Origin of the sequence: Sphingomonas astragali, from assembly GCF_051400615.1 — a bacterium.
In the GTDB taxonomy this organism is placed as follows: Bacteria; Pseudomonadota; Alphaproteobacteria; order Sphingomonadales; family Sphingomonadaceae; genus Sphingomonas.
In genome coordinates, this window is sequence record NZ_JBLFFH010000002.1 from 1092191 (window position 1) to 1149861 (window position 57671).

Here is a 57671-nt window from a genome sequence, read left to right on the forward strand (position 1 = left end):
GCCTGCCGGCCGGTCGTGCGCCTCGCGCCGCTCGGGCGGGACGAAGCCGCGGTTGACCAGCACGGTGAAGCCGCCATCGCTCCTCAGCGGCGTCATCACCCAATAGCCGCCGCCGAGCTCGGTCGCCGCCTGCACCAAAGTCTCGCGATCGTGCTGGTACGTGCCGCGCAGGCGGATGCGGAGGTAGGCGTCGTCGCGCCCGATCCGCGGCCACGCCTCCGGCCCCGGCGCGGCGACCGGCGCAGCGGCGAGACGGTGCTCGACCTGGGCGATCAACGCCAGCTTCCAGGTGCGGCGGTGGAGCTGCCACACACCGAGCGCGATCAATCCGGCAATCGCCGCGAGCAGCGCCAGCGCGATCGCGGCGCGCGCGGCCGGATGCCTGGTCACATTCCGCTCATCTCGCCATGGCCGCTCATCTCGCCCTGGGTCATGGACGGCATCATGTTCGCGTTCATGTGGTACATGACCCACAGCGATCCGGCGAGCGTGATCACCACCAGCACGATGGTGAAGATCGCCGCGAGCAGGTTCCACCCACCCTCCGATTTGGTGTCGAGGTGGAGGAAGAAAATCATGTGCACCAGGATCTGCACCACCGCGAAGGCGATGACGAGCGCCGCGGTCGCGCCCGCGTCGAGCACGCCGCCCATCACCAGCCAGAAGGGAATGGCGGTGAGGACGACCGACAGGCCGAAGCCGATCAGATAGCCCTTGAGCGAGCCGTGCGGGGCGTGGACGTCGTGGTCCTCATGCCCGTGCGCATGGCTGCCATGGTCGGCGGTATGGTCGGCGCTCATCGCAGGACCCCCAGCAGGTAGACGAAGGTGAAGACGCCGATCCAGACGACGTCGAGGAAGTGCCAGAACATGCTGAGGCACATGAGGCGTCGCTTGTTGGCCTGGATCAGCCCGCGCCGGCCGACCTGCACCATCAGCGTCGCCAGCCAGACGATGCCGAAGGTGACGTGCAGCCCGTGCGTGCCGACCAGCGTGAAGAAGGAGGAGAGGAAAGCGCTCCGCTGCGGCGTGGCCCCCTCGTGGATCAGGTTGGCGAACTCGTAGAGCTCGATACCGAGGAAGGCGGCGCCGAACAGCCCGGTGACCGCCAGCCACAGCTGGGTCTGCGCCACCCTGCCCCGCTCCATCGCCAGCATGGCGAAGCCGTAGGTGATCGACGACATCAGCAGCATGGTGGTGTTGAGCGCCACCAGCGGCAGCTCGAAGATCTCGCGCGCGGTCGGTCCGCCGGCATAGGACGTCCCGTAGACGCCGTAGCAGGCGAACAGCACCGCGAAGATGAGGCAGTCGCTCATCAGGTAGAGCCAGAAGCCCAGCAGCGTGCTGCCGCCCGGCGCATGGTCGTGCTCGTCAGCGAGGTAGAAGACCGGCGGCTTGCCCTCGGCGGTGTCGATCGTGGTCGTGCTCATCGCATCAGGCCCCCGCGCTCGCGAGCAGCCTGGTGCGCGCTTCCTCGGTCTCGATCACCGTCTCCACCGGGATGTGGTAGTCGCGGTCGTAGTTGAAGGTGTGGATGATCGCCGTCGCGACGATGCCGAGGAAGGCGATCGCCGCCAGCCACCACATGTACCAGATCATGCCGAAGCCGAACACGACGCTGAACCCCGCCAGGATGATGCCGGCGCCGGTGTTCTTCGGCATGTGGATCGGCCGGAACCCGCCGGTCGGCCGCTGGTAATGGCGGCTCTTCATGTCGTACCAGGCGTCGAGGTCGTGGACCACCGGCGTGAAGGCGAAGTTGTACTCGGGCGGCGGCGAGGAGGTCGCCCATTCGAGCGTGCGCCCGCCCCAAGGATCGCCGGTGGTGTCCGCCAGCGCCTCACGCTTCATGAAGCTGACGACGAGCTGGATGATGAAGGCGGCGATGCCGACCGCAATGATCGCGGCGCCGACCGCGGCGATCACGAACCAGATCTGCAGGCTCGGGTCCTCGAAGTGACGGAGGCGCCGGGTCACGCCCATCAGGCCGAGGACGTAGAGCGGCATGAACGCCACCCAGAAGCCCACCACCCAGCACCAGAAGGAGACGAGGCCCCATGTCTTGTCGAGCTTGAACCCGAACGCCTTCGGGAACCAGTAGTTGATCCCCGCGAACAGCCCGAACAGCACGCCGCCGATGATGACGTTGTGGAAATGCGCCACGAGGAACAGCGAGTTGTGCAGCACGAAGTCGGCCGGCGGCACCGCGAGCAGCACCCCGGTCATGCCGCCGATCACGAAGGTCAGCATGAACGCGATCGTCCACATCATCGGCAGCTCGAAGCGGATGCGCCCGCGGTACATGGTGAACAGCCAGTTGAAGATCTTCGCCCCCGTCGGGATCGAGATGATCATCGTCGTGATGCCGAAGAAGCTGTTGACGCTCGCCCCCGACCCCATGGTGAAGAAATGGTGCAGCCACACCAGGTACGACAGGATGGTGATGACCACCGTCGCATAGACCATCGACGTGTAGCCGAAGAGCCGCTTGCCGCAGAAGGTCGAGGTCACCTCGGAGAAGATGCCGAATGCCGGCAGGATCAGGATATAGACCTCGGGATGGCCCCAGATCCAGATCAGGTTCACGTACATCATGGGGTTGCCGCCCATGGTGTTGGTGAAGAAGTTGGTGCCGAGATAGCGGTCGAGGCTCAGGAGCGCCAGCACCGCGGTCAGCACCGGAAAGGCGGCGACGATGAGGACGTTGGTGCACAGCGACGTCCAGGTGAACACCGGCATCTTCATCATCGACATGCCCGGCGCGCGCATCTTGACGATGGTCGCGATCAGGTTGACGCCCGACAGCAGCGTCCCGACGCCCGCGATCTGCAAGGACCAGATGTAATAGTCGACCCCGACGTCGGGTGAGTAATCGAGCCCCGACAACGGTGCCATCGCCAGCCAGCCGGTCCGCGCGAACTCGCCGACGAACAGCGACGCCATCACCAGCACCGCGCCCGCGGTGGTCATCCAGAAGCTGAAGTTGTTGAGGAACGGAAAGGCGACGTCGCGCGCGCCGATCTGCAGCGGCACGATGAAGTTCATGAGGCCGGTGACGAGCGGCATCGCCACGAAGAAGATCATGATCACGCCATGCGCGGTGAACACCTGGTCGAAGTGATGCGCCGGCAGATAGCCCTCGTTGGGTCCGAACGCGATCGCCTGCTGCGCGCGCATCATGATCGCGTCGGAGAAGCCGCGCAGCAACATGACGATGCCCAGGATCACGTACATGATCCCGATCTTCTTGTGGTCGATGCTGGTGAACCACTCCTTCCAGAGATAGCCCCAGAGGCGATACTTGGTGATCACGCCCAGCAGCGCGATGCCGCCCAGCGCGACGCCGATGAAGGTCGCGACCAGGATCGGCTCGTGGATCGGGAAGGATTCGAGCGAGAGCCGCCCGAAGATGGTCTTGAGGAAAGTCTCGTTCATCGCGTCTCGCCTCAGGCCGCGGTGGCGGGCGTGGCGCCCGGCCGGGCCGGAATGTCGTTCCGGGTCATGTTGCGGTTGCCCTCGTGGCCGGGTGCGTGTCCGCCCGGCGCGGCCTCGGGGCGATGCGGCGCCGACTGGTGCGGCGTGGTCTCGTGCTCCTCCGGCGACTGCAGCAGCCCGCCCTTGGACTCGCCCGGCCGCTCGGGGATGTCGTTCATCGGCGGATGACTGCCGCCGCCGCGCCCCATGTCGTGGTGCATCATCTCGCCCATGCAGGTCTGCCCCGGCCGCACGCACATCTGGACGGCGCGGTCGAACAGCCCCGGCTGGACCGCGGCATAGCGGATCACCGGCACCTTCTCGCTCGGCTTCTCGAGCTTCAGATACTCCGCCGCGTCGAGCCTGCCGCCGCCGTCGCGCAGCCCCGCCGCCCAGCGCTCGAACGCGCCCTCGTCCATCCCCACGACGGCGAAGCGCATGTCGGAGAAGCCGGCGCCGCTGTAGTTGGAGGAGATGCCACCGAACTGGCCGGGCTTGTTGAGCACCGCGTGGAGCTTCGTCTCCATCCCCGGCATGGTGTAGATCATCCCGGCGAGCTCGGGCACGTAGAAGGCGTTCATCACCGTGCTCGACGTCAGCCGGAAGCGCACCGGCCGGTCGACCGGCAGCGCCAGCAGGTTGACGGTGGCGACGCCCTGCTCGGGATAGATGAACAGCCACTTCCAGTCGAGCGAGACCACCTGGATCTCCAACGGCTTCACATGCGCAGGAACCGGCTTGCCTGGCGCGGTCCGCTCGATCGGTCGATAGGGATCGAGCAGATGCGTGCTCGTCCAGGTGAGCGCGCCCAATGCGATGATGATCAAGAGCGGCGCCGACCAGATCGCCAACTCCAGCTGCGTCGAATGGTCCCAGTCGGGATCATAATCCGCATCGCGGTTCGACTGGCGATATTTCCAGGCGAAGAACACCGTCAGCGCCATCACCGGCACGATGATCAGCAGCATCAGCCCGGTCGAGATCATGACGAGCTGCCCCTGCTGGCGAGCGACGTCGCCGGCGGGATCGAGCACCGTCATGCCGCAGCCGCCGAGCAGCAGCGGAAGTGCGGCGAATGCGGCGAACGCCTTTAGAGCCTGTCCGGACGAAGTGGAATCGTGCTCCTGCGAAGGCAGGAGCCCCGGATCATGGGCACGTCGCTTGCGGCCTGAGCTCCTGCCTTCACAGGAGCACTGACACTGCTTCAATCCGAGCAGGATGGCCTTCAGGCGCGAAGGACGGAGGACCGGCAAGGGACTCATGCCGCCGCCGCTATCGCTGCGCTGCAACACGGACTATTGGACATTTTGTCCTATCCCCATGACCGCTCTCCATGGGCTAGACGTTCGCAGGCGCAGCACGCCACCTTCAGCCGATTCGAACGTTTACGGAAGACCGTGTATCATAGTCTTCCGGTGTTACGGGAACCCAGCATGTCCGCACAGGCCGCCTCCTCCACGCCGCTCGAACGGGACGCTCGCGCCCTCAACACGCGGGGCCGCCATGAGGTCCGCCCCAGCGAGATCGCCGTCGGCGTGATCATCGGCCGCACGTCGGAATTCTTCGACTTCTTCGTCTACGCGATCGCCTCGGTGATCGTGTTCCCGCAGATCGTCTTCCCCTATCTCGACCGGCTGACCGGCACGCTCTGGTCGTTCGCGATCTTCGCGCTCGCCTTCATCGCGCGCCCGATCGGCTCGCTGATCTTCATGGCGATCGACCGCCGCCACGGCCGCGGCACCAAGCTCACCATCGCGCTGTTCCTGCTCGGCAGCTCGACCGTCGCGGTCGCCTTCCTGCCCGGCTACGAGCAGGTCGGCATCGTCGCCGCGATCCTGCTCGCGCTGCTCCGTTTCGGTCAGGGCATCGCGCTCGGCGGCACCTGGGACGGCCTCGCCTCGCTGCTCGCGCTCAACGTGCAGGAGGGCAAGCGCGGCTGGTACGCGATGATCCCGCAGCTGGGCGCCCCGCTCGGCCTGATCGTCGCGAGCGGGCTGTTCGCCTTCTTCCTCGCCACGCTCTCGCAGGAGGATTTCCTGAGCTGGGGCTGGCGCTATCCCTTCTTCGTCGCCTTCGCGCTCAACGTGGTCGCACTGTTCGCCCGGCTGCGCATGGTGGTGACGCCCGAATACACCCGCCTGTTCGAGAACCGCGAGCTCCAGCCAACGCCGGTGGTCCGCACCGTGCGCTCGCAATGGATCAACATCGTGATCGGCGCCTTCGCCCCGCTGGCGAGCTTCGCGCTGTTCCACATGGTGACGGTGTTCCCGCTGTCGTGGATATTCCTCTACACCAAGGAAGGGCTGGTCCGCTTCCTCACCATCGAGATCGTCGCCGCCTTCTGCGGGCTCGCCGCGATCGTGGTGTCGGGGCTGCTCGCCGACCGCATCGGGCGGCGCTCGCTGCTCGGCTACACCGCCGCGGCGATCGCGGTGTTCAGCGGCTTCGCCCCGCAGCTTCTGGCGGCCGGCCCCGGCGGCGAGGCGGTGTTCATGGTGCTGGGCTTCATCCTGCTCGGCCTGTCGTTCGGCCAGTCGTCGGGTGCGGTGTCGGCCAATTTCGAGAAGGGTTCGCGCTATACCGGCTCCGCTATCACCTCGGATCTCGCCTGGCTGTTCGGCGCTGGCTTCGCCCCGCTGGCCGCGCTGGTGCTGGCGAGCTCGTTCGGCCTTATCGCGGCGGGTGCGTACCTCCTCTCGGGCGCGCTCGGCACGCTGGCGGCCTTGGCGCTCAACAAGGAACTGGCGAGCCGGCTGGATTAAGGATACGGAGACCAGGCGCCCCGGCTTGGCCGGGGTGCCTGGTCGCAGTTGGTGAGGGCGACCCGCCCTCGCGAGCGTCCGACCCCTCACCCAGCTCCGCCCCGGACTTGATCCGGGGCTGCGCAACCCTCTCCCTTATGGGAGAGGGGAGCTAAGGCCGGAGCTCCGCCACCAGATCGTACCGGCTCCCAGGAAACAGCTGCCGCACGTAAGTCACCGGCTCGCTCGCGCGCCAGGTCCAGCGTTCGAGCTGGAGGCAGGCGGCGTGGCTGCGGATGCCGAGCAGCTCGCTTTCCTGCGGCGAGGCCTCGACCGCCTGGATGCGATGGCGCGCCTCGGTCCAGGGCACATGCGTGAGCAGCCAGCTTCCCGGCGCGATCTCCGCGAAGGATTCGCGCTCGGCCTGCGGCACCGCCGACAGCGACAGCGTGCGCTGCTCCAGCGCGAGCGGGACGTCGCCGGAATGATGGACGCCGGCCAGATGCAGCGCCGGCCCCACGATCCCGCTTTCACCGCCGCGCGCCTCCTCGCCCCGCCGCCGCGTCCGCAGCTCCCAGCGGTGGACCTCGCCGCGCGCCCGGACGGTCTCAGCGAGATCGGGGATTTCGAGCACTGCCGATTCGATATGCGGCCGCGCCACGAACGATCCGGCCTTGCGCCGCCGCTCGATCAGCCCGGCGTGGGCGAGCCGCTGCAGCGCCTTGCTAACGGTCGCGCGCGAGCAGCCGTAGCGCGCGACCAGCTCGTGCTCGAACGGAATCCGCGTCCCCGGCGGCCAATCGCCCGAGTGGATGCGCGCCTCGATGTCGCGGCGGATGCGCGCGTCGAGCGTCACGCGAGCACCCGCCTCATCGTCTCGGCATGGCGCGCCGCCACCGCCGCCGCCGCGACATGGCGGCCGCCCGCCACGCACAGCCGCCCCCCGCGCCAGACGCGGTCGATCAGGCCGGCGCGCCCGGTGAAGACCCAGCGGTCGAGCAGCGTCGCCGCATCGGCCGCGGCGAAGCAGGGGTGCGCCAGGTCAAAGGTCACGATGTCGGCCGGCGCGCCGGCGACCAGCCCGCCCCGCACGCCCAGCGCCTGCGCCCCGCCGGCCAGCGCGTCGTGGAACAGCCGCGCGCCGACCGAAGGCGCGTCCTCGTCCGCGGTCAGCACCCGCCGCCGGTCGCGCAGCCGCTGCGAATATTCGAGCGCGCGCAGCTCGCCCGCCGCGTCGACGCAGATGTTCGAATCGGTGCCGATCGCGAACCGTCCGCCGTGCGCGAGATAGCGCGTCGCCGGGAAGATGCCGTCGCCGAGATTGGCCTCGGTGACCGGGCACAGGCCGGCGACGACCCCGCTGGCGGCGAGCCGGTCGCACTCGGCGTCGGCGAGGTGCGTCGCGTGGATCAGGCACCAGCGCGGGTCGACCGGCGCATGGTCGAGCAGCCACTCCACCGGCCGCGCGCCGCTCCACGCGAGGCAGGCCGCGACCTCGCGCTGCTGCTCGGCGGCGTGGATATGGATCGGCTCGCCTCCGGCCAGCGGCAGGATCGCGTCGAGCTCCGCCGGCGTCACCGCGCGCAGCGAATGCGGCGCGATGCCGAGATTGGCGTCGCCCCGGAGTTTGGCACGACTCGCCTCGACCAGCCGGGCGAAGCCGTCGACGTCGCTGACGAAGCGCCGCTGCTCCGCCACTGGCGGCGCCCCGCCGAAATCGGAATGGGCGTAGAAGACCGGCAGCAGCGTCAGGCCGATCCCCGCCGCCTCCGCCGCCGCGACGATCGCGCCCGCCATCTCGGCCGGGTCGGCGTAGTGCGCGCCCGACGGATCGTTGTGGAGATAGTGGAACTCGCCGACGCGCGTGTAGCCGGTTTCCAGCATCTCGACATAGGCCTGGGCGGTGATCGCGGCGACGTCGTCGGGCGTCAGCCGGTCGAGGAAGCGGTACATCACCTCGCGCCAGCTCCAGAAATCGTCCTCCGTCCGGCCGCGCGTCTCCGACAGACCGGCCATGCCGCGCTGGAAGCCATGGCTGTGGACGTTGCAGAGGCCGGGAATGGCGGCGCCGTGCCGCTCGGCATCGCCGGGTTCGGCGCCGGGCTCGACCGAAGCGATGCGGCCGTCGCCGGCGACGGTCACCAGCACGGAGCCTGCCCAACCTTCCGGGAGCCGCGCCAGTTCGAACCAGAGCCGCCGCATCACCGTCTCCATCTTAGCTCCTCCCCGGCGCGGGGAGGGGGACCATTCGCCGCCAGGCGAATGGTGGAGGGAGCCCTCGGCATCGGAATCCGTAGCGGCCTGCCCCCTCCACCACCGACCTTCAGTCGGCGGTCCCCCTCCCCGTGCCGGGGAGGATTTGCATCATTATGACTAGACATAATCACTTCCGCGAGCAAGGATCGGCTCATGGACCGGCTGTGGATCAATGCCCGCCTCGCCACCATGACAGGCGACGGGCTCGGCATCGTCGAGGACGGCGCGGTCGCCTGCAAGGCCGGCCGGATCGCCTATGCCGGCCCCCGCGCCGATGCGCCGGCGAGCGCCGCGAAGGTGATCGACTGCGGCGGCCGCTGGATCACGCCGGGGCTGATCGACTGCCACACGCATCTCGTCCATGCCGGCGACCGCGCGGGCGAATGGGGGATGCGGCTGGCGGGCGCGAGCTATGAGGAGATCGCGCGCGCCGGCGGCGGCATCCTGTCGACGATGCGCGCGACCCGGGCGGCGGACGAGGCGGCGCTGGTCGCCGCCGCTCTCCCCCGGCTCGACGCCTTGCTCGCCGAGGGCGTGACCACCGTCGAGATCAAGTCGGGCTACGGCCTGACCGTCGCGGACGAGCGCAAGATGCTCGCCGCCGCGCGGGCGCTGGCACGCGCGCGGCCGGTGCGGGTCGCGGCGACCTTCCTCGGCGCCCATGCCGTGCCGCCCGAATATGCCGGCCGGCCGGATGCCTATGTCGACCTCGTCTGCGACGAGATGATCCCGGCCGTCGCGGAGCTGGCGGATGCGGTCGACGCCTTTTGCGAGGGGATCGGCTTCACGCCGGAGCAGATCGCGCGCGTGTTCGATGCGGCGGAGCGCCACGGCCTGCCGGTCAAGCTCCATGCCGAGCAGCTCTCCAACCAGCGCGGCGCGGCGCTCGCCGCGCGGCACGGGGCGTTGTCGGCCGACCATCTCGAGCATCTCGACGCCGAGGGGATCGCCGCGATGGCGGCGGCGGGGACGGTCGCGGTGATGCTCCCCGGCGCCTTCTACTTCACCCGCGAGACGCGCCTGCCGCCGGTGTCGGCGCTGCGCACCGCCAATGTCCCCATCGCGCTCGCGACCGACTGCAACCCGGGGACGTCGCCTCTGACGTCTGTCCTCCTGGCGATGAATCTCGGCGCCACCTTGTTCCACCTGACCGTGGAGGAATGTCTACGCGGCGTCACCCGCAACGCCGCCCTCGCGCTGGGCCGGTTGGACGATCTCGGCACGATCGAGACCGGCAAGCACTGCGACCTCGCGATCTGGGACATCGACCGGCCCGAGGAGCTCGTCTACCGCATCGGGTTCAACCCGCTGCACACCCGCGTGTGGAACGGCCAATGCTCGATATCATCCTGACCCCCGGCGCGGTCCCCCTCGCCGACTGGCGTGCCGTCTACCGCGGCGCGGGCCTGCGCCTCTCCCCCGACTGCGCCCCCCGCGTCGCCGAGAGCGCGGCGGCGGTCGACCGCATCCTCGCCAAGGGCGCGCCGGTCTACGGCATCAACACCGGCTTCGGGAAGCTGGCCAGCGTCCGCATCGCCGACACCGACCTCGCCGTGCTCCAGCGCAACATCGTGCTGAGCCATGCCGCCGGGGTCGGCGAGCCCGCCCCCGCCCCGGTCGTCCGGCTGATGCTGGCGCTGAAGCTCGCCAGCCTCGCCCAGGGCGCCTCCGGCGTGCGGCCGGAGACGGTGGCGCTGCTCGAGGCGATGCTGGAGCGCGATCTGCTGCCGGTGGTCCCATGCCAGGGATCGGTCGGCGCGAGCGGCGATCTCGCCCCGCTGGCGCACATGGCCGCGGCGATGATCGGCGTCGGCGACATGCTGGTGGCCGGGGAACGCCGCCCGGCCGCCGAGGCGCTGCGCGACGTCGGCCTCGCGCCGCTGGAGCTCGGTCCCAAGGAAGGGCTGGCGCTGCTCAACGGCACGCAATTCTCGACCGCCTATGCCCTCGCCGGCCTGTTCGAGGCGGAGATGCTGTTCCAGGCCGCGCTCGTCACCGGCGCGCTCTCGACCGAGGCGGCCAAGGGCGCCGACACCCCCTTCGACCCGCGCATCCATGCGCTGCGCCGCCACGCCGGCCAGATCGCGGTCGCCGGGGCGCTGCGGTCGCTGATGGCCGGCTCGGCGATCCGCGCCTCGCATGTCGAGAACGACCCGCGCGTGCAGGACCCCTATTGCCTGCGCTGCCAGCCACAGGTGATGGGCGCCGCGCTCGACGTGCTGCGCCAGGCGGCGGCGACGCTTGCGATCGAGGCGAACGGCGTCTCCGACAATCCGCTGATCTTCCCGGACAGCGACGAGGCGCTGTCGGGCGGTAATTTCCACGCCGAGCCGGTCGCCTTCGCCGCCGACATGATCGCGCTGGCGATCTGCGAGATCGGATCGATCGCCGAGCGGCGCATCGCCATGCTGGTCGACCCCGCGCTGTCGGGCCTTCCCGCCTTCCTGACACCGCGGCCGGGGCTCAACTCGGGCTTCATGATCCCGCAGGTGACGGCGGCGGCGCTGGTCTCCGAGAACAAGCAGCGCGCCTATCCCGCCAGCGTCGATTCGATCCCGACCTCCGCCAACCAGGAGGATCACGTCTCGATGGCCGCGCACGGCGCGCGCCGGCTGCTGCCGATGGCGGCCAATGCGCAGGCGGTGATCGGGATCGAGCTGCTCGCGGCGGCACAGGCGTGCGACTTCCACCAGGGGCTCACGTCCTCGCCGGCGCTGGAAGCGGCGCGGGCGCTGGTGCGGCGCGAGGTGCCGCATCTGGAGGACGACCGCTACTTCCATCCCGAGATCGAGCACGCGACGGCGCTGGTGCGCAGCGGCGCCCTGGCCCGGGCGATAGGCCTGCCGCTGCCGGGGCTGGCGGCGTGACCGACTGGCTGGAGGTGACGCGCGGCGATGCGCCGCTGGTGATCGGCCTCCCGCATACCGGCACGGAGTTGCCGGAGGATCTGGCCGGCCGCTTCGTCTCGCCGTGGCTGGCGCGACGCGATGCGGACTGGTGGATCGACCGGCTCTACGACTTCGCCGCCGGTCTCGGCGCAACTGTCGTACGGACGCGCATCTCGCGCAGCATGATCGACGTCAACCGCGACCCGAGCGGCGCTTCGCTCTATCCCGGCCAAGCGACGACAGAACTCTGCCCCACGACCACCTTCGACGGCGAGCCGCTCTATGCCGGAGCGGTCCCCGACGCGGACGAGATCGCGCAGCGGCGCGCGACATGGTTCGATCCCTACCATGCGGTGCTGTCGGAAGAGATCGCCCGGCTTTGCGAGCGGCACCCGCATGTCGTGCTCTACGACGCCCACTCGATCCGCAGCCGCATCCCGCGGCTGTTCGAAGGCGAGCTGCCGCAGTTCAACATCGGCACCAACGGCGGCGTCACCTGCGACCCCGCCCTTGCCGACGCAGTGGAGACGATCTGCGCTGCGACTGGCCTCACCTATGTGCGCGACGGCAGGTTCCGCGGCGGCTGGACCACGCGCCACTATGGCCAACCCGATCACGGCGTCCATACGATCCAGATGGAGCTCGCCTGCCGCGGCTACATGACCGAGCCCGACCGGCCGGACGAAACGAACTGGCCGTCCCCCTACGACCCCGCCTTTGCCGCGCCGATACGCGCCACGCTCACCGACATCCTGAAGGCCTGCCTCGCCTTCGCCAGCCGCAGGAGCCGCCGATGACCCGCCTCGACAACAGCCGCATCATTCGCCCCGACACCGGCCCCGAGCGGTCGGCGAAGAGCTGGCTGACCGAAGCGCCGCTCAGGATGCTGATGAACAATCTCCACCCCGACGTCGCCGAGCGGCCGGAGGAGCTGGTCGTCTACGGCGGGATCGGCCGCGCCGCGCGCGACTGGGAGAGCTTCGACCGCATCGTCGAGGTGCTGCGGCGGCTGGAGGACGACGAAACGCTGCTCGTCCAGTCGGGCAAGCCGGTCGGCGTGTTCCGCACGCACGCGGACGCGCCGCGCGTGCTGATCGCCAACTCCAACCTGGTGCCGCACTGGGCGACCTGGGAGCATTTCCACGAGCTCGACCGCGCCGGCCTCGCCATGTACGGCCAGATGACGGCGGGCTCCTGGATCTACATCGGCACGCAAGGCATCGTGCAGGGCACCTACGAGACCTTCGTCGAGATGGCGCGCCAGCACTATGGCGGCGACCTCTCCGGCCGCTGGCTATTGACCGCCGGCCTCGGCGGCATGGGCGGGGCGCAGCCGCTGGCGGCGGTGATGGCGGGCGCTTCCTGCCTCGCGATCGAGTGCCAGCCGAGCCGCATCGAGATGCGCCTGCGCACCGGCTATCTCGACCACCGCGCCGACACGATCGACGAGGCGCTCGCGATCATCGGGGAGTCCTGCGTGGCGAAGCGCCCGACCTCGGTCGGCCTGCTCGGCAACGCCGCCGAGATCCTTCCCGAGCTGTACCGACGCGGCGTCAGGCCCGACCTGCTCACCGACCAGACCTCCGCGCACGACCCCGTCAACGGCTATCTCCCTGCCGGCTGGACGGTCGCCGAATGGACCGAGAAGCGCGAGCGCGAGCCGGACGCGGTGGCGAAGGCGGCCAAGGCGTCGATGGCGACCCACGTCCGCGCCATGCTCGACTTCCAGGCGGCGGGCGTGCCGACGGTCGACTATGGCAACAACATCCGTCAGGTCGCCAAGGACGAGGGCGTCGCCGACGCCTTCGCCTTCCCCGGCTTCGTGCCCGCCTATATCCGCCCGCTGTTCTGCCGCGGCGTCGGCCCGTTCCGCTGGGCGGCGCTGTCCGGCGATCCGGAGGACATCTACCGCACCGACGCCAAGGTGAAGGAACTGCTCCCCGACAACGCCCATCTCCACCGCTGGCTCGACATGGCGAAGGAGCGGATCAGGTTCCAGGGGCTGCCGGCGCGCATCTGCTGGGTCGGACTCGGCGATCGCCATCGGCTCGGCCTTGCCTTCAACGAGATGGTCGCCAGGGGCGAGCTCAAGGCGCCGGTGGTGATCGGCCGCGATCATCTCGATTCGGGCTCGGTCGCCAGCCCCAATCGCGAGACCGAGGCGATGCGCGACGGATCGGACGCGGTCAGCGACTGGCCGCTGCTCAACGCGCTGCTCAACACCGCGAGCGGCGCGACCTGGGTGTCGCTCCACCACGGCGGCGGGGTCGGCATGGGTTATTCGCAGCACGCCGGCATGGTGATCGTCGCCGACGGCACCGAAGCGGCCACCCGCCGGCTGGAGCGTGTGCTGTGGAACGACCCGGCCAGCGGCGTGATGCGTCATGCCGACGCCGGCTACGACGCTGCAATCGCCTGCGCGCGAGAGAAGGGGCTCGACCTGCCCTCGCTGCCTAACTGATCTTTTTTTGCGATTGCGTGTGCGAGTCACTCTCAATAAGAGCTCCTGACAATCAAGAAGGGGGCCGATGGTGATTCTGCGCGTGGCGATGCTGGCCGGGGCAAGTGTGTCTGTTCTCGCCGGATCGGCCCATGCGCAGCAGCTGGAGGACGCCGAGGACATTGTGGTGACTGGCGACCGCACCGATCGCACCTTGCGGCAGACCGCGTCGAGCGTCTCGATCGCGACCGGGGCGGATGTCGATCGTCTCGGCGGCGCCTACAGCACCGACGATGTGATCGGCCGCATTCCCAACGTCGTCACCGCACGGCCGTCGAGCACCGCGCCGGCGATCCGCGGCATCGACGGCACCGGGCCGGCGATCGGCGGCGATGCCTTCTTCGGCGGCACCCGTCCGCGGGTGAACTTCCAAGTCGACAACCGCACGCTGACCTTCAACGAGACGATCTATCTCGACGGTCTCTTGTGGGACATCCAGCAGATCGAGGTCTACCGCGGTCCCCAGTCGACGCTGCAAGGGCGCAACGCGATCGGCGGCGTGGTCGCGGTGAAGACGACCGATCCCGGCTTCACCTGGAGCGGCAAGGCCCGCGCGGTGGTCGGCGAGGACCGGGTGCGCCAGTATTCGGGCGCGATCGGCGGCCCGATCGTGCCGGACGTGCTCGCCTTCCGTGTCGCGGCGGACTGGCGGGCTGAACGGTCGTTCGTCGACTTCACACCCTTTACGGCGCGCCGCAAGGGGCTTTCGGAGGAACTCAAGGAGATCGACGATCCCGAGCGCAGCCGCTCGCTGATGCTGCGCGGCAAGCTCCTGTTCACGCCCTCGTCCGACGTGCGGGCGCTCGTCACCGTCTCGCATACCGACGCCTATGCACCCCAGGCGATGGACGTCACGCGGCCGTTCGGCGAGCATGGCACGGCCTTCCCGAAGATGCCCCGGTTCCGCACCCGTGCCGACGTGCTCGTCGCCGACACGGATTTCCGCATCACCGACGGCCTGTCCTTCGCCTTCCTCGGCACCGCGAGCGATTTCCGCGTGCAGCGCTTCTCCACGCTCGGCGACGGCAACGCGCTGATCGACGGCCGCGAGTATACCGCCGAGCCGCGGCTGCGCTTCGGCTCGGCCGAGGATCGCCTCTCCGGCTTCATCGCCGGCCTCGTCTATCGCGCGCACCAGGACGAGGAGATCGACCTGTTCAATGGCGTGTTCAAGGACCGCACCCACACCAATGCCGCGTTCGGCGAGCTGGTGTTCAGGGCGACGCCGAAGATCGATGTCACGCTCGGCGCCCGCTACGAATCCGAAGAGCGCGACCGGACCGGCGGCGCCGGCCCTTTCGTCATAGATTTCCACCGCACCTTCAAGGCGTTCCTGCCGCGCGCGACAGTGGCGGTGCACACGAGCGACAATGTCACGGTCGGCGCGACGGTCGGACGCGGCTACAACGCCGGCGGCGCGGGCTTCAGCTTCGAGCCGCCGTTCCCCAGCTACGTCTATGACAAGGAAACGGTGACCAATTACGAAGGCTTCGTTCGCAGCACGCTGGCCGGCGGGCGGCTGGACCTGCGCGCCAACGTCTTCTTCAACGACTATCGCGGGCTGCAGCTTCCGTTCGATCTCAATCCCGATCCGGCGATCTTCTCCTACGTCATCCGCAATGCGGGGCGGGCCACCACCTATGGCGCGGAAGTGGAATCGCGCTACCGGGCGCTCGACGGCCTGACGCTGTTCGCCAACGCCGGCGTCCTCAAGACCAAGGTCGACCGCTACGCCGATCCTGAAATCCAGGGGAACGATCTGCCGCGCGCACCGGCCTTCTCGCTCAACGCCGGGGTGCTGGCGCGGCCGGTCGCGCCGATCGAGCTGTCGTTCGACGTCCGCTACACCGACGCCTATTTCTCCGACGCGATCAACGACGCGCGCGGCAAGACCAGGCCCTATACCATCGCCAACGCGCAGATCGGCTGGCGGACCGGACCGACGCGGCTGTTCGTGGCCGCTTCCAACCTGTTCGACACCACCGACGTGGTGCGGCTGTCGCCGGGCGCGACCTATGCCCAGGATGTCGCGACCATCTCCCGCCCCCGCCGCGTGACCGCCGGCGTCGAGCTCGCCTTCTGACCGCCATGACCCGTGACGCCACCCGCCGCTGGTATCTGGTCCATAAGTGGACCAGCATCGTCTGCACCGCCTTCCTGCTGATGTTCTGCATCACGGGGCTGCCGCTGATCTTCCACCACGAGATCGACGAGCTGACCCGTGCGCCACAGCTCGCGGAGACGGCGGTCGGGAAACCCGTCGATCTCGACCAGGTCAGCCGGGACATGCTGGCCAAGCAGCCGCCCGGATGGAAGATGCTGTTTCTGAGCTGGGACGACGAGAAGCCGCTGATCTACGCGGTCGCCGCCCCGTCGCTGAACGCGACGCAGGATCAGGCGAAGATCCTCCTCTACGACGCGCGCGACGGCCGGACGGTCGACGCGCCGCCCGTCAACGAAGGCGTGATGGCCTTCCTGCTCGAGCTCCATTCGCAGCTGCTGCTCGGCATTCCGGGGCAGCTGTTCCTGGGGCTGATCGGCGTGATCTTCCTCGTCGCCGTGGTGTCCGGCGTGGTCGTCTACGCCCCCTTCATGCGCAAGCTCGCGTTCGGCACGGTACGCAAGGACCGCAGCCGCCGCCTCAAATGGCTCGATACGCACAACATGGTCGGCATCGTCACGCTCGGCTGGGTGAGCGTGGTCGGCCTCACCGGCTTCATCATCACCATGACCATGCCGATCACCGCGATCTGGCAGATGGACGAGCTCGCCGAGCTGGCGGCACCCTACAAGGATGCCGAGGTTCCGACCAGGCTCGCGTCGGTGAACGGCGCGGTGGCCACCGCGAAGGCTGCCGTTCCCGAAGGCAGGGTCAGCTTCATCGCCTGGCCTGGGACGCAGTTCAGCACCAAGCACCACTATATGGTCGCCTTCGCCGGCAACACGCCGCTGACCGAGCGGCTGATCAAGCCGGCGATGGTCGACGCCGAGACCGGCAGGCTCAGCGACGTGCGCGAGATGCCCTGGTACGTCCAGGCGCTGTTCCTGTCGGTGCCGCTCCACTTCGGCGACTATGGCGGGATGCCGCTCAAGATCATCTGGGCGCTGCTCGACATCGCCGCGATCATCGTGCTGGTGACCGGCCTCTATCTCTGGCTCGGCCGGCGGCGGGTGCCGATCGACAAGCGGATCAACGAGCTGACCAGCGGCGGACTGGTGGAGCCGGCGGAATGAAGGCGGACCGCAGCCGGAGCGGCTGGAAGATCTTCCGCTGGCCGCTGCTGATCGCGGCGGTGAGCCTGGTCGGCCTCGTCTCCGCACTGGTCGGCGACGGCTGGTACGACCTTCTGTCCTGGCTGACGCTCGGATCGACGCTGGCAGTGATGACGATCGCGTGGCGGGGGAGCGTCCGTTCGCGCTGATGGAATCCGATCTGAACCGACCTGCTGCCGGAACGTTGATCCGCACGGGCTGATACCGACCGCACGGAGCGACTGAGGCGCCCGGATGGAAGCGCTCGAAAAACAGCGCAGCGAAATGGTCCGCCGCCAGATTGCGGCGCGCGGGGTTACCGACGAGCATGTGCTCGATGCGATGCTCATGGTGCCGCGCGAGATATTCGTACCGGCGGGAATGGCCGAGTTCGCCTATGACGACGCCGCCCTGCCGATCGAGGCCGGCCAGACCATCTCGCAACCCTATATCGTCGCCCTGATGATCGAAGCGGCGCGGATCGGCCCCGAGGATCGCGTGCTCGAGATCGGCGTCGGCTCCGGTTATGCGACGGCGGTGGCGAGCCGTATCGCACGGCGCGTCCATGCCATCGACCGGCATGGCGAGCTGACCGAACTGGCACGCGAGCGGATGGCGAAGCTCGGCTACGACAATGTCGTGATCCGTACCGCCGACGGCACCCGAGGCTGGCCCGAGAATGCGCCGTTCGACGCCGTCCTGGTCGCAGCCGGCGGCCCGGCGATCCCGCAGCCGCTCCGCGCACAATTGGCGCACGGCGGGCGGCTGGTGATGCCGGTAGGCACCACCGACGAACAGAGTCTGATCCGCCTCACCCGCCGTGGCGAGGACGATTATGAGAAGGAAGACCTCGGCCCTGTCCGCTTCGTGCCGCTGATCGGCACGCACGGCTGGCGGGGCGATGACGGTACCGACGCGCCGGTTGAGGTCGACGCCTGCGAATGATCGTTCAGGCGATCTCGCCGATCGGCCGGAGCCGTACCTTGGCGGCCGCCTCGGCGGCCACGCGGCGCGCCTCGTCGACGCCCTCGGCCAGCGCCAGCGCCACCCCCATCCGCCGGTACGGGCGCATCGTCGGCTTGCCGAAGATGCGCACGTCCACCTCGCCGCCGGGCACGGCCAGCGCCTCGGCCAGGCCCTCGACCGTGAAGTCGCTCGCGGCCTGCTCCGCCAGGATGACCGCCGAGGCCGAGGGGCCGCGCAGCCGCACTTCCGGGACCGGCAGCCCCAGCACGGCGCGCGCGTGCAGGTCGAATTCGCTGAGGTTCTGCGAGATCAGCGTCACCATTCCCGTGTCGTGCGGGCGCGGCGACAGCTCGGAGAAGATCACCTCGTCCCCCCGCACGAAGAACTCGACGCCGAAGATGCCGTAGCCGCCGAGATCGTCGACCACCTTGCGCGCCATCTCCTGCGCAGCGGCGAGCGCGGCGGCCGACATCGCCGCCGGCTGCCACGATTCCTGATAGTCGCCGCGCTCCTGGCGATGGCCGATCGGCGGGCAGAAGCTGACGCCTTCGCGGCTGCGGACGGTGAGCAGCGTGATCTCGTAATCGAAGTCGACGAATTCCTCGACGATCACCCGCCGCCGGTCGCCGCGCATGTTGGCGACGGCATAGTCCCAGGCGGCTGACAGATCCTCCTCGCGCCGCACGGTGGTCTGGCCCTTGCCGGACGAGGACATCACCGGCTTGATCACGCACGGGAAGCCGGTATGCGCGGCGCCCGCGCGCACCTCGTTCAGGCTCTCGGCATAGCGATAGCGCGAGGTGCTGAGGCCGAGCTCGGCCGCGGCGACCTCGCGGATGCGGTCGCGGTTCATGGTCATGACCGTAGCGCGCGCCGAGGGCACCACGTTCAGGCCGCGCGCCTCGGCCTCCGCCAGCACTTCGGTCCGGATCGCCTCCAGCTCGGGGACGATGAAATCGGGCCGGTGGCGGTCGATCGCAACGCGCAGCAGCTCGGGGTCGAGCATCGAGAAGACCTCGGACTCGTCCGCCACCTGCATCGCCGGGGCGCCGGCGTAGCTGTCGCACGCCACGACATGGCAGCCGAGCCGCTTGGCGGAGATGACGAATTCCTTGCCGAGCTCGCCCGAGCCCAACAGCATCAGCTTCGCCGTGAACGTCATCGCACGCTTTCCCCTGACGGATGAATCAGGGACATCGTTTGCGATCATCCGCGTGCGCTGTCGAGCGTTCGGTGTCGTCGGCGTCAGAAGATCGGCACGCGATGGCCCACCATCTCCGCAAGCGTGGTCGGCTGATGCAGCGTCGCCATGCCGTTGCCGATCGTCACCACGCCTTCGCGCCGGAGCGTCTGGAGCGTGCGGTTCACATGGACGCTGGTCAGCCCCATCGCATCGCCCATCAGTTCCTGGGTGAGCGGCAGCGGGAAGCTGCCGCCGCGGGCGACGCCGGCCAGCTCGAGCCGCTCGTACAGCTCCAGCAGGAAATCGGCGATCCGCTCATAAGCGGTGAGACGGCCCAATCGCGTGATCTGCGCGAGCATGTAATGATCGTCGAGCGTGCGGCTTAAGTCGTAGGCTGCCGACAGGCCGGAGTCGGGATCGAGTTCCTCCTGACGCGGAAGGTGACAGATCGCCACGTCGGTCAGAGCGACGATCGTGCTGAGCGCGACCGGCTGATGGCCGCGCCCGATCCCGATGAGGTCGCCGGGCAGCAGCAGGTTCAGGATCTGCCGCCGCCCGTTCGAGAGCGCACGCATCCGCGCGGCCCAGCCGGTCAGGATGAGCAGCGGGCGCGCGATGGGATCGCCTTCCCGCATAAGCTCCGACCGGGCCTTGACCCGGCGCTGCGTGCGTTCGGCCATGAAGGAAATCCGCGTCGATTCGGCGTCGTCGAGCGCAACCAGCGCCGCCAATCGCCGTAGGCCGGGACTGACATCCCTGCGCTGGGTCGGGCCGCGTTCAGCAGCCCGGCGGGGGAATGGGCTGGCGGTGGACGGCGGTGCCGAAGTCCGCCGATCCATCATCTCAATGCCCGCAGGATCGCCGCGCTCGCGATCCGAGCCATCGTTCAATATCACCCCGTCGGAGTTATGCTCGTGCAGAACCTCCACGCCCGACCTCCTCCGCCGAAGCGGGCCGTCCATGCCGTGCGGGACGTGGGCATGGGCCGAACGCGTCGGATACTGTGCTATCGGACAATGGTCTGCGTTCCGAACGCTTCTGACGGCGCGGACGCTTCCCTGTTGTCCATCCGTAAAGAACCCATTCGAAGCCCAAGGGTTTCGACAATTGGTAAATTGATCGTGACATGAACACCGGCCGTCCCAAGTCGGCGCGCCAATCTCCTCCCTTAGGATAGGGGTGATCCGGTTTACCGCGCGGATCAGGCTTGCGGCAGGCACCTGTGCGCAGGCACATGGTCGATGTTCTTGGGGAGGGGCACATGGCCGTCACCGACATCGCGACCCGCACCTACGACCACGGCTTCCGCCTCGACCCGATCGTCCGCAGCCTGCTCGACACCGATTTCTACAAGTTCCTGATGCTGCAGATGATCCGGCACCTTCATCCGGAGGTGCAGGCGACCTTCTCGCTCATCAACCGCACCAGGGCGGTGCGCCTCGCCGAGGTGATCGACGAACGCGAGCTGCGCGAGCAGCTCGACCACGCCCGCACCGTCCGCTTCACCAACAAGGAGCTGATCTGGCTCGCGGGCAACAGCTTCTACGGCCGCCAGCAGATGTTCGCACCCGACTTCATCGCCTGGCTGCGCGACTTCCGCCTGCCCGAGTACGAGCTGCGCGCGGTCGACGGCCAGTATGAGCTGACCTTCGACGGCCCCTGGACCCACACCACGATGTGGGAGATTCCGGCGCTCGCGATCGTCAACGAGCTCAGGTCGCGCGCGGCGATGCGCGGCAAGGGGCGGTTCGCGCTCGACGTGCTCTATGCCCGCGCCAAGGCGAAATTGTGGGAGAAGGTCGAGCGGCTGCGCCGGCTCCCGGACCTGATGCTCTCCGACTTCGGCACGCGGCGGCGCCACGGCTTCCTCTGGCAGCGCTGGTGCGTCGAGGCGCTGAAGGAAGGGCTCGGCGAGCGCTTCATCGGCACCTCCAACGTGCTGCTGGCGATGGACAACGACCTGGAGGCGATCGGCACCAATGCGCATGAGCTGCCGATGGTGCTCGCCGCGCTGGCCGAGGACGATGTCGGCGTCGCGGCGGCACCCTATCGCGTGCTGGAGGAATGGCAGGCGCATTATTTCGGCAACCTGCGCGTGGTGCTGCCCGACGCGTTCGGCACTGCGGCCTTCCTGCGCGATGCGCCGGACTGGGTGGCCGACTGGACCGGCTTCCGCCCCGACAGCCTGCCGCCGATCGAGGCGGGCGAGCAGATCATCGCCTGGTGGCAGGCGCGCGGCCGCGACCCGCGCGAGAAGCTGCTGATCTTCTCCGACGGGATGGACGTCGACACGATCGAGGAGACCTGGCGCCATTTCCACGGCCGCGTGCGGATGAGCTTCGGCTGGGGCACCAACCTCACCAACGATTTCCGCGGCTGCGATCCCGACGGCGCCGCGGGGCTGGAGCCGATCTCGCTGGTGGCGAAGGTGACGCGGGCGAACGGCCGGCCGGCGGTGAAGCTTTCCGACAATCCCGCCAAGGCGACGGGTGATCCGGACGAGATCCGGCGCTATCTGAGGATCTTCGGCGAGGAAGGCAGGACGGAAGTCGGCGTTCGGGTCTAGAGTCAGTGAACTCGTGCTCCTGCGAAGGCAGGAGCCCTGGATCACGGAGGCCTCGCTCGCGGCCAGGGCTCCTGCTTTCGCAGGAGCACACCGACAGACGAAGGGAGGACAGTCATGTTCAGGCAATGGTCGAAAGGCGCGGCGCTGGCCTGCGCGCTGTGGTTCGCCACCGCCACGCCAGCGCAGCAAGCCGCGCCGCAATCCCCGGCCCAGCTCTACGGCGACCTGTTCGCTGCGGTGCAGACCGAGCGAATCTTCCCCGACGGCAAGACCTTCGTCGACGCGGTGCCGAAGCGTGACCCCCAGGCGATCGTCGCCGCCTATGCCCAGGCGCGTCCGGCCGACAAGGACGCGCTGCGCCGTTTCGTGCTGGACAATTTCACCGTCCCCGGCGTCAACGACCACGGCCCGAGCGACGTGCGCGCGCACGTCCGCCGGCTCTGGCCGACGCTGGTGCGCCAGCCCGAGCCGGTGCCGCCGGGCAGCTCGGCGCTGCCGATGCCCGAGCCCTATGTCGTCCCGGGCGGCCGATTCCGCGAGATGTATTACTGGGACAGCTATTTCACGATGGTGGGCCTGGCCGTCGACGGACAGCAGCCGCTGGTCGAATCGATGCTCGCCGATTTCACCGACACGATCGAGCGCTACGGCCATATCCCCAACGGGATGCGCACCTATTACCTCAGCCGCTCGCAACCGCCCTTCTACGCACTGATGCTCGATCTCTCGAAGAGCGAGGACCCGACACTCGCCAAGCGGCGTCTGGCGGCACTCCGGCGTGAGCATGATTTCTGGATGAAGGGCGCGAGCTGCCTCGACAAGACGGGCGTCTGCGCGCGCGTGGTGCGGATGCCGGACGGATCGCTGCTCAACCGCTATTGGGACGACAAGGATACGCCGCGCGACGAATCCTATGCCGAGGACGTCGCCACCGCCCGCGCGAGCGGCCGTCCGGCGGGCGAGGTCTACCGCCACCTGCGCGCCGCCGCCGAGAGCGGCTGGGACTTCAGCGCACGCTGGCTTCCCGCCCCCAAGACGCTGGCGACGATCCGCACCACCGACATCGTACCGGTCGACCTCAACAGCCTGATGTTCGCGATGGAGGAGCGGATCGCCGAGCGCTGCCGCGCCCTCGCCGATACCGCGTGCGCCGGTGACTTCGCCGCCCAGGCCAGGCGGCGCAAGGCGACGATCGACCGCTATCTCTGGGACGCTCGCGAGGGCCGCTACGCCGACTGGGACCGGATCGCGCGCAAGCCGACCGCCGTCGTCTCCGCGGCAACGCTCTACCCGCTGTTCGTCGGCGCCGCCTCGCCCGGCCAGGCCTCGGCGGTGGCGCTGACCGTCAGCCGCGTGCTGCTCGCGCCGGGAGGTCTGCGCACCACGCCGGTCCGCACCGGCCAGCAATGGGACGCGCCCAACGGCTGGGCGCCGCTGCAATGGGTCGCGATCGCCGGGCTCGACCGCTACGGCCACAAGGACCTCGCGCGCGAGATCTCGAAGCGCTGGATGCACACCGTCGCCCTCACCTATGGCGAGACCGGCAAGATGCTCGAGAAATACGACGTCGAGGAGCATCGCGCCGGCGGCGGCGGCGAATATCCGACGCAGGACGGCTTCGGCTGGACCAACGGCGTCGCGAGCGCGATCCTGGAGCGTTATCCGGACCTGGCGACGGCTTCCGGAAACTAGGGTGTGTTGATGCTGAGCCATTCGAGGGCGGCCCTATGTCCTGCCGATGCTCGCCGAGCACGACACGCTCACCAGGCTTCAGGACAGGTGTCGGAAACCCGCAGAAATCCGTCGAAGGTCACGAAAGTCATAGGTAGATCGGCCCCTCCGGACGAGGCCTTCCGGTGCCGGCGTCTTCCGAAAATGTTGACTAAATTGACTCAGATCATGTGTTTGCGAGCCGATACGCTGGGAACGCTGCTCGAACGCGACCGGATTGCGGCGCGGACGCTGCGGCGGCGCGCCAGGGACGCTACAGCAACGCGACACAAGCGCTACAGCGACGCGACAGAAGGCGACAACGACGCGACACGGACGCGGCAGTGGCGCGACATCGATGAGATCGACGGGATCAAAGAGCGGACCGGCGCGTGCGCGGCTCGGACCGGCGAGCCAAGCAGGCCAAATCCTACATTGCAAGGGCGTTGCAGTGTCCGCAGCTTCGCCGGAACGCTGAATGTCAACACGAGCTAGAGCCTGTCCTGATGAAGCGGACTCGTGCTCCTGCGAAGGCAGGAGCCCTGGATCATGGATACGGCGCTTGCGGTCTGGGCTCCTGCCTTCGCAGGAGCACGAGTCCGCTCATCCACCGTGTTCCATGTGCGCATAGGGATCGGTCTGTCCGGCAAGCCAGGGATCGTGCGTCGCCGCGCGCATCGCCCGCAGCCGCTCGCGCAAGTCGCCGAGCACGCTCGCATAGGCCGGATCGGCGGCGACGTTGGTCAGTTCGTCAGGATCGCGCGCCAGATCGTAGAGCTCCTCCGCCGGCCGCTTGAGATAGGCCGCCTGCGTCCGCTTGCCGAGCCGGATCGACGGATCGGCGCTGATCGCCTTCCAGCTCGGCGATCCGGCGACGTCGCCCGCGATGGGGTAATCGAGCGGCGAGGCGAGGTTGAAGATGTAGCTGTGCGTGCGCGTGCGGATCGCGCGCATCGGATAATATTGGTTGATCTCGTGGAAGTCGTGGCTGGCGAACACGGCGTCGCGCCCCGCCCCTTGCCGCTCGCCGAGGAGCGGCAGCAGCGACTTGCCCGACAGCGGATATTTCGGCCCGGCGACGCCGGTGAACTCGAGCACGGTCGGCGCGATGTCGACCCAGCTCACCATCGCGTCGTTGACGCTGGCCCGCTGCCCCGGCGCGCGGATGATCAGCGGCAGGTGGAGACCCGGGTCGTAGAGATTGGTCTTGGCGCCCGGGAACGGCCGGCCGTTGTCGCTGAGGAAGATCACCAGCGTGTCCTTGGCGCGCCCGCTCGCTTCCAGCTCGTCGAGGATCATGCCGACACCCGCGTCGAGGCGGCTCAGCGATTCATAATATTCGGCTAGGTCCTGCCGCACCGCGGGAATGTCCGGCAGGTGCGACGGGATCGGCACGCGCCTCGGATCGTAGCGCGCCGGCTTCACCCTGGGCCAGCGGCGGTCGTTGCCGTAATCGGTCGCGGCGCGATGCGGATCGCTGTAGCCTATGGTCACGAAGAACGGCCGGTCGTTGGTCGAGCGGATGAAGCTCCCCGCCGCCACCGCCAGCTCGCGCACGTCGCGGATGCCCGATCGCTCCGGCACCAGCTCGGCCTCATAGGGAAAGGCGCTGTCGGGCCCGACATGCTTCTTGCCGACCAGCGCCACCGCATGGCCCGCGCGCCGCAGCAGCGACGGCAGCGTCTCGATCCCGTCGAGCAGCGACTGGTGGTGCACGTCGTGCTGCAGCCCGTACATGCCGTTCTGGTGCGTGTAGAGGCCGGTGTTGATCACCGCCCGGCTCGGGCTGCATGAGGAGACCGCGGCATAGCCCCGCGCGAAGCGCGTCCCCTCCCGCGCCAGCCGGTCGATGCGGGGCGTGCGGATCGGCACGCCGTAGCAGCCGAGGTCGAGCCCCTGGTCGTCGGAGATGAGCAGCAGCACGTTGCGCTGCCGCCCCGCCGGCGCCGCCTTCAGCGCCGGCGCCAGCGCGGTCCCGGCGGCCAGGGTGGCGGTGCGGCGGAGCAGCGTGCGGCGGTCCATGGCGCCTCGCGGGTTACGCGAAAAGGAAACGGGCGCCGGAACCCGGCGCCCGCTCCACGATCAGAACTTCACCGCGGCGCTGAACCGGAACGACCGGCCCAGGATCGGCCGCGCCAGGATCGGCCCGACTCCTTGTGTGCCGATCTCGCGCGGATTGCCCTCGGTCAGGCCGATCTCGTCGGTCAGGTTGTTGCCGGTGACCTGGAGCCGCACCCGATCGCTGATGTCGACCGACACGCCGGCATCGAGCTGATAGAAGTGCGGCAGCAGCTGCTGGTTCTCCGGATCGGAGAAGCGGTCGCCGGTATATTGCAGCGTCGCGAAGAGCGACGGCTTGAAGCCCGCGATGTCGACCTCATAGGCCGGCGTCACGCGCCACGCCCAGCGCGGCTGGCGCTGCACGCGGTTGCCGGTGTTGTCGATCGTGCCGCCGCCCGTGAAGAAATCCTCATAGGTGCCGTCGAGGTAGGTCGCCGCGCCCGACAGGGTGAAGCCCCGGAACGGCCGGAGCGCACCCTCCAATTCGACGCCGGTCGCCTTGGCGCCGCCGATCTGGCTGAGCGGCACGTTGTCGACGAGCTGGGTGGTCGCGAGCCCGTCGAACTTGTTGTGGAACACCGTGGCGTAGAGGTTGATCCAAGGCATCGAGACCTTGATCCCGCCCTCGTAGGTCTCGACCTCGGCGGTGACGGCGAGGCCGCTGCGGGCGGCGATGTCCGCATCCGACGCATCGCGCAGATTGTCGAACTGCGGGAAGCTGTTGCCGCGGCTGTAGCGTGCGAACACGCCGATCTGACTCGTGATGTCGTAATTGGCGCCGACGGTCCACGACCAGGCCGAGTCCGAATAATTGATCTGACGCGGGCCGCCGAACACGGAGACGGCATTGTCGTAGAGCGTGTCGGGATTGCCATCCAGGTCGACCGTCCCGCCCGGCGTGCGGACCGTCCCGTCGATCTTGTGCCGCTGCCAGCGCACGCCGCCGTCGACGCGCAGCTCCGGCGTGATCTGGAACTCGTCGACCGCGTAGAAGGCATAGTCGCTGCCGTCATACTGGCCGTCGACGATGAAGCCCTGCCCGCTGGTGAAGCCGTTGAACGTCGCGGCCTGCAGCGTGCCGGCTGCGTTGGTCAGCGTCATGTCGAGCAGCCGCGCATTGGGTTCGCCGGCCAGCAGCACCTGGTTGCCGAGCGTCCAGCGGTCGCGCGAGCTGTAGTTGGCGTAGTAGAAGCCGCCCGTCAGCTTGTTCTTGCCGGCGGTCCACTCGAAGCCGGTGTCGGCAACGAAGGACGAGATTTTCTTGCGCACCTCCCAGACGCCGGCGCGCATCACCGGCGTGGTCGCCGCGAGCGTGCCGCCGCCATTGACGTAGCTGAGGCTCGAGAGCGTCGCGCCCTCGCCGCCCAGCAGCTCCGCCATGTCGGAAGCGGCGATCGGCGCCTCGGTCGGCACCAGCCCGACGGTGTCGGCATGACCGCCGAGATAGCTGGCGCGCTCGCGGAAGCGGAAGCCGTCGGCGATCTCGTAATCGAAGTTGACGCCGGTGTTGATCACCTTGGCGCCGCGCCCGTCGGCGAGGTCGACGGTGCGCCCGGCCAGGTTGGTGGTCACCCGCGTCTCGCGCCCCGGCAGCGCGCCGGTGCCGGCGTCGAAGCCCGGATAGGCATGGATGTCGCCGTCCTGGTCCTGGACGATCGGGATCGGCAGCAGCCATTGGCCGCGGTCGTTGAGGTAGCGCGCATAGACCTCGACCGAGCCGCGGTTGCCGAAGTCGTGGTGGATGTTGCCGGTGATCTGCCCGCCCTTCTCGGCACGGAACTGCGGATCGCGGATGCCGTTGCCCTGGGCGTAGAAGCCGCCGATCATGAAGCCGGTGTCTTCGTCGAGCGGGCCCGAGATCCAGGCATCGCCGCGGATCTCGTCGTAATCGGTGTAGGAAATCTTGCCGAGCCCGTGAAAGTCACTGCCGCCGGTCCGCTGGACGACGTTGACGGTAAGGCCCGGCTGGCCGTTCGAGAACAGCGATCCGGTGCCGCCGCGCACCGCCTCGACCCGCTCCACCGTCTCGTCGAGCCGGACGAGCTGCGAGTTCTCGAGGAACGACAGCGTCGGCGGCGGGAAGATCGGCACGCCCTCCACCTGGAAGGTGACGAACTGCGCGTCTCCGCCCGATGGATAGCCGCGCACGAAGATGTTGGCGCCGTTCTGGCCGCCCGAGCTCTCCGCCATCACGCCGGGGATGGTGCGCAGCAGGTCGGCGGTGCTGTTGGGCGCAGCCTGCGCGATCGCATCGGCGCTGAGCGTGGTGACGGCGAAGGCCGCATCCTGCCGCCGCGTGCCGCCGCCGGCGGTGCCGACGACGACGATGTCCTCGCCGAGGTCCTCGGGCGCAGTGGCGGCCGGCTCGCCCTGCTGCGGCTGCGTGGCGGTCGCCGCATCCTGCGCCTGGGCGGGCGCGGCCATCGCGAACAACGACAGCGGCGCGACGCTCCCGGCGAGCAGCGCAACGAATTGGATCTTCCTGGTCATATGGGTCTCCTCCCTGCGATGTCCGACGCTCTGTGACGCCGTTACGCCCCTAATTAGTTTCGCCCTGCCACCTTTCAACGGCGACAGCGGCGAACTGCACGAATCGACGGATCGCGTATTGGTTCCCGTCGGGCGATTAGCCGCAGGCGCCTGCGGCCAGGGCGATCGAGCCGAGCGGCCCCGCCGAGGCGCCTAATCGGGGAGCGACGATATAATCGGCGGGAGGGAGCTCCATATAGCCGTTCACGCTCCTGCGCAACGCCGCGTCGATCCGTTCGAGCAGATGGGGCTGGCCCGACACCACTCCGCCGCCGATCGCGATGCGATGCGGCCCCGTCGCGCAGACGAGCGCGTGGCACATGACGGCAAGCACGTCGACGATCGGCTCCCACACCGGATCGTTCGGGGTGAGATCGGCGACCGCGCGCGCCCCGAGCCGCGCCACCAGCGCCGAGCCGGAGGCGAGCCCTTCGACGCAATCGTCATGGAATTGGCAGACGCTCGGAAGATCGTCCGCTGGCAGCCGCGGCACGCGGATGTGGCCGATCTCGCTATGCCCGATGCCGCGCGTCGGCCGCCCATGCACGATCAGCCCGACGCCGACGCCCGTGCCGACGGTCACATAGGCGAAATCGTCGAGGCCCTGTGCGCAGCCCCAGCGGATTTCGGCGAGCGCAGCACCATTGACGTCGGTATCGAACCCCACCGGCACCGCAAAGGGCGCGGACAGGACGCCGCGCACGTCGGTGCCGGGCCAGTCAGGCTTGTTGGTCGCCAGGATCTGCCCATGACGCGGCGAGGCCGGATTCAACTCGAGCGGACCGAACGAGGCGATGCCGAGCGCGTGAAAGCCATGCGTGTCCTCCCATTCGTGCAGAACCGCCAGGATCGCCGGCAGTGTCTCGTCGGGCGTGGTCGTCGCGATCGTGCGCTGGTCGAGGATCGCCTCGGGCCCATGCGCCAGCGTACAGATGCATTTCGTCCCGCCGAGCTCGATCCCCGCCAGCGGCAGCCCGTCCGCACCGCCGACACTCATGCGCGGTCCTCGCGGTGCAAAGCAGCCTTGCCGTCCGGCGAACATGGATCAAGGATTGCGCACGACAACGCGGCGCCGGGGACGATTATCATGACAGCTTGCTTTCGACTGGAACGGGAGGCGGCGGGATGACCGCCGCCATGGGAACGGACATCAGGCGGGATCGGGTCGGCATCCTCGACAGGGGACAGGAGCATCGAACCATATGAAGGCTTCCCCTCTCCCTGCCAGACGCCTGCTCATGTACCGGCGGGTCCGAGCACCCCGGAGCCGCTTGTGCAGCGCGTCGGCTCGATTAATACTTCAATTTGCATAATTCAACGATCGCGATGCCGGTCGGTCAAACGGGAGGGGATCAACGCATGGCGACCAGGGACCTGAATCCGAACGCGGTCGTGGCGGCGGCACTTGGCGGCCTGCTGTTCGGTTTCGATACCGCGGTGATCGCAGGCGTGACCGATGCGCTGCGGCATTCGTTCGCCCTCTCGCCGGTCGCGCTGGGGAGCGCCGTGTCGGCGGCGCTGGTGGGCACGCTGGTCGGCGCGCTCGGCGCCGGCGCGCCGGGCGACCGCTACGGCAGCCGCACCATGCTGCTGTGGGTGGCGATCGCCTATGTCGTCTCGGCGATCGGCTCGGCGGCGAGCGGCGGGCTGGCGATGCTGATCGGCTTCCGCTTCATCGGCGGTCTCGCGATCGGCGGCTCCTCGGTGCTGGCGCCGGTCTATATCGCGGAGATCAGTCCGGCCCGGCGCCGAGGATGGCTGGTCGGATCGTTCCAGCTCAGCGTCGTCGCCGGCATCCTTGCGGCCTATGTCAGCAACTTCCTGATCGGCCGGGTCGTCGACGGCGAGCTCGCCTGGCGCCTGAAGCTCGGCGTTGCGGCGCTGCCGGCGCTGCTGTTCCTGGCGATGCTGCTGCGGATTCCGCAAAGTCCGCGTTGGCTCGTGCAAAAGGCACGGGAAGCCGAGGCGCGCGAGGCGATCCGCCAACTCTCGATGGGCGACCCCGACCGGCTGGTCGTGCAGTTCCGCGCGGGCGAGGGCCAGGACGGGCGCGCGCGTCTCGACTGGCGCCGGCACCACAGACCGATCCTGCTCGCCGTCGCGATCGCGCTGTTCAACCAGCTCTCCGGGATCAACGCGATCCTCTACTATCTCGGCGACATCTTCGTCGCCGCCGGCTTCAGCGGCCTGTCGGCGGACTTGCAGTCGGTGGCGATCGGCGTCGCGAACCTGGTCGCGACGCTGGTCGGCATGGCGGTGATCGACCGGATCGGACGCAAGCCGCTGCTGCTGACCGGCGCGGCGGGGACGGCGGCGGCGCTGGCCGCGGTGGCGGCGATCTACACCAGCGGCACGGGCCAGGCCTGGCTGCTGCCCGCGCTGATCGTCTACATCCTGTTCTTCGCCATCTCGCAGGGCGCGGTGATCTGGGTCTATCTGTCGGAGATCTTCCCGACCGCCGTCCGCGCCCGCGGCCAAGCGATCGGCAGCGCGACGCACTGGGGCATGAATGCGCTGATCGCCTTCGGCTTCCCCGTCGTCGCGCAGCACATGCAGGCGCTGCCCTTCTGGTTCTTCGCCGCCGCGATGGTGGTGCAATTCGTCGTGGTATGGCGCTATTTCCCGGAAACCCGCGGCATACCGCTGGAAACGATGGAAGAGGCGGTGGAGGGTTCGTGATAGCGACAGCAAGGAAAACATGCGATGCGTGCCGCAATGACTGACCCGGACTCCACGGACGTGACCCGCAGAAACGCCGTATGACACCCTCGTCCCGCGCCCGCCCGCGCCTTTCCGGCACCAATCTCGAACGCGCCGCCGATCATAACCAGCGGGTGACGCTGCACGCGATCCGGGTGTGCGGCTCGCTGACCCGGGTCGAGCTGGCCGGCATCACCGGCCTCACCGCGCCGGCAATCGCCAACATCACCCGGCGCCTGCTCGACGACGGGCTGATCGAGGAGGCGGGCCAGCGGCGCGGCGGACGCGGTCAGCCGCCGACAAAGCTCGTGATCCGTAGAGACGCCTGCTACTCGATCGGCATCAACGTCGACCGCGACCATATCACCATCGTCGTCGTCAACTTCTCGGGAGAAACGCTGGCCCGCGTCTCGGAAGAAGTGAGCTTCGCCCTCCCCGACCACGTCCGCTCGCTCTATCGCCGCTCGATCAAGAAGATGCTGCGTCAGGCCAGCGTCGACATCGGCAAGGTGGTGGGGCTCGGCGTCGCGGTGCCGGACGATCTCGGCTTGGTCGACCTGCCGGGGCGACCCGCGGAATATGCCGCGTGGGAAGGCATCGACATGGCCGAGCTGTTCGCCGAACCGTTCAACCTTCCCGTCTTCACCGAGAACGACGCCGCGGCTGCCGCCATGGGCGAGATGCAACTCGGCCTGGGGCAGAAGCACAACAGCTTCTTCTACATCCTGATATCGTCCGGCCTCGGCGGCGGGCTGGTCGTCGATGGCGCCTATGTCCGCGGCGCGGACGGGCGCAGCGGCGAGCTCGGCTTCATGCGCGCGCCCGGCGGCGACGGCCGCGGCGAGCAGATCCAGGCGCTGGTGTCGCTCTCCGGCCTCGCCCGCCATCTCGAAGGCCATGGCCTCGCGCTGACCGATGCGATGGGCAAAACCTCCGCCGATGCGCGGGTGAAGGTCTGCGTCACCGAATGGATCGAACGCGCCGCACGGCAGCTGACCGTGCCGCTCGACGCGGTGAACTGCCTGATCAACCCGGCGGTGGTGCTGATGGGCGGCCGACTTCCCAGCCATCTGCTCGAGCAGCTCGCCGAGCGGACCAACGCGCTGATGAAGGAGGAGGCGGAGGTGCTGCCGGCAATCGCGCCGGTCGCCCGCGCGGCGCTGTCGGAGGACGCCCCGGCAGTTGGCGCCGCGATCCTGCCGTTCAGCCATTTCCTGCTGCCCAAGCCCGGCGCGCTGTGGAAGGCGCCGGCGGGAGCGGGTGTCGCGGACTACGCGGCTTAGAGTCGGCCTGCACGCGACATCCGTGCTCCTGCCTTCGCAGGAGCACTATCATCTAACGGACAAACTTTAGCCTGGCCGTTTCCCGAACGATGGCGGCCGATCCTTCTTCGCCGTTCCGAAGCGCGACGGCTTCGCTCCCATCTCGAACACCAGCTCGCCGCCCTTGACGAGCTCGGCGTGCGCGATCCAGTTGCGGGTCCAGGGCTTGCCGTTCCACCGCACCGACTGGACATAGGGCCGGTCCGGCGCATTGCCCGAGGCGCGGATGCGCAGCGTCTTGCCGGCTCCGACCTCGACCTCCGCCTCGTCGAACAACGGCGATCCGAACACATAGACCGCGCTCACCGGATCGACCGGATAGAAGCCGAGCGCGCTCAGCACGAACCAGGCGCTCATCTGCCCGCAGTCGTCGTTGCCGATCACGCCGTCGGGGTCGTCCTTGTACATCTCGACGAGCAGGCGCCGCACCATCGCCTGCGTCTTCCACGGCGCGCCGGCATAGGCATAGAGATAGGCGGCGTGCTGGTCCGGCTCGTTGCCGTGCGCGTACTGGCCCACCAGCCCGGAGATGTCGGGCGGCGCGTTCTTGGGCAGGGTCGAGGGCGCGGTGAAGAAGGCGTCGAGCTTCTTCTCGAACGCCGCGTCGCCGCCGAAATGCTCGATCAGGCCGTAGATGTCGTGCTGGTTGAGGAAGGTCGCCTGCCAGCCGTTCGCCTCGGTATAGTCGCGGTGCTTCTCGGGGTCGTGGCCGAGCTGGATAGGGTCGTAGTTCTCCCACCAGCTCCCGTCGCTGAAGCGCGGGCGAGCGAAGCCGATTTTCGGATCGATGACGTTGCGGTAGTTGAGGCTGCGCTTGCGCAGCGCCGCGGCATCCTCCTTCGCCCCCGCCGCCTCGGCGAGCGCCGCCATCGCCCAGTCGTCATAGGCATATTCCTGGGTGCGGCTGACCGACTCCCAGATCTTGTCCGCGGGGATATAGCCGAGGTCGTAATAGAAGCCGCGCCCGAGCGTGCTGTCGATGTCGGTCATCGTGCGGTCGAACGCCCGGCGGCGGATCATCGGCCAGGCGGAGGCATAGTCGGCCTTGATCCCCTTCACACAGGCTTCGGCGAGCACCACCACCGCGTGCCAGCCGATCATCGTGCCCGTCTCCACGCCCTGGAGCGGCCACACCGGCGGGCCATAGGGGCTCTCGCGCGTCTGGCGGACGAGGTCGCGCGTCAGCATCTCGGCGCGCTCGGGCCGCACCAGCGTCAACAGCGGATGCAGCGCGCGATAGGTATCCCACAGCGAATAGGTGCTAAAGGCGAGCTCGCCCTCCGGCACACGGTGCACCTGCCGGTCGAGCCCGACGTAGCGGCCGTCGCGATCGGTGAACAGCGTCGGCGCGAGGAAGGCATGGTAGAGCGCGCTCGCCATGATCGTCCGCTGCGCCTCGGTGCCGCCGGAGACGCGAACGCAGCCGATCTCCTTCGCCCAGACCCGAACGGCCGCGGCACGGGCGCCGTCGAAGTCCCATCCGGACGCCTCCGCCGCCAGCGCCGCGCGGGCGCCGTCGACGTCGATCGCGGAGATGCCGGTCTTGATCAGGATCGGCTCGCTGCCGGCATCGTCGAAGAACAGCGCGACCTTGAGCCGGTTGCCGACAATTTTCGTGGTCCCCTCGGGCGAGGGCGCGGCACCGTCGGCGAAGAACTGCACCCGATCGGGCCTCCGCGACAGCTTCATCGCGAAATGGATGCGCCGCCCCTTGGCCCAGCGGTGCACGCGCCGGCTGCCGGTCAGCGTCCCGTCGGCATCGAGCGCGAGCGACGCTTCGTCGATCAGCGTCCCCTTGTCCCACCGGTCGATGATCATGTGGGCGAAGTCGACCAGGACATGTCCCGGTCCCTGCGGGAAGCGATAGCGGTGGAGCCCGGTGCGCTCGGTCACCGTCAGCTCCGCGAGCACTCCGGACTCGAGCCGCACGCGGTAATAGCCGGGCTCGGCATGTTCCTCCGAGAAGCGCTGGCGATAGCCCGCGTCCGGATTGTCGAGCGGCCCCGGCTCCAGCTGCAATGGTCCCCGCGTCGGCACCACCAGCACGTCGAGCATGTCGCCGATGCCGGTCCCCGACAGATGCGTATGCGAAAAGCCCATGATCGAGCCGTCGTCGCGGTGATAGCCCGAGCAGGCATCCCAGCGCGCATTGTCGGTGTCGGGCCCGAGCTGGGCCATGCCGAACGGCAGCGACGGCCCCGGGAAGGTGTGGCCATGCCCGCCGGTGCCGATGAACAGGTTCGGCTTCCCCGCCGCCGGCGCCTGCGCCCAGCCGCGCACGGGCAGCGCGGCGCCGAGCACGGCCAGCCCGGTGCCGGACAGCAGCTGGCGGCGGTTGGCGGTCATCATCGCTTTGTCTTCCTTCTTTTCCATTTCTACTTCTACAGCCGCTCGGCGAGCAGCGCGGGTCTCCGCTGCGCCAGATCGATGATCAGGTCGCCGAACAGCCCGTTCGCCCAGGCGAACCAGCTGCGCGTGAACTTCGCCGGATCGTCCTTGTGGAAGGATTCATGCATGAAGCCGGTGCCGCCGTGCGTGGCCTTGAGCCAGCGCAGGCACTTCACGATCTCGGCATCGTCGTCGCTGATGAGCGCCCGCGTGATGATCGACATCGGCCAGATCATATCCATGCCGACGTGCGGCCCGCCGATCCCCTCGGCGGCGGTGCCGGCGAAGAAATAGGGGTTGCGCGAGCTCCAGGCGAGCGCCGCCGTGCGCCGGTAGAGCGGATCGTTGCGGTCCGCGGCGCCGAGCAGGGGCAGGCCCGACAGGCTGGGGACGTTGGCGTCGTCCATGAAGATGGCGTTGCCGTAGCCGTCGACCTCGAACGCCCAGACCTCGCCGCCCTGCCCGTCCGGCATCTTGCCGTATTTGTCGAGCGCCTGGCGCACCTCGCCGGCCAGCGCCTCGCACCGGCTCGCCGCCGCATCGTCGCCGCGCGCTTCGCGCAGCACCTTGGCGAGCATCCCGAGCGCCGACACCGCGAACAGGTTCGACGGGATCAGGAACGGATAGAGGCAGGCGTCGTCCGAGGGCCGGAAGCCCGAGTGGATCAGCCCGACCTTGCGCGTCGGCGCGCCATAGCCGCCGAACATCAGCGTCTCGGTCGGCGACTTGTCGACCCGCTGGAAATGATAGGGCCCGGGCCCGTCCTTGCGCTGCTGTTCGCGCAGAGTGGCGACCGCCTGCGCCATCCCGCGCGCCCACGGCTCGTCGAACGGCGCCTTGTCGCGCGTCGCCGTCCAATAGGCATGGGCGAGCCGCATCGGATAGCAGAGCGAGTCGATCTCCCACTTCCGCTCGGCGACGCCGGGCTTCATGTCGGTCATGTCGGTGCGTGCCGGCAGGCTCGACAGCGCTGCGGGGTCGTGCATGAAGGCGTTGGCGTAGGGATCGATCAGGATGCAGCGCGCCTGCCGCTGCAGCACGCCGTGGAACAGCCTTCGCAGCTCCGCGTCCTTCGGCGTCAGATGGACATAGGTCTGGAGCTGCGCCGAGCTGTCGCGCAGCCACATCGCGTCGATATCGCCGGTGATGACGAAGGTGTCGGGCTTGCCGTCGACCTCACCGAGCTGGACGGTGGTGTCGAGGGTGTTGGGGTAGCAATTCTCGAACAGCCAGGCGAGCTCCGGATCGGCGATCTTCGCCTTGACGCGCTTGATCTCCTGCTCGACCGCGCGGCTGGTGAAGCGCCGCGCACTCCTGGGCGGACGCTCGGTGACCAGCGGCTCCGCGGCCCTCGCGGGCAGCGCCGTTGCCATCGCCAGCGCACCGGCGCCCGCCATCACCTCGCGGCGCGTGAACATCCTCATCTCCCCTTTTCTCACTTCGCCGCCGGCGCGCTCATCGAGAAGGGCGCGCTCGCCTTGCTGCTCGCCCACTGCTTGTCGGGCGTCGGCCCCATCACGAAGCGCAGCGTGCCGCCCTGCTGGAGCGCCGCGCGGTCGAGCCAAACCTTGTCGTGCGCCCTGCCGTTGAAGCTGACCGACTGGATGTAGACGTTCTTCGCGCTGTTGTTCTCCGCCTCGATCGTCAGCACCTTGCCGCCCGGCATGGTGAGACGGACCGAGCGGAACAGCGGGCTGCCGATCGCGTACTGCCCGACCGCCGGCGTCACCGGGTAGAAGCCGAGCGCGGAGAACACGTACCAGGCCGAGGTCTGGCCGTTGTCCTCGTCGCCCGGATAGCCGTCGGGCGCCGCCGAATAGAGCCGCTTCATCACGTCGCGGACGTGGTACTGCGCCTTCCACGGCGCGCCGGCCCAGTCGTAGAGATAGATCATGTGCTGGATCGGCTGGTTGCCATGGGCGTACTGGCCCATGTCGACGATCTGCATCTCGCGGATCTCGTGGATCACCTGGCCGTAGTAGCTCTCGTCGAACACCGGCGGCATGGTGAAGATCGAATCGAGCCGCTCGACGAACGGCTTGTCCCCGCCCATCAGGTCGATGAGCCCCTGGACGTCCTGCATCACCGACCAGCTGTAGTGGGTCGCGTTGCCCTCGGTGAAGGCGTCGCCCCATTTGAACGGGTTGAACGGCGTCGCCCAGGACCCGTCCTGGTTGCGCCCGCGCATCCAGCCCGACTGCGGGTCGTAGAGCTTGCGATAATTCTGCGCCCGGCCGGCGTAGAGCTTGGCGTCCTCGGCCTTCCCCAGCGCCTCGGCGAGCCGCGAGATCGCGAAGTCCGCGGTCGCATATTCGAGCGTGCGTGCGGCATTCTCCTTGATGCCGACGTCGTAGGGGACGTAGCCTAGCCGGTTGTAATATTCGGCGCCCTCGCGCCCGACCGCGTGGACGAGCTCGCCCTTCGCGTCCCTCGGCCGCCCTTCCGACGTGGTCGCGTTCTTGACCATCGCCTCGTAGAGCGTCTCGACGTCGAACCCGCGCACGCCGTTGATGTAAGCGTCGGCGATCAGCGAGGCCGAGTTCGACCCGATCATCACGTCGCGGTGGCCGGGGCTCGCCCATTCCGGCAGCCAGCCCGATTCCTTGTAGGTATTGACCAGCCCCTGCATGATCTGGCCGTCGAGCTCGGGATACATCAGCGCGAACCACGGGAACACCGCACGCCACGTGTCCCAGAAGCCGTTGTCGGTGAACATGTAGCCGGGATGGACCTGCCCGTCGTACGGGCTGTAGTGGACCACCTGCCCCTTGGCGTCGAACTCGTAGAAGCGCCGCGGGAACAGCAGCATCCGGTACAGCGCCGAATAGAAGGTCCGCCTGTTGTCGAGATCGGGATCGCTCACCTGGATTCGGGCGAATTCCTTCTCCCACACCGCCCGCGCCTTGGCCTCGGTCTGGTCGAAGCTGTCCTTGCCGACCTCGCTCGCCAGATTGCGCTCGGCCTGATCGAGGCTGATGAACGAGGAGGCGACCTTCACCCCCACCTGCTCGCCGTCGCGCGTCCTGAAGCTCACGACGGCGCCGACGTGCCCGCCCTCGCGGGAAAGGTCGGCGGCGAGCTGATAATTGTCGTCCCAGGTCCGGCTGACGGTGAAGTCGCGGTCGAACTCGGCGACGAAATAGTTGCGGAAATTCCTGGGCACCCCGCCGCTGTTGTTGCGGACGTAGCCGGTGATCCGCCGCCGCGTCGGATCGATCGTCACCATCGACCCGCCGTCATAGGCATCGAGGATGATGTGCGCGTCGTCGCTCTTGGGGAAGGTGAAGCGGAACTGCGCGGCGCGGTCGGTCGGCGCGACCTCGGCGGTCACGTCATAATCGGCGAGATAGACCTTGTACCTGTACGGCCGCGCCTCCTCGGCCTTGTGGCTGTACCAGCTCGCGCGCTCCTCCTGCTTGAGCTTGAGCGGCCCCGTCTCCGCGAACAGCGCGAAGGCACCGTAGTCGTTCATCCACGGGCTCGGCTGGTGGGTCTGCTTGATGCCGTTGATCTTCTCGGCATCGTAGGTGTAGCCCCAGCCGCTGCCCAGCTTGCCGGTCACCGGCGTCCAGAAGTTCATGCCGAACGGCACGGCGACCGCCGGATAGGTGTTGCCGTAGGACAGGGTGTAGCTGGAATCGGTCCCCATCAGCGGGTTGGCGAGGTCGACCAGCGCCTCGTCCGGAGCGGTCTGCGCGATCGCCGCCGCGCCCGTCAGCGGCAGCGGCGCGCACAGGCTGATTCCCACCAGCACTACGATCGCGGCGCGAAGTCCGGTCCTCAAGATTGCTCTCCCCCTGATGTCAGTGCTCCTGCGAAAGCAGGAGCCCCAGGCCGCAAGCCGTGCTGCCCGTAATCCAGGGCTCCTGCCTTCGCAGGAGCACGGGTTTGGGACTTCAGCGGCCGCGGCTCTACACCCCCGTTCGTCATTACCACCGGCCGGATCGTCCCGTCCGGGTTGAAGATCATCCGGTCGACCGCGAGCTGGCGATGCTCGCCGACGTCGTCGCCCAGCGGCCGGCGGTGATAGGCGATGTACCAGTCGTCGGTGCCGGGCACGTTCACCACCGAGTGATGCCCCGCCCCGCGCGCGATGCGGAAGTCTTGGCTCAGGATCTTGCCCATCGGCTTGAACGGCCCGAGCGGGCTCGGCCCCATCGCGTAGGCGACGCTGTAGTCGGGGCCGGTCCAGCCGCCCTCCGACCACATCAGATAGTAGACGCCCTTGCGCTTGATCACGAACGAACCCTCGACATAGCCGGGCGGCGTGATCTCCTTGTAGCTCGTGCCGTCGGGAAACGGCACCACCGAGCGCAGATCGTCGCTCAGGCGCACGACGTTGCAGTGGCTCCAGCCGCCGTAATAGAGATAGACCCGCCCGTCGTCGTCGCGGAACGCGAACGGGTCGATCGGCTGCGCGCCGTTGTGGAAGGCACCGATCAGCGGCTTGCCGAGCGCGTCCTTGAACGGCCCTTCCGGCCGGTCGCTGACGGCGAGGCCGATGCCGCCGAGCTCCTGGTCGCTCTGGATGTCGTTGGCGCCGAAGAACATATAGTAGCGCCCCTTCGCCTCGATCACCGATGGCGCCCAGACGGCATAGGCCGCCCAGGCGACGTTCTCGACGCTGAGAACGCGGCGGTGCCTGGTCCAGTGGACGAGGTCGGGCGAGGAGAAGGCGTCGAAATAGGTCTGCTTGACGTAGGACGGCCGGACCGTGCGGCGCTTGCGCGCCTCGGCCTGCTCAGGCGAGAAGCGCGGGCTCGCCTCCGGCTTGTCCGGATCATCCGACAGGGTCGGATAGATCCAATAGCGGCCGGCGAATACCCGGATCTCCGGATCGGCATACCAGCCGGGCACGATCGGGTTCTCGGCGAACGCCCATCCCGATAGCCCCAGCGCCGCTGCCGCCGCGATGCCGGCGAGAATTGTCCTCATGGTTCGGCGCCGACCCCTGTCCTGCCTACAGCCCCATGTTCCTCCATCACTCCCGCCGGGCGCAAGTGGTGGCGCCCGGCGGGAGAGGGGGATGGCGGAGGCTGGGGGGCCATCCCCGGGGAGCTCGTCAAGCCCGTTCGTCAGAAGTTGTACGAGATGCCGACATAGGCACGCCGTCCGAAATAATTCCGGTAGGTGAAGCGGTCCTTGGTGTCGTTGCCGAGATACCGGCTCTCCTCCGATTTGGTGAGGTTGATGACCGACGCGGTGAGCTGCAGACCCTTCATCAGCTCGTAGGAGGCGTTGAGGTCGATCTGCTCGTACGGAGCGTCATATTCGATCAGGCCCGAGACGAGCGCGCGGACCCGTTCGCCGCGGCGATTGTAGGACGCGCGCAGCAGCAGCCTGTCGCTCTCGTAGAAGACCGACGCGTTGATCTGCGTCTTGGAGCTGCCGACGAGCGGCGACGAGCCGACCTTCTCCCCGTCGAGCGAGACGTCCGCGACCGATGTGTCGTTGTAGGTGAAGTTCACCTGCGCGCCGAGACCGAAGGGCAGCGTATGCTGGGCATAGAGCTCGATACCTTGTGACACCGCGTCGGAGGCGTTGGCGACGGTTTCATAGGGCTGGATCTGCACCTGCTCGCCGGCCACCTCGCGCGTCACGTCGAGCACGAGCGGCACGATGAAGTTGGACACGTCCTTGCGGAACAGCGTCGCGCCCACCACCGAACCGCGATGGAAGTACCATTCGATGCCGATATCGTACTGCCACGCTTCGAACGGCTTCAGGTCGGCATTGCCGCCCTCGCCAGACCAGCCTTGAAACTCGCCGAACTGGCCGCGGTCGAAGGCATATTCCGGCGAACGATAGGTCAGCGACCGCTGCGAACCGAGATTCTCGAAGGACGGACGCGCGATCACCTTGGCGACGGCACCGCGCACCAGCAGGTTGGGGGTGATCTCGTAGGAGGCGTTCAGGCTCGGCAGCCAGTCGGTGTAGGACTTCGACTGGTCCACGAACGTGTTGACGAGCTCCCGGCGCTGGTCGAGCGGGATCACCTGACAATTGCCGTCCGGTCCGACCGGCCGGTTGGGATCGAACGGCCCGCCGGGACCATCGACGCAATATTCGTTGAGATATTCGAGCCGGTCCGCGGTGAGGCCGGACTGTTTGGTGTTGGCGACGCGCAGGCCGATGTTGCCGCGGAAACCGCCGCTCTGGAAATTGGTCTGGACATAGCCCGCCCAGACCCGCTCGCCGAGGTTGTAGTTGCCGTCCTCTAGGATGCGCACCGGCGAGCCGTAAGTGGAGTTGATATAGTCCAGATAGTTTTCGAGGTTGATGCCCGGGAACGAGCTGGCGTTGAAGCCGCCGGCGATGTTGCCGATCGCCTGGTCATAGAAAAATTCGGGCCGCGCGATCGCGCCTTCCGGCGTATCCTGATAGCGCCGCTCGGTCGCCGGATCGGCATACCATTCGACGCGGCCGCCCTCGCGCTGGATGCTGAGATCGCGCCACTTCGCGCCGACCTGGATCGAGCTGAGGAAGCTGTCATCGAAGCGGCGCGTCAGGTCGAGCTGCGCATAGCGCTGCGACAGCTCGCTGTTGATGAAGTTGGAGCCGGTCGATCCGGTGTCGATCTGCGCGATGCCATTCCTGATGTTCTCCTGAAGCTCCGGCGAAAATTCGAAATTGACCTTGCCGCTGGAGAAATCCCACGCGCTCAGGAAATTGCCGTTCTGCTCGGCACCGGTGGTGGTGAGTCGCGGCTTCGCAGCGACGTTGAAGCGCAGAGACGGCCCGCCGGTCGCCTTGGTCTTGCCCATCTTGAGCACCGCGCTGAAGTGGTCCTGGTCATATTTGACCTCGGTCTCGAACGTGTTCGAGACCTGCTTCTCGCGGCTGTAGGTGCCGGCGATCTGCGGCGTCTCCATCGTGCACGGCGGCGTATTGAGCAGACAGCCCGTGCTCGCGGCCAGCACCTGGAACTGCGCCGATTGCATGATGGTGCCGCTAGGATCGAACGTCGCGCCGGTGAAGAAGTTGCCGTAGCCCCATTCGGGGATCTTCAGCACGTTACTGGTATAGTCGCTGCTGTACTGGAAGCGGAAATAATTGGAGGTGACCGTCACGTTGTCGAACGGACGCACCTGCATCGTCGCCTGGATGCCGTAGCGCTCGCGCTCCTGGTTGAATACCTGCTCGTTCACCGACTGCGGCGCCCAGAAGCCCGAATAATGCTGGCCGCTCTGCGTGGTCACGCCGGTGCCCGGCCAATAGAGAACCGCGTCGTCGTTCTCGAACGCATTGCCGTTGACGTCGGTCGCGCGGGTGATGACGTCGCCGTTCGCGTCGCGGTCGCTCCACCAGCGCCAGCTCTCGGTCTCCGCACGCAGCTCGCGATTGGTGCGCTTCTGGTAGACGCCGCCGACGAGGACGCCGAACGTCTCGTCCTGGTTCTTCCATGAGATCTGGCCGGCGAGCTGCGGCTCGAACTTCTTGGACGTGTCCGAATAGGTGCCTTCCGCCGAGATGAAGCCCGACCCCGCCTTCACGTCGAGCGGCCGCCGGGTGTTGAGGATGATCGTGCCGCCGACGCCGCCCTCCTCGAGCCGGGCTTCGGGCGACTTGTAGACCTCGGTGCTGGCGATGAAGGTGGACGGCAGCAGCACATAGTTGAACGAGCGCCTCGGCTCGCCGCTGTCGGCGCCGGCCAGGAAGTTGCCGTTGAGCTGCGTCATCGTCAGGTCCGACTGCAGACCGCGGATGCTGACGCGGGCGCCCTCGCCGCCGTCGCGTTCGATGATGACGCCCGGCACGCGCTGCAGCGCGTCGGCAACGTTCTTGTCGGGGAACTTGCCGACGTCCTCGGCGGTGATCACGTCGACGAAGGCGTTGGCGTTGCGCTTCTGCGAGAGGCTGGCCTCGATCGATTCGCGATAGCCGGTGACGACGATGTCGCTGCCGCCTTGGTCGGCGGCGGTGTCCTGGGGCGCCTGGGCGGCAGGATCGGCCTGTACTGCGGTTCCCGCCTGAGCCGAGGCGGAATCGGGCACGGCCGTCGTGTCCTGCGCCTGCGCGACGCCGGCGAAGCCGACGATCACACTGGCCGACAACATGAGATCGCGAACGATCCGACCGCGAGATGCGGTACGCGAGCGATAGGTTTGACGAACGTGCATTTCCGACAGTCCTCCCTTGGCGACGGAGGCGTCCACGGCCCCCGGCTTGTCCCTAGCTTCACACCTCCGGGCCGGACGCGGTTCTTGGCCGTCCGATTCGCAACAGCGGTGAAAGCAGCGTTGTTTCAGAATATAAAAAGCAATTTGTCAATTGGATCATTAGGGCGACGTTTCTCAGTCGTCCGAGCATGGCAGGGCGAAAGTGCGGATTCCCGCCGATCGGCAGGGCGGCGACCCGAAGACATCGAACTGCACAGCGCCGACGCGGTGCCGGATCACGACGAAATGCCGCCAGGGGAGCTTCTCGAGTTGTGGCCAATTGGAAAGGTGGCCGGACAGCAATCCGGCATGTCGACGCGACGGCTCGTTCCGGGAACCGTTTGCCGACTGGAATGGGAATGCCTTCGCGGACCCGTCCACTGTCAATTGCGAGTCGCTACCGGCTGCACTATTGGGAGCCGCGATGCCTATCGTCAGTCTTATTGCACCGCGCCGCTTCGGCGACGCGAGGGGATGGTTTACCGAAGTCTATTCGGTACCCGCCTTCCGGGAGATCGGCATTGATTGCACCTTCGTCCAGGACAATCACTCGCTTTCCGTGCCGCAGTATACTCTGCGTGGCCTCCATTTTCAGACCCCGCCCCATGGCCAGGACAAGCTGGTGCGCTGTATCCGCGGCCGGATCTTCGACGTCGCCGTCGATGTACGCCGTGGCTCGCCGACCTATGGCCAATGGGTCGGCGCGGAGCTTTCGGCCGAGAACGGGTGCCAGCTGTTCATTCCGATCGGCTTCGCTCATGGATTTCTGACGCTCGAAGCCGGTTGCGAGGTCACCTACAAATGCTCGGACACCTATGCTCCCGAGCACGACGGCGGCATCCGTTGGAACGATCCGGCGATCGGCATCGACTGGCCGCTGCCGGCAGGAGCGACGCCGGAACTCTCGGCAAAGGATGCCGTGCAGCCGCTCCTCGCCGATTTTGACAGCCCCTTCCCATACGACGGCCGTCCGCTCGCGCCGCTCGCCTAAGGATCAGCACATGCGCATCTTCGTTACCGGCGGAGCCGGCTTCATCGGATCGGCACTGATCCGGCATCTGATCGACGATTCGACCCACGAAGTGCTGAACTTCGACAAGCTGACCTACGCCGGCACGCTGTCGACGGTCGAGCGGGTCGCGAACAGCAATCGCTATCGCTTCGTCCAAGGCGATGTCTGCGATGCCGCTGCAGTACGGGCGGCGATGGCCGAATTCCGGCCCGAGATCGTCACCCATCTGGCTGCGGAGAGCCATGTCGATCGCTCGATCGACGAGCCCGGTGCCTTCATCCAGACGAACATCGTCGGCACCTACACCATGCTCGCCGAGGCGCGAGCCTATTGGCTGGGTCTGGACGATGCGGCCAAGCGGGCATTCCGCTTTCATCACATCTCGACGGACGAGGTGTATGGCTCGCTCGGCGAGGACGGCCTCTTCACCGAAGACACGCCCTACGACCCGCGTTCGCCCTATTCGGCGTCCAAGGCCGGTTCGGACCATCTGGTCAGCGCCTGGGGCCATACTTTCGGTCTTCCGGTGCTCATCACCAATTGCTCGAACAACTACGGCCCCTATCATTTCCCCGAGAAGCTGATCCCGCTGATGATCGCGAAGGCGCTCGCCGGCGAGGCGCTGCCCGTCTATGGCAAGGGCGACCAGGTTCGCGACTGGCTCTACGTCGAAGACCATGTCCGCGCGCTTCAGGCAGTGTTCGAAAAGGGGCAGCCGGGCCGTACCTACAACGTCGGCGGCAATAACGAGCGGCAGAACATCGAGGTCGTGAGGACCATCTGCACGATTCTGGACGAGTTGCGCCCGCGCGAGGACGGCAAGAGCTACGCCGAGCAGATCGCCTATGTCACCGACCGTCCGGGCCACGACAAGCGCTATGCGATCGATGCAAGCCGCATCCGCGACGAGCTCGGCTGGACGCCGATCGAGACGTTCGAAACCGGCATCCGCAAGACCGTCGAATGGTATCTCGCCAACAAAGGATGGTGGCAGGCGATCGTCGCCGAGCGCAAGGCCGACCAGCGTCGCGGCCTGGCGGCCTGAGCGCGCGGTGAAGCAGGTTCTCGTCACCGGCGCGAGCGGACAGGTCGGCACCGAGCTCCAGCGCTGCTCCTGGCCGGACGGCTGGGAGGTGGTCGCGCTCGGCCGCGCGGCGCTCGACCTCGCCGATCCCGCCGCAATCCGGGCGAAGGTCGCTGAACGCCCCTGGTCGGCGGTGATCAACGCGGCGGCCTATACCGCGGTCGACAAGGCCGAGAGCGATCTCGTCGCCGCATGGTCGATCAACGCCCTCGCGCCTGCGGCCTTTGCACAGGGATGCACCGAGGGGAACATCCCGCTCGTCCAGGTGTCGACCGACTATGTCTTCGCCGGCGACAAGGCCGGCGCGTGGGAGACCGACGACCCGGTTGCGCCGCTCAACGTCTATGGCGCGTCGAAGCTGGGCGGCGAGCTCGCGGTCCGGACGAGCGGCGTGCGCCATGCCATCGTGCGCACCGCCTGGGTGGTGAGCGCGCACGGCAGCAACTTCATGAAGACGATGCTGCGCGTGGCCGTCGAACGGGAGACCTTGCGCGTGGTCGACGACCAGCGCGGCAGCCCGACCAGTGCGGCCGATCTGGCACATGCGCTGATGACGATCGCGGTGCGATTGGCGGACGATCCAGCCGCGGCGACCGGCACCTTCCACTTCAGCAATGCCGGCGAAACGAGCTGGGCCGGGTTCGCCAGGGACATCTTCCGCCAGTCGGCCGAGCGAGGTGGCCCAACCGCGGCCGTCGAGCCCATCGCCACGGTCGATTATCCGACACCGGCGACGCGTCCGGCCAACTCACTGCTCGGCCACGACGCGATTCGCGCGGCCTATGGCATCACTCCCCGGCCCTGGCAGGAAGCGCTGGGCGACATCCTCGACGAATTGATCGGAACACGCACATGAAGGGCATCATCCTCGCCGGCGGCTCGGGCACGCGGCTGCACCCGGCGACGCTGGCGGTGAACAAGCAGCTTCTGCCCGTCTACGACAAACCGATGATCTATTATCCGCTGTCGGTGCTGATGCTGGCCGGCATCCGCGATGTGCTGATCATCTCGAGCCCCGAGTATCTCGACAACTACCGCCGGCTATTCGCCGACGGGTCGGCATTGGGCCTGGCGATCAGCTACGCCGAGCAACCGCGCCCGGAAGGGCTGGCGCAGGCGTTCACGATCGGCGCGGACTTTATCGGCGAGGACAATGTCGCGCTGGTGCTGGGTGACAACATCTTCTTCGGCGCGCACCTCACGGACCTGCTCGCGAGCGCTGCCGCGCGCCGGGACGGCGCGACGATCTTCTCCTACCAGGTCGAGGATCCCGGGCGCTACGGCGTGGTCGAGTTGTCCGCGGACGGCCGCGCGTTGAGCCTCGAGGAGAAGCCTGCCCAGCCGAAGTCGAACTGCGCCGTGACGGGCCTCTATTTCTACGACAACCGCGTCGTGGACTATGCTCGCGGCCTCTCACCTTCCGCGCGCGGCGAACTCGAGATTACCGACCTCAATCGCCTCTATCTGGATGCGGGCGACCTCTACGTCGAGCAGATGGGTCGGGGCTATGCCTGGCTCGATACCGGCACCCACGACAGCCTGATCGAAGCCGGCGAGTTCGTCCGTACGATCCAGCATCGCCAGGGCGTCCAGATCGCCTGCCTCGAAGAGATCGCCTACGAGCAGGGCTTCATCACCGCCGATCAGGCGCGCGAGCGCGGCGAGATGTTCAAGAAGACCGCCTATGGGCGTGCGATCCTGACCGCGGTCGGCGAGCGTTGACCGCGCGCTCGACTCAGGCTGGCGAACGGCGGCCCAAGTCCGATCACCCGGCCTCGCCAAGCGCCACCTGATCGGCGGATGCCGTCGTGTGAGCGTTGGCGTTCGCTTCCTTGCGATAATGGCTGTCCCGCCGAAGAAACCTCTTCTCGACAAGATGCCACATCAGCATCGCGGCAAGCAGGACGACGGCAGTGCTCACCAGCACGAACGCCACCGGCTCCCGCTGCAGGAATCCCAGGCTGATCATCGTCTGCAGGATGGGGAAATGGACGATGTAGATACCGTACGAGAAATCCCCATACCGGCCGAAACGGCCGAAATAGGGACCGAACGCCACCCCCATCACGCAGAGCGCCACCCCCAAAGGCCGCAACACCAGCTCGAGCATGTAGGTGGACAGGAAGAGCAGAGCCAAGCCCGACGCCAGCATCAGGATCGTCCGTCCCCTGAAATAATCGAAATAATAATAGATCGCAGCCCCGGCGATGAAATAGGTCATCTGGCCCGGAAGTTGCCGCGAAAGCTCGACAAATGCTCCGCTGTGACCACTTTCGGCAAGCCGCAGCATGATGGCAGCATAGAGTACCGACAGCAGGTATATGCCGACCAGCACCGGCATCCGCCCGACTTTGCGGAACAGCCAGACGCATATCGGAACCGCGATATAGAAGGCGACCTCGATCTTCAGCGTCCAGAGCGCACCATTGATCGCATGAATAGTGTTATTCTGGAAAACCCCCGGCAACTCCGGCGCCAGAAAATTCAAGAATACGAGGTTTGCCGCGACGTATTTCCACAAACCTATATTAGTTATATAATCACCGAACGGCAGCTTGCTCATGAAGCCTAGGAATATAGCGCACGTAACGACTATAACGAAATAAGCTGGATAGATTCTTCTGATCCTCTTACTTGCATAAGACTTCAGCGTGCTCGATCGATCATAGCTCTGAAATATCAAAAATCCGCTGATAACGAAGAAGGCCTGCACCGCCATCGTGGAAGAAAACAGCGACGACAGCACCGATAGCTGATCCAACGTCGATAGATCATGTGCATGTGATATGAAGACCGTCGAAGCGAGAACGAATCGGACAAGGTCAAGGTTATTGACGCTAGGTGCCGACGATGAGGAAGCCACGCCGTTGTCCTTCTTACTCGTGCCCGACGAGACGCAGGCATCATTCGAATCGTTATTCTAGCGCCGGTCGGCGCCCTGCTCCGTCAGTAGCAGCCGAACGCACGCGAGCAAATCCGCCCCTCCGCCATCCGCGCCATATTGATCGGCATCGCCCGCCGCCCCCACCAAGAAGCAACGCCCCACGCCTGCTGCCCGGCCGGCGGCAATGTCTGAGCCCTTGTCGCCAAACAGGACCGACGCGCTCAGCGAAGCGCCGGTCCGCGTCGCCCCTTCGATCAGCAGGCCGGGCAGCGGCTTGCGGCAGTCGCAATGATCCGATGGCGCATGGGGGCAGTGAAGGATGGCTGCGAATTCCACACCCTCCATGGCGAGCAGCCGTCGCATGTGGTCGGTGATGCGCTGATAGTCGTCGTCGGTGTAGAATCCCCGCCCGATACCGGACTGATTGGTCACGACGATCAGGTCGTAGCCGGCATCGCGAAGCCGTCGAAGCGCTTCGGGAACCCCGGGAAGAATGACGAAATCCTCGACCCGGCCGACATAGCCGGAGTCGCGGTTGATCACGCCGTCACGGTCGAGGAACGCCGCCTTCCCTTGCTCGCGCGTCATCAGATGCTCCTGACGCGCCGGAGCAGCTCGGTCGTCGAGAAGCCGTCGACGAACGGCATGATGACCGTCCGGCCGCCCCATTCCCGCATGAGCTCCGCCTCGGGCAGTTGATCGAGGGTGTAGTCGCCGCCCTTTACGTAGATGTCCGGGCGCACCTGCGCCAGAATGCGCAGCGGCGCGCGCTCCTCGAACACGCTGACCGCGGTCACGCTTTCGAGCGCCGCGAGGACGATCGCCCGATCCTCGGCGCGATTGATCGGCCGGTCCGGCCCCTTGCCCAACATGCGGACCGACGCGTCCGAATTGACCGCCACGAACAGGCCCGCCCCCAGCGAGCGCGCCGCGGCAAGATAGGTGACGTGGCCGCGGTGCAGGACATCGAAGACGCCGTTGGTGAAAACGAGCGGTCGGGGCAAGGCGGCGATCGCCTGCGTTGACAACTCCATGATTTTGTCCTCCAAGCACGCCTCCTTACCGGGGGTCAAGAATGTCGGTATTCGAACGGAATCTACGGGAACATCTGGAGCTGTTTTCCGGCCTCGCGTCCATCGAAACCGACGTGAACCTGGCCGGCCGCGCGATCGCGGACGCGCTGAAGGACGGCCGCAAGGTGATGTTCTGCGGCAATGGTGGCTCGGCGGCGGACAGCCAGCATCTCGCGGCCGAGTTCACCGGACGCTTCGTCGCCGACCGGCGACCGCTCGCCGCCCTTGCCCTCAGCACCGACAGTTCCGCGCTCACCTGCATATCGAACGACTATGGTTATGAGCATGTCTTCACTCGCCAGCTCCAGGCGCTGGGCGTTGCGGGCGACTGCCTGGTCGGCATCTCGACCTCCGGCAATTCACCAAATGTCGTGAACGCCTTCGAACATGCGCGCCGGGCCGGGATCACGACGATCGGGCTGCTGGGTCGCGATGGCGGCACGCTGCGATCATTGTCCGATATCGCGATCGTCGTGCCGAGCAATGTCACGGCTCGCATCCAGGAAGCTCACATCATGATCGGGCACAGCCTGTGCGGCATGGTCGAGGAGGAGCTCGACCTGCTTCCCTAGGAGGCGTCCAGCAACCGATCGACGTAGCTTGCGACTCCCTCCTCCACGGTCATGAAGGGTTCCGTATAGCCGGCCGCGCGGAGCCTCGCGATGTCGGCCTGGGTGAAGCTCTGGTACTTGCCCTTGAGCGCCTCCGGAAAGTCCACATATTCGATCAGCCCGTCCCTCACCTGATCGGAGAGCGACAACGCCGGCTGCTGCGCGCGGGCGCGAATGCCGTTCACCACGGTGCGCGCGATATCGTTGAACGGCTGGGCCCGACCGGTACCCAGGTTGAAGATCCCGCTGATCTCCGGATGCTCGAGGAACCACAGCTTGACCTTCACGAGATCCGCGACGTGGATGAAGTCGCGGCTCTGCTCGCCCGCTCCCCAACCGTCATATCCCCCGAACAACCGGACACGCTGGTGCTCGCGAAACTGATTCACATGGTGGAACGCCACGGACGCCATCCGGTCCTTGTGCGCTTCCCCGGGACCGTAGACGTTGAAGTATCGGAATCCCGCCACCTGCACCCCGTCCGGGCGGCGCCGTCGAACGACGTTGTCGAACAATAGCTTGGAATAGCCGTAGACATTCAGCGGCCGCTCGTTCTCCGGCTCTTCGGCGAACCGGCTGCCGCTGCCATAGACCGCTGCGCTCGAGGCGTAGAGCAGGCGCGTGCCGGTGGTCTCCGCCACCTCCAGCAATCGGCGGCTGCACCGATAGTTCAGCTCCATCATCAGCTGCCCATTGTGCTCCATCGTGTCGGAGCAGGCGCCTTCGTGGAAAATGGCGTCGAAATGCCCGAGCTTGCCGTCTTCGAGAAGGTCGTAGAAGCGACGGTGATCGATATAGTCGGCGATCTGGGCACCGGCCAGGTTCGGGAACTTGCGGGCATCGGTGAGATCGTCGACCGCCACGATATCGTCGATCCCGATCCCGTTGAGGCCGCGCAGCATGTTGCCGCCGATGAAGCCGGCCGCACCGGTTACCGCCACTCTCATGCGAACAGCTCCTCGGACGTCAGGGTCGAAGTCCCGAATTTCCCGACGACGATGCCGCCGGCACGATTGGCGACGGGAACGGCGGCGCGAAGGCTGGCTCCGCTCGCCAGCATCGCCGCCATCGTCGCGATGACCGTGTCTCCCGCGCCGGTAACGTCGAACACGTCGCGGGCGTGAGCGGGAACGTGGAGATGCCCATCATGATCGAAGAGAGTCATGCCCTCCTCCGATCGCGTCACCAGCAACGCCTCCAGCGACAGGCGGTCGCGCAGCGATTGCGCCCGATCATAAAGGTCCTGCTCATCGCGCCAGGATCCCACCACCTGAGCCAGTTCCGCGCGATTGGGGGTAATTAGCGTCGCGCCGCGATAGATCGTCCAGTCGCTCCCCTTCGGATCGACCAGGATCGGGCACTGGTGCCGGCGCGCGGAACCGATCATCTGCTCGATCTGGGCCAGGCTCCCCTTTCCATAGTCGGAGAAGACGACGACGCGATGATCGGCGAGATGGCCCTCCAGCGCACCGGCGAGGCCGTCGAGCGTGTGATCGCACGGACGATCCTCGAAATCGATCCTGAGCAGCTGCTGGGACCGGCCGCTCACGCGCAGCTTGACGGTGGTCTTGACCGTGTCGTCGCCGCGCAGGTCGTGCGCGATGCCGTGATCGCCGAGCAGGCCGCGCATACGATCGGCGGCGCCGTCATGCCCGACGACCGTGAGAAGCGTCGGCGCGCCCCCCAGGCTGGCGATGTTCAGCGCGACGTTCGCCGCCCCGCCGAGCCGGAACTCCTCGCGCTTGACGAGCACGACCGGCACGGGCGCCTCGGGCGACACGCGATCCACATCGCCGAACCAATATTGATCCAGCATCGAATCGCCCACGACCAGTACCGAGGCCGTGCTCAGATCCCATCGCTCGAGGGGGCGTTCCGCAGACATGCTCAAGCCTTCTCACCAAGGACTTCGTCGATCCAGCCGTTCACGCTGTAACGGCCGCGCAGCTCGGGAGAGAGCTCCTCGACGGGGGACGTAAGAAAATCGAAATCAAAGGCCGGTGCGCGCCGGTCTATGACCATGATGTTGGCCGGATTGTAGAAATCATAGTTGCGGATATCCGAATTCGTCGTGATCAGCTTCTTTCGCGCGCCGAGTGCCTCGAACGTGCGGATCGTCAGCCCGGTCTGCTGATCATGCTCGATATCCAGGAAGGCCCTGGACCGGTCGAAGACCCTACGGACCTCCTCGCGCGGCAGTGGCTGATAGCTGAACATCGACGACGGGATTCCCCGGAAATGCGGATTGGTGATGCGCTGGTAGTGCAGCACCCATGGCGACTTCAGATACAGGAACCAGTAACGGGAAACGTCCGCCGGCAGGCGTTCGTCGACCTGGTGAATGATCGCCGGACGATCGCTATGCGCCGTTCCGATGAAGCTCAGGTCGAACTCTGCCTCCCGATTGGACGGAAGGTCGAATTCCGGCGAGAAGAACAGCGGCCGGAACCCGATGCCGTGTCGCCGGGCCGCATGGCGATCGAAGGAGAAGGCGGCGTCATAGTGCCGAAGGGCCGCCACGGCATAGGGCCGGTTCTCGAAGGAATCCCAGATGTAGAACGTGAATCTCGCGGTAGGATAATCGCGTCGCAACTGTTGCAGAATGTCGTCGCTCAGCGTCTGCCCGTTGACGACCAGCACATGATCGTAATGCCGGCGTCCGAACTCCTCCAGCTGTCGCCGGTAGATGCGGTTGGTATGCTCCAGCAACACGCTGCGTCCGACTTTCGCCACGGCGTGCAGGATCGCCGAGTCAAACGGACGATCGGACAGCACGTCGACGATGGCGCCGCGGTCGCGCAACGCCTGCGCAAAAACCCGATCGTACCCAAAAAAGGGCGCAACCTGGATCAGAATATATTTGCCCGCCAGGTCCTGCGCCATGCAGTCAGCCCATCAGCTTGCGGGCACGAAGCTCGTCGTTTGCTTGCGCAAGCCGGTCTTCGGGCAAGGGTTGCTCCGATACCCATGCAGCGAACCGTTCGAGACCCGATCGAAGATCGACCTTCGGACGGACGCCGAGAACGGCCTCGAGCCGCGTCAGGTCGGCGACATTGTGCCGGATATCGCCCAACCGGAACTCACCGGTGACCCTGGTGTCGGAAGTGCCGCCGAAGGCCCGGTTGAGCTCCTGCGCCACGCTGGAGATGCTGGTGGCGACGCCGCTGCCGACGTTCAATGTCGCGGCGACCGGCGGCGATACGGTCAGCGCGGCGTGGATCGCGGCGACCACATCGCTGACGTGCACGAAATCGCGCGTCTCCTCGCCGTCCTCGAAGATGGGAAGATCGAGCCCGCGGCGAATGCGCGTCGAGAAGATCGACAGGATGCCCGTATAGGGATTGTTGAGCGACTGCCCTTCCCCATAGACGTTCTGGAAGCGCAGGATCGTGGCCGGTATGTCGCTCGCAGCGGCGACGATGCGCACGAGATCCTCCTGCGCGAGCTTGGTGGCGGCGTAGACGGAGGCCGGACGCGGCGGAGCATCTTCCGTCGTCGGGCGAAAGCTCATCGGCGCCGTGCAGCGAGGGCATGGCTGATCCCATTCGCCCCGGCGCAAGGCGTCCGCCGACCGCGGCGGCGGATAGGCGGGATCGAGTCCGCAGGCTGAGCACGCGAAGGCGCCCTCCCCATAGATCGATCGGCTCGAAGAAAGGACGATACGGCGGATCGTCGCGGCGCGGCGGGCGATCTCCTCCATCATGCGGGCCGTCGCCTGGCTGTTGACGGCATTGTAGTGCTCGACCTGGTACATCGACTGACCGGTCCCGGTCTCCGCCGCCAGGTGGACCACGCCATCGATGTCGGCCAGCGCCCGATCCCAGATCGCCGGATCCGTGACCGATGCCCGGATCACCTCGACCTGCGGATGATCACTCCACGAAGGAAAGGCAGCGTCCGGGCCATGGATCTGCGGAGAGAGATTGTCCAGCGCCCGCACCGCGAGGCCGTCCTCGAGCAACCGCTGCACCAAGTGGGAGCCGATGAAGCCAGCGGCACCGGTGATCAACACTCTTCGCATCAAATGGATATCCGCATGTTCTCGAGTCAGAAACCGCCCCGTCAGCCCCCATCCGAGGCGTCGCGGTGGCGCCTTTGCCAGCGCAGGTCCCCATCGTCAAACCGGATCACGGCGCCAGCATCGCACGCAGCCGGCTCAGCCGATCGGGGTCGTCGAACAGGCTCCAGCGCCGCTTCTCGAACACGCTGTGCGGCATCCAGAACTCGTTGGGCCGCGGCGTCAGCACGAACACCTCGATTGCAAGGCTCTCGGCGAGATGGGCCGGAAGCGAATCGGCCGAGATCACGACGTCCATCGACGCGATGGCATCGCGCAGCGCCTTGAACTGGCGCGGCACCATCACATGGGGGAGTCCGCCCGCCTCGAGATCGGGCCGTTCCCCTTCGAGCAGGAACAGGCTGGTCGACATGCCTGCCCGCTCCGATTCCCGCATGATCTCGGAGACCAGGATCGGCGGAAGATTCTTCGCGGCGATGCGGCTGCCTGGAAAGATACCCAACCGGCGCCGCCCGCTCGTCGGCGCCGCCGTCGACGCTCGAAGTTGAAAGCCGTTATCGGCGAGCAGGCGATCATAGCCCTCGTAGATGTTGGAGGTTCCCGCCGCCATGCCGGTCGCGGGCCGTCCTCCCACGACGAACCGTTCCCTCCAATTGAGACGATCGAGAAGAAGCAGCGTCGACCGATCGAGCGGAGCCCGCTCTATCGCCCGCCTCACATGCCACGCGCTTTTCACCGCGGCCAGCATACCGTTGCGGCGAGCATCGAAGATCGACGGCACGCCCGTCTCCACCGTGGCCAGTTCCACCACCCGGATCTTGGGCTCGATCGCCTCGCAGAGCGGGCGCAGATGCTCGCCGATCGCAAGCGTCAGCCGCCCCCGGTCGGCTTCGGCGACGCGCTCCGCCGCGGCGTTGGCGATGACCAGATCACCGAATGCCTTGACCTGGAGAAAACATGCCTCGGTCATCGCCGCTCAGCTCCGACCGGCGCGCGCGGCCGTCTCCACTCGCTCGAGCGACGCCTCATCCGATTGGAGCGCGGCCGAGATCGACACCGCGACGTAACGCGCTCGATCTCGGCTCGGGAGGACAAGACTTGGTGGCAGCGGCAAAGGAAGACTCCGACATGGATTAAGCATGGAGGGCCGGCGAAGAGCTCACCAGCGGCTTCGTAGATAGGCGAGCACGCTATCTCGCGGATGACGCAAAGAGGCAAGGACAACGAAACCGACCGCAGCACCGGATATGCCGAGCTGGACGATTGCCCCCACGCGGTCGTTCGCGGCCGGCATCATCAGCCGCAATCCCACCGCGACCGCCGCGCCGAGAATGGACGGCACGAGCACGGAGCGGCCGAACCAGCGGAGCAACTCTCCCGGCAGCAATCGCGGGATAACCAGGCATGGCATGACGATCAGGACGATCAGGTTGACGCCGGCCAGGGCGGCGGCGGCTCCGACGCCCGCATAGATTTTCGTCATCCAGATCAGCAGCGGCAGCAGCAGCAGGATCGCGACAGCATTCACCTTGTTGGTCAGCGACGTCCAGCCATGCGCCAGCTGCAGCATGTAAGGGATATTCGTCATCAGGTTCAGCAAGCTGGCGAGCACCAGGAGCGAGAGGATCGGGGCCCCGGCCGTGGCGACGGCCGGCTGCCCCGTCCACGCGAGCAATGTTCGCTCAGGCAGGATGATGACGAGCAGCGCGAGCGGCAGCAAGATCGCACAAAGCCATTCGCTCGCGGTGTGGAATACGTCCACCAGATCGGCACGTCGGTTCGACGTCACCGATGTCGTGAACCGGGGCAGCACCGCGACGCTCATCGGCTGCACCAGTTGCGCCAGACCTGCGGCGGCCGTGGCGGCCAGGGCGTAGATGCCGAAATCCGCCAGCGGCACCTGTGCGCCGACCACCAGCTTGTCCGCCTGCGTCAGGAGGAATATCAGCACCGAGCTCAGGAACATCCCGCCGGCGAAGCCGCGAATCTCGCGCAGCTCGCGCCAGTCCGCTCGCGGCCGTTGCGGCGCGTGGCGGCGCAATGTCGTGATGACGCGTCGGCGCAGCATCGCGGCGGAAACGGTGGAAACGAGCAGGTTCCAGACGAAGATCAATAGCACGTTCGCATCGATGCAAGCGATAATGAGCAGCCCGCCGATCCAACGTGCGGTCTCGGCCCCGGCCTGGACGAGGTTCAGCCACACCTGATCCTCGCTTCCCTGAATGGCGCCACGGTAGACGATCTCGATCCAGCGAACCGCCGCCAGCACCCCCATGATGGAAATGGCGTCGGTCACCGTCTGCGTAGACAGCTGCCGAGGCTTGAGCCATTCCGTGGCCAGCAACGGCGCGGCGAGATACACGATCAGCGCGATGAGCGTGGCAAGGGCAATGACGAGCAATTCGGCGGAGCGGACCAGGTTGGAAAATGATTGCCAACTACGCGCACCTGTCCGCGCGCGCGCGATCTCTCGATTGAGTGTCGGCGTGATGCCGAGATCCACGAGCACCACCCACGCCTGAACGACGACGTACGCGCCAATGAGGCCATAGGCCTCGCTTCCCAGCAGCCAGAGAAAAAGCGGAAGGCAAAAGAGGCTGATGGCAGTGGCCCAGCCGCGTCCGAGATAGTTCGCGATCACATTGATGCGAAGCCGCGAACGCGATCCGGTTTCGTCGAACCGGACTGCCGGTTCCCCCCCTTCCGGCAATTGACCGACGCCGTCCATGATTCAGCGCGGCGCCGCCGTTACGTTCGGTTTGTCATGATGATCCTCGCCCGGCCCCGCCTGAGCGATAATCCTCGCTTTGCCGGTCAGGCGCATACTCGAGAGAATGGCGAAGAATACGCCGGCCTGCAGCGAGAGCTTCACTGCGGGAATGATTCCGTCCCGGAAATGCGGGATGAAGATGGCGACGGCGATGAGATAAGCTCCGCAGCGCGCTGGAATGATACCTTTGCTGATGCATTCGTCCCATGCATCCTGGAATCGCATGATACGCTCAAATATGAAGCCCATCGCCGTGTAGCAGATCGCAATGGCGATCATGCCGCCCTGAAGCACCACCTCGGCAAGGAAGGTGGTGGCGCCGAGCGGCGCCACACCTTTCAGCGCCAGATTGCCCGCATAGACCATTTCGTCCTTTCCTTCCCAGACGAAGCGGGGAACGAAGCCGAGCAGAGCATTGATGAACCTGGTGCCATGCTCGTATCCGAGTACTTGCGTCTGGAGCCGCTCACTGATGCCGGGCAGCGAGTGCCCTGCGTAAAGCCCTTCGGAAAGGAACAGAATTACACCATCAAAGAAGTTGAGATCGACCGAAGCCCGTAGCGCGGACACCACCACCAGTACGAGCACGACGGTCGATCCCGCAATCACGCGCCAGGACAGGGAACTGATCGCCGATCGCCTGGACAGGAGAATAATGGCGGGCGGTATGAACGCAGAGACGATTTCGAGCCGCTTGGCACGGATCGCGAGAATGATCAGCATTATGACGAGGCAGACGCCGATAAGCATCTTGAATGGTATGCGGCCGGTGTACAGCCCGATGATCATCGCATAGGCGATGGTAAGCCCCATCAACTCGAGAGTCGCATAAACCAGCGCATTGCCGGTTACCCCCGTGATATCCAGCCCTTCGGTGGCATAGCCGGCCAGGAACTCCTGCAGACCGAAAAGATAAACGCCAACCGCGATCAGCCCGATCAATCCGAAGAAGGTGAAGCGCACGCGTTCGAACGCCAAGGTGTTGACGATACCGAACCGCGTCATCCTCGGATATCCAAGCTGCTGCCCGATCATCCTCCCGCATTGCAGCGCCACGAGCGCCAAAGCGATATATCGTATCGACAGTTCAGCCAGTCCCTGGTCCGCCGCAAAGTTCGCCAGGAATGCCATTTGGCCATAGTTCCAGTCGAAATAGCCGGCGATCGCGAGCGGCACGCCATAATAAAAGACCGAGATCGACGCGATGTCTGCCGGATGGGGAAAGCGATCACGGAACAGATTTACGACCGCCTTCCCGGTCAGGAACGTGGAGAGAGCAGTACAGGCGAGAAACCAGATCATGAGGAAACAGTCAGCCTTCCGACCGAAATTGGTTAGCGAGTTTCTGCGCCCGCCCGGCGTACGAATCGACGCCTACGAAGGAGACCTTGAGCGGTCAAGCATAGCCCACCGCATCGATCGCGGGGGCGACGGTGCCGACCTGACGCGCGTCGAGTCGGATCTGCACCACGCGCCCTGCCGCCGCGCGATCTGTCGCGCTTACCATAACGGGCGCGACGATGGC

General features: G+C 67.0%; 46 protein-coding genes (2 of these 46 running past the window's edge). 18 read left to right on the forward strand and 28 right to left on the reverse strand.

Translation table 11 applies throughout. The features are described 5' to 3' along the window. The 5 genes in view from ACMGER_RS13310 to cyoA are tightly spaced (at most 11 nt apart) and all read right to left on the reverse strand, a layout consistent with a single transcriptional unit that may run on beyond the window. Positions 1–390, reverse strand: partial view of an SURF1 family protein gene (locus ACMGER_RS13310; RefSeq protein WP_436812616.1) — the 5' portion only. Its footprint begins 309 nt before the window's first position; only the first 390 of its 699 coding nucleotides appear in the window; the start codon lies at positions 388–390; its stop codon lies beyond the left edge, outside the window. After that, complete coding sequence (gene cyoD / locus ACMGER_RS13315) at positions 387–800, reverse strand: cytochrome o ubiquinol oxidase subunit IV (RefSeq protein WP_436812617.1); 414 nt, start codon at positions 798–800, stop codon at positions 387–389. The genes ACMGER_RS13310 and cyoD overlap by 4 nt, the downstream gene beginning before the upstream one ends. Beyond that, a complete protein-coding gene (gene cyoC / locus ACMGER_RS13320; RefSeq protein ID WP_436812618.1) occupies positions 797–1429 on the reverse strand; it encodes a cytochrome o ubiquinol oxidase subunit III in 633 nt (210 codons plus the stop codon). The genes cyoD and cyoC overlap by 4 nt, the downstream gene beginning before the upstream one ends. A gap of 4 nt (positions 1430–1433) precedes the next feature. Further along, complete coding sequence (gene cyoB / locus ACMGER_RS13325; protein WP_436812619.1) at positions 1434–3434, reverse strand: cytochrome o ubiquinol oxidase subunit I; 2001 nt, start codon at positions 3432–3434, stop codon at positions 1434–1436. An 11-nt stretch (positions 3435–3445) separates the two neighbouring features. After that, positions 3446–4531 (reverse strand): ubiquinol oxidase subunit II, encoded by a 1086-nt coding sequence (cyoA, locus tag ACMGER_RS13330; RefSeq protein WP_436812882.1) that lies wholly within the window; start codon positions 4529–4531, stop codon positions 3446–3448. A 375-nt stretch (positions 4532–4906) separates the two neighbouring features. Between cyoA and ACMGER_RS13335 the strand changes: the two genes are divergently transcribed. Beyond that, entirely contained in the window at positions 4907–6235 is a 1329-nt protein-coding gene (locus ACMGER_RS13335) for an MFS transporter (RefSeq protein WP_436812620.1), read from the forward strand. 151 nt (positions 6236–6386) lie between these two features. Here ACMGER_RS13335 and hutC read toward each other — a convergent pair whose 3' ends face one another. Together hutC and ACMGER_RS13345 are read right to left on the reverse strand one after the other, a co-directional pair. Continuing rightward, a complete protein-coding gene (hutC, locus tag ACMGER_RS13340) occupies positions 6387–7070 on the reverse strand; it encodes a histidine utilization transcriptional repressor HutC (RefSeq protein ID WP_436812621.1) in 684 nt (227 codons plus the stop codon). Next, on the reverse strand, positions 7067–8416 hold the full coding sequence (locus ACMGER_RS13345) for a formimidoylglutamate deiminase (RefSeq protein ID WP_436812883.1): 1350 nt from the start codon (positions 8414–8416) through the stop codon (positions 7067–7069). Before ACMGER_RS13345 ends, hutC begins: the two co-directional genes overlap by 4 nt. Before the next feature lie 207 nt (positions 8417–8623). On the opposite strand from ACMGER_RS13345, the gene hutI reads away from it, so the two are divergent. The 8 genes from hutI to ACMGER_RS13385 all read left to right on the forward strand — a co-directional run bounded on the left by hutI (position 8624) and on the right by ACMGER_RS13385 (position 18055). Beyond that, on the forward strand, positions 8624–9823 hold the full coding sequence (hutI, locus tag ACMGER_RS13350) for an imidazolonepropionase (RefSeq protein ID WP_436812622.1): 1200 nt from the start codon (positions 8624–8626) through the stop codon (positions 9821–9823). Next, the gene (hutH, locus tag ACMGER_RS13355; RefSeq protein WP_436812623.1) at positions 9805–11337 is read left to right on the forward strand and encodes a histidine ammonia-lyase; all 1533 of its coding nucleotides are present in this window, start codon (positions 9805–9807) and stop codon (positions 11335–11337) included. Before hutI ends, hutH begins: the two co-directional genes overlap by 19 nt. After that, positions 11334–12155 carry an N-formylglutamate deformylase gene (gene hutG / locus ACMGER_RS13360; RefSeq protein ID WP_436812624.1) on the forward strand — a complete coding sequence of 274 codons (822 nt, stop codon included), beginning with the start codon at positions 11334–11336 and terminating at the stop codon, positions 12153–12155. The genes hutH and hutG overlap by 4 nt, the downstream gene beginning before the upstream one ends. Further along, positions 12152–13819 carry a urocanate hydratase gene (hutU, locus tag ACMGER_RS13365; protein ID WP_436812625.1) on the forward strand — a complete coding sequence of 556 codons (1668 nt, stop codon included), beginning with the start codon at positions 12152–12154 and terminating at the stop codon, positions 13817–13819. Before hutG ends, hutU begins: the two co-directional genes overlap by 4 nt. Before the next feature lie 67 nt (positions 13820–13886). Beyond that, positions 13887–15941 (forward strand): TonB-dependent receptor, encoded by a 2055-nt coding sequence (locus tag ACMGER_RS13370; RefSeq protein WP_436812626.1) that lies wholly within the window; start codon positions 13887–13889, stop codon positions 15939–15941. 5 nt (positions 15942–15946) lie between these two features. Then, on the forward strand, positions 15947–17092 hold the full coding sequence (locus ACMGER_RS13375; protein ID WP_436812627.1) for a PepSY-associated TM helix domain-containing protein: 1146 nt from the start codon (positions 15947–15949) through the stop codon (positions 17090–17092). Then, positions 17089–17280, forward strand: coding sequence for a hypothetical protein (locus tag ACMGER_RS13380; RefSeq protein ID WP_436812628.1), 192 nt, complete (start codon positions 17089–17091; stop codon positions 17278–17280). The genes ACMGER_RS13375 and ACMGER_RS13380 overlap by 4 nt, the downstream gene beginning before the upstream one ends. An 85-nt stretch (positions 17281–17365) precedes the next feature. After that, positions 17366–18055 carry a protein-L-isoaspartate(D-aspartate) O-methyltransferase gene (locus ACMGER_RS13385; RefSeq protein WP_436812629.1) on the forward strand — a complete coding sequence of 230 codons (690 nt, stop codon included), beginning with the start codon at positions 17366–17368 and terminating at the stop codon, positions 18053–18055. 4 nt (positions 18056–18059) lie between these two features. On the opposite strand, the gene purT is transcribed toward ACMGER_RS13385, so the two are convergent. Continuing rightward, a complete protein-coding gene (gene purT, locus ACMGER_RS13390; RefSeq protein ID WP_436812630.1) occupies positions 18060–19238 on the reverse strand; it encodes a formate-dependent phosphoribosylglycinamide formyltransferase in 1179 nt (392 codons plus the stop codon). A gap of 83 nt (positions 19239–19321) precedes the next feature. Further along, positions 19322–19939: a Crp/Fnr family transcriptional regulator gene (locus ACMGER_RS13395; RefSeq protein ID WP_436812631.1), complete on the reverse strand. Its 618-nt coding sequence runs from the start codon at positions 19937–19939 to the stop codon at positions 19322–19324. A 581-nt stretch (positions 19940–20520) separates the two neighbouring features. On the opposite strand from ACMGER_RS13395, the gene pncB reads away from it, so the two are divergent. Together pncB and treF are read left to right on the forward strand one after the other, a co-directional pair. Further along, entirely contained in the window at positions 20521–21825 is a 1305-nt protein-coding gene (pncB, locus tag ACMGER_RS13400) for a nicotinate phosphoribosyltransferase (protein WP_436812632.1), read from the forward strand. A gap of 114 nt (positions 21826–21939) precedes the next feature. Further along, on the forward strand, positions 21940–23517 hold the full coding sequence (gene treF / locus ACMGER_RS13405) for an alpha,alpha-trehalase TreF (RefSeq protein WP_436812633.1): 1578 nt from the start codon (positions 21940–21942) through the stop codon (positions 23515–23517). Positions 23518–24138: 621 nt separating this feature from the next. Here the strand turns inward: treF and ACMGER_RS13410 are convergent. The 3 genes from ACMGER_RS13410 to ACMGER_RS13420 form a co-directional block, all read right to left on the reverse strand. Further along, a complete protein-coding gene (locus ACMGER_RS13410) occupies positions 24139–25557 on the reverse strand; it encodes a sulfatase family protein (RefSeq protein ID WP_436812634.1) in 1419 nt (472 codons plus the stop codon). 60 nt (positions 25558–25617) lie between these two features. After that, complete coding sequence (locus ACMGER_RS13415; RefSeq protein ID WP_436812635.1) at positions 25618–28086, reverse strand: TonB-dependent receptor; 2469 nt, start codon at positions 28084–28086, stop codon at positions 25618–25620. Positions 28087–28222: 136 nt separating this feature from the next. After that, positions 28223–29122 carry an ROK family protein gene (locus ACMGER_RS13420; protein ID WP_436812636.1) on the reverse strand — a complete coding sequence of 300 codons (900 nt, stop codon included), beginning with the start codon at positions 29120–29122 and terminating at the stop codon, positions 28223–28225. A 362-nt stretch (positions 29123–29484) separates the two neighbouring features. Here ACMGER_RS13420 and ACMGER_RS13425 point away from each other — a divergent pair, with 362 nt between their 5' ends. Both ACMGER_RS13425 and ACMGER_RS13430 read left to right on the forward strand, forming a co-directional pair. Next, complete coding sequence (locus tag ACMGER_RS13425) at positions 29485–30804, forward strand: sugar porter family MFS transporter (RefSeq protein WP_436812637.1); 1320 nt, start codon at positions 29485–29487, stop codon at positions 30802–30804. An 80-nt stretch (positions 30805–30884) separates the two neighbouring features. Next, positions 30885–32108, forward strand: a complete 1224-nt coding sequence (locus tag ACMGER_RS13430; RefSeq protein ID WP_436812638.1) for an ROK family transcriptional regulator — start codon at positions 30885–30887, stop codon at positions 32106–32108. A gap of 66 nt (positions 32109–32174) precedes the next feature. Here ACMGER_RS13430 and ACMGER_RS13435 read toward each other — a convergent pair whose 3' ends face one another. From ACMGER_RS13435 to ACMGER_RS13455, 5 genes are all read right to left on the reverse strand, one after another. Next, positions 32175–34496, reverse strand: a complete 2322-nt coding sequence (locus tag ACMGER_RS13435) for a GH92 family glycosyl hydrolase (RefSeq protein WP_436812639.1) — start codon at positions 34494–34496, stop codon at positions 32175–32177. Positions 34497–34528: 32 nt separating this feature from the next. Next, complete coding sequence (locus tag ACMGER_RS13440; protein ID WP_436812640.1) at positions 34529–35953, reverse strand: glycoside hydrolase family 125 protein; 1425 nt, start codon at positions 35951–35953, stop codon at positions 34529–34531. Positions 35954–35970: 17 nt separating this feature from the next. Beyond that, positions 35971–38319 carry a GH92 family glycosyl hydrolase gene (locus tag ACMGER_RS13445; RefSeq protein WP_436812641.1) on the reverse strand — a complete coding sequence of 783 codons (2349 nt, stop codon included), beginning with the start codon at positions 38317–38319 and terminating at the stop codon, positions 35971–35973. Next, positions 38316–39470 carry a glycoside hydrolase family 43 protein gene (locus ACMGER_RS13450; protein WP_436812642.1) on the reverse strand — a complete coding sequence of 385 codons (1155 nt, stop codon included), beginning with the start codon at positions 39468–39470 and terminating at the stop codon, positions 38316–38318. Before ACMGER_RS13450 ends, ACMGER_RS13445 begins: the two co-directional genes overlap by 4 nt. 140 nt (positions 39471–39610) lie before the next feature. Further along, positions 39611–42592, reverse strand: a complete 2982-nt coding sequence (locus ACMGER_RS13455; RefSeq protein ID WP_436812643.1) for a TonB-dependent receptor — start codon at positions 42590–42592, stop codon at positions 39611–39613. 265 nt (positions 42593–42857) lie between these two features. Between ACMGER_RS13455 and rfbC the strand changes: the two genes are divergently transcribed. The 4 genes from rfbC to rfbA are packed head-to-tail and all read left to right on the forward strand — an operon-like array spanning position 42858 to position 46512. Beyond that, the gene (gene rfbC / locus ACMGER_RS13460) at positions 42858–43685 is read left to right on the forward strand and encodes a dTDP-4-dehydrorhamnose 3,5-epimerase (RefSeq protein WP_436812644.1); all 828 of its coding nucleotides are present in this window, start codon (positions 42858–42860) and stop codon (positions 43683–43685) included. A 10-nt stretch (positions 43686–43695) separates the two neighbouring features. Next, a complete protein-coding gene (rfbB, locus tag ACMGER_RS13465; RefSeq protein WP_436812645.1) occupies positions 43696–44751 on the forward strand; it encodes a dTDP-glucose 4,6-dehydratase in 1056 nt (351 codons plus the stop codon). A gap of 7 nt (positions 44752–44758) precedes the next feature. Further along, on the forward strand, positions 44759–45646 hold the full coding sequence (gene rfbD, locus ACMGER_RS13470) for a dTDP-4-dehydrorhamnose reductase (RefSeq protein WP_436812646.1): 888 nt from the start codon (positions 44759–44761) through the stop codon (positions 45644–45646). Next, positions 45643–46512 (forward strand): glucose-1-phosphate thymidylyltransferase RfbA, encoded by an 870-nt coding sequence (gene rfbA, locus ACMGER_RS13475; RefSeq protein WP_436812647.1) that lies wholly within the window; start codon positions 45643–45645, stop codon positions 46510–46512. The genes rfbD and rfbA overlap by 4 nt, the downstream gene beginning before the upstream one ends. Before the next feature lie 43 nt (positions 46513–46555). Here the strand turns inward: rfbA and ACMGER_RS13480 are convergent, their stop codons facing one another. Genes ACMGER_RS13480 through ACMGER_RS13490 form a run of 3 tightly spaced genes read right to left on the reverse strand, consistent with a single transcriptional unit; the run spans position 46556 to position 48708 of the window. Further along, positions 46556–47653, reverse strand: coding sequence for an acyltransferase family protein (locus ACMGER_RS13480; RefSeq protein ID WP_436812648.1), 1098 nt, complete (start codon positions 47651–47653; stop codon positions 46556–46558). A 57-nt stretch (positions 47654–47710) separates the two neighbouring features. Beyond that, positions 47711–48343, reverse strand: coding sequence for a D-glycero-alpha-D-manno-heptose-1,7-bisphosphate 7-phosphatase (locus ACMGER_RS13485; RefSeq protein WP_436812649.1), 633 nt, complete (start codon positions 48341–48343; stop codon positions 47711–47713). Next, positions 48262–48708: an adenylyltransferase/cytidyltransferase family protein gene (locus ACMGER_RS13490; protein ID WP_436812650.1), complete on the reverse strand. Its 447-nt coding sequence runs from the start codon at positions 48706–48708 to the stop codon at positions 48262–48264. The genes ACMGER_RS13485 and ACMGER_RS13490 overlap by 82 nt, the downstream gene beginning before the upstream one ends. A 41-nt stretch (positions 48709–48749) precedes the next feature. Here ACMGER_RS13490 and ACMGER_RS13495 point away from each other — a divergent pair, with 41 nt between their 5' ends. Beyond that, on the forward strand, positions 48750–49319 hold the full coding sequence (locus ACMGER_RS13495) for a D-sedoheptulose-7-phosphate isomerase (RefSeq protein WP_436812651.1): 570 nt from the start codon (positions 48750–48752) through the stop codon (positions 49317–49319). On the opposite strand, the gene rfaD is transcribed toward ACMGER_RS13495, so the two are convergent. From rfaD to ACMGER_RS13535, 8 genes are all read right to left on the reverse strand, one after another. Beyond that, the gene (rfaD, locus tag ACMGER_RS13500) at positions 49316–50305 is read right to left on the reverse strand and encodes an ADP-glyceromanno-heptose 6-epimerase (protein ID WP_436812652.1); all 990 of its coding nucleotides are present in this window, start codon (positions 50303–50305) and stop codon (positions 49316–49318) included. The genes ACMGER_RS13495 and rfaD overlap by 4 nt on opposite strands. After that, positions 50302–51243, reverse strand: a complete 942-nt coding sequence (gene rfaE1 / locus ACMGER_RS13505) for a D-glycero-beta-D-manno-heptose-7-phosphate kinase (protein WP_436812653.1) — start codon at positions 51241–51243, stop codon at positions 50302–50304. Before rfaE1 ends, rfaD begins: the two co-directional genes overlap by 4 nt. Before the next feature lie 2 nt (positions 51244–51245). Next, entirely contained in the window at positions 51246–52241 is a 996-nt protein-coding gene (locus ACMGER_RS13510; protein ID WP_436812654.1) for a WaaS/CpsH family glycosyltransferase, read from the reverse strand. Between the two features lie 4 nt (positions 52242–52245). Then, on the reverse strand, positions 52246–53379 hold the full coding sequence (locus ACMGER_RS13515) for an NAD-dependent epimerase/dehydratase family protein (RefSeq protein ID WP_436812655.1): 1134 nt from the start codon (positions 53377–53379) through the stop codon (positions 52246–52248). Between the two features lie 106 nt (positions 53380–53485). Beyond that, the gene (locus ACMGER_RS13520) at positions 53486–54346 is read right to left on the reverse strand and encodes a glycosyltransferase family protein (protein ID WP_436812656.1); all 861 of its coding nucleotides are present in this window, start codon (positions 54344–54346) and stop codon (positions 53486–53488) included. Between the two features lie 189 nt (positions 54347–54535). Continuing rightward, entirely contained in the window at positions 54536–56104 is a 1569-nt protein-coding gene (locus ACMGER_RS13525; RefSeq protein WP_436812657.1) for a lipopolysaccharide biosynthesis protein, read from the reverse strand. Positions 56105–56107: 3 nt separating this feature from the next. Then, the gene (locus tag ACMGER_RS13530) at positions 56108–57448 is read right to left on the reverse strand and encodes an O-antigen polymerase (protein ID WP_436812658.1); all 1341 of its coding nucleotides are present in this window, start codon (positions 57446–57448) and stop codon (positions 56108–56110) included. A gap of 94 nt (positions 57449–57542) precedes the next feature. Further along, positions 57543–57671: the 3' end of a glycosyl hydrolase family 28-related protein gene (locus tag ACMGER_RS13535; protein ID WP_436812884.1), read on the reverse strand. 1398 nt of this gene lie beyond the right edge of the window; 129 of the gene's 1527 nt are visible here — the last part of the coding sequence; the start codon falls outside the window, past its right edge — the gene reads right to left on this strand; it ends in the stop codon at positions 57543–57545.

Bases quoted from the DNA above. Each gene is read 5' to 3' on its own strand.
- ACMGER_RS13455 (WP_436812643.1), bottom strand. From the start codon at position 42,592: ATGTTGTCGGCCAGTGTGATCGTCGGCTTCGCCGGCGTCGCGCAGGCG.
- ACMGER_RS13425 (WP_436812637.1), top strand. From the start codon at position 29,485: ATGGCGACCAGGGACCTGAATCCGAACGCGGTCGTGGCGGCGGCACTT.
- purT (WP_436812630.1), bottom strand. From the start codon at position 19,238: ATGACGTTCACGGCGAAGCTGATGCTGTTGGGCTCGGGCGAGCTCGGC.
- ACMGER_RS13380 (WP_436812628.1), top strand. From the start codon at position 17,089: ATGAAGGCGGACCGCAGCCGGAGCGGCTGGAAGATCTTCCGCTGGCCG.
- ACMGER_RS13495 (WP_436812651.1), top strand. From the start codon at position 48,750: ATGTCGGTATTCGAACGGAATCTACGGGAACATCTGGAGCTGTTTTCC.
- hutU (WP_436812625.1), top strand. From the start codon at position 12,152: ATGACCCGCCTCGACAACAGCCGCATCATTCGCCCCGACACCGGCCCC.
- rfaE1 (WP_436812653.1), bottom strand. From the start codon at position 51,243: ATGTCTGCGGAACGCCCCCTCGAGCGATGGGATCTGAGCACGGCCTCG.
- rfaD (WP_436812652.1), bottom strand. From the start codon at position 50,305: ATGAGAGTGGCGGTAACCGGTGCGGCCGGCTTCATCGGCGGCAACATG.
- ACMGER_RS13395 (WP_436812631.1), bottom strand. From the start codon at position 19,939: ATGGCCGAACGCACGCAGCGCCGGGTCAAGGCCCGGTCGGAGCTTATG.
- cyoB (WP_436812619.1), bottom strand. From the start codon at position 3,434: ATGAACGAGACTTTCCTCAAGACCATCTTCGGGCGGCTCTCGCTCGAA.
- ACMGER_RS13410 (WP_436812634.1), bottom strand. From the start codon at position 25,557: ATGGACCGCCGCACGCTGCTCCGCCGCACCGCCACCCTGGCCGCCGGG.
- ACMGER_RS13450 (WP_436812642.1), bottom strand. From the start codon at position 39,470: ATGAGGACAATTCTCGCCGGCATCGCGGCGGCAGCGGCGCTGGGGCTA.
- ACMGER_RS13415 (WP_436812635.1), bottom strand. From the start codon at position 28,086: ATGACCAGGAAGATCCAATTCGTTGCGCTGCTCGCCGGGAGCGTCGCG.
- ACMGER_RS13430 (WP_436812638.1), top strand. From the start codon at position 30,885: ATGACACCCTCGTCCCGCGCCCGCCCGCGCCTTTCCGGCACCAATCTC.
- ACMGER_RS13375 (WP_436812627.1), top strand. From the start codon at position 15,947: ATGACCCGTGACGCCACCCGCCGCTGGTATCTGGTCCATAAGTGGACC.
- ACMGER_RS13515 (WP_436812655.1), bottom strand. From the start codon at position 53,379: ATGCGAAGAGTGTTGATCACCGGTGCCGCTGGCTTCATCGGCTCCCAC.
- ACMGER_RS13440 (WP_436812640.1), bottom strand. From the start codon at position 35,953: ATGTTCACGCGCCGCGAGGTGATGGCGGGCGCCGGTGCGCTGGCGATG.
- rfbA (WP_436812647.1), top strand. From the start codon at position 45,643: ATGAAGGGCATCATCCTCGCCGGCGGCTCGGGCACGCGGCTGCACCCG.
- rfbB (WP_436812645.1), top strand. From the start codon at position 43,696: ATGCGCATCTTCGTTACCGGCGGAGCCGGCTTCATCGGATCGGCACTG.
- cyoD (WP_436812617.1), bottom strand. From the start codon at position 800: ATGAGCGCCGACCATACCGCCGACCATGGCAGCCATGCGCACGGGCAT.
- ACMGER_RS13435 (WP_436812639.1), bottom strand. From the start codon at position 34,496: ATGATGACCGCCAACCGCCGCCAGCTGCTGTCCGGCACCGGGCTGGCC.
- hutI (WP_436812622.1), top strand. From the start codon at position 8,624: ATGGACCGGCTGTGGATCAATGCCCGCCTCGCCACCATGACAGGCGAC.
- pncB (WP_436812632.1), top strand. From the start codon at position 20,521: ATGGCCGTCACCGACATCGCGACCCGCACCTACGACCACGGCTTCCGC.
- ACMGER_RS13420 (WP_436812636.1), bottom strand. From the start codon at position 29,122: ATGAGTGTCGGCGGTGCGGACGGGCTGCCGCTGGCGGGGATCGAGCTC.
- ACMGER_RS13525 (WP_436812657.1), bottom strand. From the start codon at position 56,104: ATGGACGGCGTCGGTCAATTGCCGGAAGGGGGGGAACCGGCAGTCCGG.
- ACMGER_RS13335 (WP_436812620.1), top strand. From the start codon at position 4,907: ATGTCCGCACAGGCCGCCTCCTCCACGCCGCTCGAACGGGACGCTCGC.
- ACMGER_RS13485 (WP_436812649.1), bottom strand. From the start codon at position 48,343: ATGGGGCGGCCGGACGGTCATCATGCCGTTCGTCGACGGCTTCTCGAC.
- cyoC (WP_436812618.1), bottom strand. From the start codon at position 1,429: ATGAGCACGACCACGATCGACACCGCCGAGGGCAAGCCGCCGGTCTTC.
- ACMGER_RS13510 (WP_436812654.1), bottom strand. From the start codon at position 52,241: ATGGCGCAGGACCTGGCGGGCAAATATATTCTGATCCAGGTTGCGCCC.
- ACMGER_RS13385 (WP_436812629.1), top strand. From the start codon at position 17,366: ATGGAAGCGCTCGAAAAACAGCGCAGCGAAATGGTCCGCCGCCAGATT.
- ACMGER_RS13490 (WP_436812650.1), bottom strand. From the start codon at position 48,708: ATGGAGTTGTCAACGCAGGCGATCGCCGCCTTGCCCCGACCGCTCGTT.
- ACMGER_RS13520 (WP_436812656.1), bottom strand. From the start codon at position 54,346: ATGACCGAGGCATGTTTTCTCCAGGTCAAGGCATTCGGTGATCTGGTC.
- hutH (WP_436812623.1), top strand. From the start codon at position 9,805: ATGCTCGATATCATCCTGACCCCCGGCGCGGTCCCCCTCGCCGACTGG.
- treF (WP_436812633.1), top strand. From the start codon at position 21,940: ATGTTCAGGCAATGGTCGAAAGGCGCGGCGCTGGCCTGCGCGCTGTGG.
- ACMGER_RS13370 (WP_436812626.1), top strand. From the start codon at position 13,887: ATGGTGATTCTGCGCGTGGCGATGCTGGCCGGGGCAAGTGTGTCTGTT.
- ACMGER_RS13530 (WP_436812658.1), bottom strand. From the start codon at position 57,448: ATGATCTGGTTTCTCGCCTGTACTGCTCTCTCCACGTTCCTGACCGGG.
- ACMGER_RS13345 (WP_436812883.1), bottom strand. From the start codon at position 8,416: ATGCGGCGGCTCTGGTTCGAACTGGCGCGGCTCCCGGAAGGTTGGGCA.